The 57,113-nt window shown below is 69.9% G+C and carries 49 protein-coding genes, 1 other RNA gene and 1 pseudogene (3 of these 51 only partly in view); 25 read left to right on the forward strand and 26 right to left on the reverse strand.

Going from position 1 to position 57,113, the window contains the following annotated elements; translation table 11 throughout:
• The 3 genes in view from ACTMTI_RS26915 to ACTMTI_RS26925 are tightly spaced (each overlapping or abutting the next) and all read left to right on the forward strand, a layout consistent with a single transcriptional unit that may run on beyond the window.
• Nucleotides 1–910, forward strand: the 3' portion of a protein-coding gene (locus ACTMTI_RS26915) for an acyl-CoA dehydrogenase family protein (RefSeq protein WP_441123307.1). 257 nt of this gene lie to the left of the window's left edge; only the last 910 of its 1,167 coding nucleotides appear in the window; its start codon lies off the left edge, out of view; its stop codon occupies nt 908–910.
• On the forward strand, nt 907–1,929 hold the full coding sequence (locus ACTMTI_RS26920) for an acyl-CoA dehydrogenase family protein (RefSeq protein WP_441123308.1): 1,023 nt from the start codon (nt 907–909) through the stop codon (nt 1,927–1,929). The genes ACTMTI_RS26915 and ACTMTI_RS26920 overlap by 4 nt, the downstream gene beginning before the upstream one ends.
• Nucleotides 1,930–3,420, forward strand: coding sequence for an AMP-binding protein (locus ACTMTI_RS26925; RefSeq protein WP_441123309.1), 1,491 nt, complete (start codon nt 1,930–1,932; stop codon nt 3,418–3,420).
• Between the two features lie 65 nt (nt 3,421–3,485).
• Here ACTMTI_RS26925 and ACTMTI_RS26930 read toward each other — a convergent pair whose 3' ends face one another.
• The 5 genes and pseudogenes from ACTMTI_RS26930 to ACTMTI_RS26950 form a co-directional block, all read right to left on the reverse strand.
• Complete coding sequence (locus tag ACTMTI_RS26930; protein ID WP_441123310.1) at nt 3,486–4,445, reverse strand: helix-turn-helix transcriptional regulator; 960 nt, start codon at nt 4,443–4,445, stop codon at nt 3,486–3,488.
• A gap of 17 nt (nt 4,446–4,462) precedes the next feature.
• Nucleotides 4,463–5,272: an NADP-dependent oxidoreductase gene (locus ACTMTI_RS26935; RefSeq protein WP_441123431.1), complete on the reverse strand. Its 810-nt coding sequence runs from the start codon at nt 5,270–5,272 to the stop codon at nt 4,463–4,465.
• An 87-nt stretch (nt 5,273–5,359) separates the two neighbouring features.
• Nucleotides 5,360–6,310: pseudogene (locus ACTMTI_RS26940) on the reverse strand (zinc-binding dehydrogenase); the annotation flags it as partial.
• Nucleotides 6,311–6,494: 184 nt separating this feature from the next.
• Nucleotides 6,495–7,931: an Nramp family divalent metal transporter gene (locus ACTMTI_RS26945; RefSeq protein ID WP_441123311.1), complete on the reverse strand. Its 1,437-nt coding sequence runs from the start codon at nt 7,929–7,931 to the stop codon at nt 6,495–6,497.
• Between the two features lie 52 nt (nt 7,932–7,983).
• Nucleotides 7,984–8,784 carry a GNAT family N-acetyltransferase gene (locus ACTMTI_RS26950; protein WP_441123312.1) on the reverse strand — a complete coding sequence of 267 codons (801 nt, stop codon included), beginning with the start codon at nt 8,782–8,784 and terminating at the stop codon, nt 7,984–7,986.
• Between the two features lie 607 nt (nt 8,785–9,391).
• Here ACTMTI_RS26950 and ACTMTI_RS26955 point away from each other — a divergent pair.
• Nucleotides 9,392–9,790: an SSI family serine proteinase inhibitor gene (locus ACTMTI_RS26955; protein ID WP_441123313.1), complete on the forward strand. Its 399-nt coding sequence runs from the start codon at nt 9,392–9,394 to the stop codon at nt 9,788–9,790.
• A 168-nt stretch (nt 9,791–9,958) separates the two neighbouring features.
• On the opposite strand, the gene ACTMTI_RS26960 is transcribed toward ACTMTI_RS26955, so the two are convergent.
• Complete coding sequence (locus ACTMTI_RS26960) at nt 9,959–10,987, reverse strand: dipeptidase (RefSeq protein WP_441123314.1); 1,029 nt, start codon at nt 10,985–10,987, stop codon at nt 9,959–9,961.
• Nucleotides 10,988–11,276: 289 nt separating this feature from the next.
• On the reverse strand, nt 11,277–12,725 hold the full coding sequence (locus ACTMTI_RS26965) for a flavin-containing monooxygenase (protein ID WP_441123315.1): 1,449 nt from the start codon (nt 12,723–12,725) through the stop codon (nt 11,277–11,279).
• A 115-nt stretch (nt 12,726–12,840) separates the two neighbouring features.
• On the opposite strand from ACTMTI_RS26965, the gene ACTMTI_RS26970 reads away from it, so the two are divergent.
• The 4 genes from ACTMTI_RS26970 to rnpB all read left to right on the forward strand — a co-directional run bounded on the left by ACTMTI_RS26970 (nt 12,841) and on the right by rnpB (nt 16,131).
• Nucleotides 12,841–13,641, forward strand: coding sequence for a Nif3-like dinuclear metal center hexameric protein (locus tag ACTMTI_RS26970; RefSeq protein ID WP_441123316.1), 801 nt, complete (start codon nt 12,841–12,843; stop codon nt 13,639–13,641).
• A 2-nt stretch (nt 13,642–13,643) separates the two neighbouring features.
• Nucleotides 13,644–14,384: a zinc ribbon domain-containing protein gene (locus ACTMTI_RS26975; RefSeq protein ID WP_441123317.1), complete on the forward strand. Its 741-nt coding sequence runs from the start codon at nt 13,644–13,646 to the stop codon at nt 14,382–14,384.
• The gene (locus tag ACTMTI_RS26980; RefSeq protein ID WP_441123318.1) at nt 14,381–15,586 is read left to right on the forward strand and encodes a bifunctional RNase H/acid phosphatase; all 1,206 of its coding nucleotides are present in this window, start codon (nt 14,381–14,383) and stop codon (nt 15,584–15,586) included. Before ACTMTI_RS26975 ends, ACTMTI_RS26980 begins: the two co-directional genes overlap by 4 nt.
• Before the next feature lie 153 nt (nt 15,587–15,739).
• Nucleotides 15,740–16,131, forward strand: an RNA gene (gene rnpB / locus ACTMTI_RS26985) — RNase P RNA component class A.
• A gap of 531 nt (nt 16,132–16,662) precedes the next feature.
• Here rnpB and ACTMTI_RS26990 read toward each other — a convergent pair.
• Both ACTMTI_RS26990 and ACTMTI_RS26995 read right to left on the reverse strand, forming a co-directional pair.
• Nucleotides 16,663–17,109: a transposase gene (locus tag ACTMTI_RS26990; protein WP_441123432.1), complete on the reverse strand. Its 447-nt coding sequence runs from the start codon at nt 17,107–17,109 to the stop codon at nt 16,663–16,665.
• Nucleotides 17,058–17,192 carry a hypothetical protein gene (locus ACTMTI_RS26995; protein ID WP_441123319.1) on the reverse strand — a complete coding sequence of 45 codons (135 nt, stop codon included), beginning with the start codon at nt 17,190–17,192 and terminating at the stop codon, nt 17,058–17,060. Before ACTMTI_RS26995 ends, ACTMTI_RS26990 begins: the two co-directional genes overlap by 52 nt.
• A gap of 532 nt (nt 17,193–17,724) precedes the next feature.
• Between ACTMTI_RS26995 and ACTMTI_RS27000 the strand changes: the two genes are divergently transcribed.
• Entirely contained in the window at nt 17,725–18,054 is a 330-nt protein-coding gene (locus tag ACTMTI_RS27000; protein WP_441123320.1) for a thioredoxin family protein, read from the forward strand.
• Nucleotides 18,055–18,246: 192 nt separating this feature from the next.
• Here ACTMTI_RS27000 and ACTMTI_RS27005 read toward each other — a convergent pair whose 3' ends face one another.
• Nucleotides 18,247–18,951 (reverse strand): hypothetical protein, encoded by a 705-nt coding sequence (locus tag ACTMTI_RS27005; RefSeq protein ID WP_441123321.1) that lies wholly within the window; start codon nt 18,949–18,951, stop codon nt 18,247–18,249.
• A gap of 421 nt (nt 18,952–19,372) precedes the next feature.
• Here ACTMTI_RS27005 and ACTMTI_RS27010 point away from each other — a divergent pair, with 421 nt between their 5' ends.
• Both ACTMTI_RS27010 and ACTMTI_RS27015 read left to right on the forward strand, forming a co-directional pair.
• A complete protein-coding gene (locus tag ACTMTI_RS27010) occupies nt 19,373–19,531 on the forward strand; it encodes a hypothetical protein (RefSeq protein ID WP_441123322.1) in 159 nt (52 codons plus the stop codon).
• 273 nt (nt 19,532–19,804) lie between these two features.
• Complete coding sequence (locus ACTMTI_RS27015) at nt 19,805–21,130, forward strand: ISL3 family transposase (protein ID WP_441123323.1); 1,326 nt, start codon at nt 19,805–19,807, stop codon at nt 21,128–21,130.
• Nucleotides 21,131–21,626: 496 nt separating this feature from the next.
• On the opposite strand, the gene ACTMTI_RS27020 is transcribed toward ACTMTI_RS27015, so the two are convergent.
• The 6 genes from ACTMTI_RS27020 to ACTMTI_RS27045 form a co-directional block, all read right to left on the reverse strand.
• Nucleotides 21,627–23,576 (reverse strand): serine/threonine protein kinase, encoded by a 1,950-nt coding sequence (locus tag ACTMTI_RS27020; protein ID WP_441123324.1) that lies wholly within the window; start codon nt 23,574–23,576, stop codon nt 21,627–21,629.
• A 36-nt stretch (nt 23,577–23,612) separates the two neighbouring features.
• A complete protein-coding gene (locus tag ACTMTI_RS27025; protein ID WP_441123325.1) occupies nt 23,613–24,605 on the reverse strand; it encodes a serine hydrolase in 993 nt (330 codons plus the stop codon).
• Between the two features lie 317 nt (nt 24,606–24,922).
• Nucleotides 24,923–25,933, reverse strand: a complete 1,011-nt coding sequence (locus ACTMTI_RS27030; protein ID WP_441123326.1) for an NAD-dependent epimerase/dehydratase family protein — start codon at nt 25,931–25,933, stop codon at nt 24,923–24,925.
• A 4-nt stretch (nt 25,934–25,937) separates the two neighbouring features.
• Nucleotides 25,938–28,169, reverse strand: coding sequence for a SulP family inorganic anion transporter (locus tag ACTMTI_RS27035; protein ID WP_441123327.1), 2,232 nt, complete (start codon nt 28,167–28,169; stop codon nt 25,938–25,940).
• 78 nt (nt 28,170–28,247) lie between these two features.
• Complete coding sequence (locus ACTMTI_RS27040) at nt 28,248–29,750, reverse strand: hypothetical protein (protein WP_441123328.1); 1,503 nt, start codon at nt 29,748–29,750, stop codon at nt 28,248–28,250.
• A gap of 183 nt (nt 29,751–29,933) precedes the next feature.
• Entirely contained in the window at nt 29,934–30,659 is a 726-nt protein-coding gene (locus ACTMTI_RS27045) for a YbhB/YbcL family Raf kinase inhibitor-like protein (RefSeq protein WP_441123329.1), read from the reverse strand.
• 103 nt (nt 30,660–30,762) lie between these two features.
• On the opposite strand from ACTMTI_RS27045, the gene ACTMTI_RS27050 reads away from it, so the two are divergent.
• From ACTMTI_RS27050 to ACTMTI_RS27060, 3 genes are read left to right on the forward strand one after another with little or no spacing between them, the layout of a single operon-like run.
• On the forward strand, nt 30,763–31,083 hold the full coding sequence (locus ACTMTI_RS27050) for a hypothetical protein (RefSeq protein ID WP_441123330.1): 321 nt from the start codon (nt 30,763–30,765) through the stop codon (nt 31,081–31,083).
• A 9-nt stretch (nt 31,084–31,092) separates the two neighbouring features.
• A complete protein-coding gene (locus ACTMTI_RS27055; protein WP_441123331.1) occupies nt 31,093–31,614 on the forward strand; it encodes a PH domain-containing protein in 522 nt (173 codons plus the stop codon).
• On the forward strand, nt 31,611–33,128 hold the full coding sequence (locus ACTMTI_RS27060) for a PH domain-containing protein (RefSeq protein ID WP_441123332.1): 1,518 nt from the start codon (nt 31,611–31,613) through the stop codon (nt 33,126–33,128). Before ACTMTI_RS27055 ends, ACTMTI_RS27060 begins: the two co-directional genes overlap by 4 nt.
• Before the next feature lie 196 nt (nt 33,129–33,324).
• On the opposite strand, the gene sepH is transcribed toward ACTMTI_RS27060, so the two are convergent.
• The 5 genes from sepH to ACTMTI_RS27085 all read right to left on the reverse strand — a co-directional run bounded on the left by sepH (nt 33,325) and on the right by ACTMTI_RS27085 (nt 40,463).
• On the reverse strand, nt 33,325–35,985 hold the full coding sequence (gene sepH, locus ACTMTI_RS27065) for a septation protein SepH (protein WP_441123333.1): 2,661 nt from the start codon (nt 35,983–35,985) through the stop codon (nt 33,325–33,327).
• Nucleotides 35,986–36,145: 160 nt separating this feature from the next.
• Nucleotides 36,146–37,084, reverse strand: coding sequence for a protease inhibitor I9 family protein (locus ACTMTI_RS27070; RefSeq protein ID WP_441123334.1), 939 nt, complete (start codon nt 37,082–37,084; stop codon nt 36,146–36,148).
• Nucleotides 37,085–37,169: 85 nt separating this feature from the next.
• On the reverse strand, nt 37,170–38,447 hold the full coding sequence (locus ACTMTI_RS27075; protein ID WP_441123335.1) for a D-arabinono-1,4-lactone oxidase: 1,278 nt from the start codon (nt 38,445–38,447) through the stop codon (nt 37,170–37,172).
• Between the two features lie 35 nt (nt 38,448–38,482).
• Nucleotides 38,483–39,205, reverse strand: coding sequence for a polysaccharide deacetylase family protein (locus tag ACTMTI_RS27080; RefSeq protein WP_441123336.1), 723 nt, complete (start codon nt 39,203–39,205; stop codon nt 38,483–38,485).
• Between the two features lie 55 nt (nt 39,206–39,260).
• Nucleotides 39,261–40,463 (reverse strand): MFS transporter, encoded by a 1,203-nt coding sequence (locus tag ACTMTI_RS27085; RefSeq protein WP_441123337.1) that lies wholly within the window; start codon nt 40,461–40,463, stop codon nt 39,261–39,263.
• 93 nt (nt 40,464–40,556) lie between these two features.
• Between ACTMTI_RS27085 and ACTMTI_RS27090 the strand changes: the two genes are divergently transcribed.
• Nucleotides 40,557–41,726: a lytic transglycosylase domain-containing protein gene (locus ACTMTI_RS27090; RefSeq protein ID WP_441123338.1), complete on the forward strand. Its 1,170-nt coding sequence runs from the start codon at nt 40,557–40,559 to the stop codon at nt 41,724–41,726.
• On the opposite strand, the gene ACTMTI_RS27095 is transcribed toward ACTMTI_RS27090, so the two are convergent.
• A complete protein-coding gene (locus ACTMTI_RS27095; protein WP_441123339.1) occupies nt 41,717–42,667 on the reverse strand; it encodes a ferrochelatase in 951 nt (316 codons plus the stop codon). The genes ACTMTI_RS27090 and ACTMTI_RS27095 overlap by 10 nt on opposite strands.
• A 77-nt stretch (nt 42,668–42,744) precedes the next feature.
• Here ACTMTI_RS27095 and ACTMTI_RS27100 point away from each other — a divergent pair, with 77 nt between their 5' ends.
• Together ACTMTI_RS27100 and ACTMTI_RS27105 are read left to right on the forward strand one after the other, a co-directional pair.
• Nucleotides 42,745–44,721: an alpha/beta fold hydrolase gene (locus ACTMTI_RS27100; RefSeq protein ID WP_441123340.1), complete on the forward strand. Its 1,977-nt coding sequence runs from the start codon at nt 42,745–42,747 to the stop codon at nt 44,719–44,721.
• Entirely contained in the window at nt 44,721–45,509 is a 789-nt protein-coding gene (locus ACTMTI_RS27105; protein ID WP_441123433.1) for an inositol monophosphatase family protein, read from the forward strand. The genes ACTMTI_RS27100 and ACTMTI_RS27105 overlap by 1 nt, the downstream gene beginning before the upstream one ends.
• A gap of 48 nt (nt 45,510–45,557) precedes the next feature.
• On the opposite strand, the gene ACTMTI_RS27110 is transcribed toward ACTMTI_RS27105, so the two are convergent.
• On the reverse strand, nt 45,558–45,722 hold the full coding sequence (locus ACTMTI_RS27110; protein WP_441123341.1) for a hypothetical protein: 165 nt from the start codon (nt 45,720–45,722) through the stop codon (nt 45,558–45,560).
• A 233-nt stretch (nt 45,723–45,955) separates the two neighbouring features.
• Between ACTMTI_RS27110 and ACTMTI_RS27115 the strand changes: the two genes are divergently transcribed.
• From ACTMTI_RS27115 to ACTMTI_RS27130, 4 genes are all read left to right on the forward strand, one after another.
• Nucleotides 45,956–46,609, forward strand: a complete 654-nt coding sequence (locus ACTMTI_RS27115) for a response regulator transcription factor (RefSeq protein WP_441123342.1) — start codon at nt 45,956–45,958, stop codon at nt 46,607–46,609.
• A gap of 38 nt (nt 46,610–46,647) precedes the next feature.
• Nucleotides 46,648–47,916, forward strand: coding sequence for a sensor histidine kinase (locus tag ACTMTI_RS27120; protein WP_441123434.1), 1,269 nt, complete (start codon nt 46,648–46,650; stop codon nt 47,914–47,916).
• A 309-nt stretch (nt 47,917–48,225) separates the two neighbouring features.
• Complete coding sequence (locus tag ACTMTI_RS27125; RefSeq protein WP_350807437.1) at nt 48,226–48,525, forward strand: DUF4193 domain-containing protein; 300 nt, start codon at nt 48,226–48,228, stop codon at nt 48,523–48,525.
• 79 nt (nt 48,526–48,604) lie between these two features.
• Complete coding sequence (locus ACTMTI_RS27130; RefSeq protein ID WP_441123343.1) at nt 48,605–49,417, forward strand: hypothetical protein; 813 nt, start codon at nt 48,605–48,607, stop codon at nt 49,415–49,417.
• On the opposite strand, the gene ACTMTI_RS27135 is transcribed toward ACTMTI_RS27130, so the two are convergent.
• Together ACTMTI_RS27135 and paaK are read right to left on the reverse strand one after the other, a co-directional pair.
• On the reverse strand, nt 49,406–50,002 hold the full coding sequence (locus tag ACTMTI_RS27135; protein ID WP_441123344.1) for a TetR/AcrR family transcriptional regulator: 597 nt from the start codon (nt 50,000–50,002) through the stop codon (nt 49,406–49,408). The two genes, ACTMTI_RS27130 and ACTMTI_RS27135, sit on opposite strands and share 12 nt — an antisense overlap.
• Nucleotides 50,003–50,027: 25 nt before the next feature.
• Nucleotides 50,028–51,323, reverse strand: a complete 1,296-nt coding sequence (paaK, locus tag ACTMTI_RS27140; protein WP_441123345.1) for a phenylacetate--CoA ligase PaaK — start codon at nt 51,321–51,323, stop codon at nt 50,028–50,030.
• 129 nt (nt 51,324–51,452) lie between these two features.
• Here paaK and paaN point away from each other — a divergent pair, with 129 nt between their 5' ends.
• The 4 genes from paaN to ACTMTI_RS27160 form a co-directional block, all read left to right on the forward strand.
• Nucleotides 51,453–53,099, forward strand: a complete 1,647-nt coding sequence (gene paaN, locus ACTMTI_RS27145) for a phenylacetic acid degradation protein PaaN (protein ID WP_441123346.1) — start codon at nt 51,453–51,455, stop codon at nt 53,097–53,099.
• Between the two features lie 131 nt (nt 53,100–53,230).
• Nucleotides 53,231–54,178: an MBL fold metallo-hydrolase gene (locus tag ACTMTI_RS27150; protein WP_441123347.1), complete on the forward strand. Its 948-nt coding sequence runs from the start codon at nt 53,231–53,233 to the stop codon at nt 54,176–54,178.
• Nucleotides 54,175–55,707, forward strand: coding sequence for an FAD-dependent monooxygenase (locus tag ACTMTI_RS27155; RefSeq protein WP_441123348.1), 1,533 nt, complete (start codon nt 54,175–54,177; stop codon nt 55,705–55,707). The genes ACTMTI_RS27150 and ACTMTI_RS27155 overlap by 4 nt, the downstream gene beginning before the upstream one ends.
• Nucleotides 55,708–55,729: 22 nt before the next feature.
• On the forward strand, nt 55,730–57,113 hold the 5' portion of the coding sequence (locus ACTMTI_RS27160) for an alpha,alpha-trehalose-phosphate synthase (UDP-forming) (RefSeq protein ID WP_441123349.1). Its footprint extends 50 nt past the window's final position; the window shows 1,384 of its 1,434 coding nt (coding positions 1–1,384); the start codon lies at nt 55,730–55,732; its stop codon lies beyond the right edge, outside the window.
• Nucleotides 57,096–57,113, reverse strand: partial view of a DUF4235 domain-containing protein gene (locus ACTMTI_RS27165; protein WP_441123350.1) — the 3' end only. 267 nt of this gene lie beyond the right edge of the window; the window shows 18 of its 285 coding nt (coding positions 268–285); its start codon lies off the right edge, out of view; the stop codon is at nt 57,096–57,098. The genes ACTMTI_RS27160 and ACTMTI_RS27165 overlap by 68 nt on opposite strands.

Genomic DNA, 57,113 nt, shown 5'->3' on the forward strand with positions numbered 1-57,113 from the left:
GACCGGCCCGACCATTCTCGACCGCGGCACCGACGCCCAGCGCGAGCGCTTCATCAGGCCACTCCTGCGCGGCGAGGAGATCTGGTGCCAGCTGTTCTCCGAGCCCGGCGCGGGCAGCGACGTGGCCGGCCTGCAGACCAGAGCGGTACGCGACGGCGACACCTGGATCGTCAACGGCCAGAAGGTGTGGACGTCGGTCGCCCACTACGCCGACTGGGGCCTGCTGCTCACGCGCACGAACGTGGACGTGCCCAAGCACAAGGGCCTGACCATGTTCGTGATCGACATGCACCACCCGGGCGTGACGGTCAGGCCGCTCAAGGACATGACCGGCCGGGCCAACTTCAACGAGGTCTTCTTCGACAACGTGCCGATCCCCGACGAGCACCGTGTGGGCGAGGTCGACGACGGCTGGAGCGTGGCCGTCACGACGCTGCTGCACGAGCGGCTGTCGATCTCGGCAGGCGTCGGCATGGGCGGGTCGAAGGACCACCCCGCGTCCCTGGCGGCGCTGCGCCAGTCGGTCGACACCAGCGATCCGCTGGTCCGCGACCAGCTCGTCGAGCTGTACATCCGCAGCCGCGCGCTCGCGCTGTTCAACCAGCGCCTGGCCCAGGAGACCGAGGCCGGGGTCTTCCCCGGCGCCCGGGGCGGCGCGGCCAAGCTGCTGCTGGCCGAGCTGACGCTGTTCCAGGCGGACCTGGCCACGCAGCTCGTCGGCCCGGAGTCGGTGCTGGCCGACCATCCGCTCGCGCAGGCGATCTCCCTGGCCCCTGGCTACGCGCTGGGCGGCGGCACCAATGAGATCATGCGCAACATCGTGGGTGAGCGGGTGCTCGGCCTGCCGCCCGAGCCCCGGGTGGACAAGACCGTGCCGTTCAAGGACCTGAAGGTGGGGACGCAGGGGTGAAGCTCGTACTCAGCCAGGAACAACAGCAGCTTCGCGAGTCCGTACGCGCCTTCCTGCGCACGGCCTCGCCGCTCCCCAAGGTCCGCCACGGCTACGACCCCCAGGTGTACGCGAGGCTCAACGGCGAGCTGGGCCTGTCCGGCCTGATCGTCCCCGAGGAGTACGGCGGCGCCGGCGCGGGCCTGGCCGAGCTGGCCGTCGCGCTGGAGGAGACCGGCGCGGTCCTGCTGCCGGGACCTTTCCTCGCGACCACGTTCGCCACGATCGCCCTCACCATGGTCCCCGACAAGGAGCTGCTGACCGCCATCGCCGAAGGCCGGATCGCGGCCACGCTCGCCCAAGACGAGCTCGCCCATGACGGCGTGGCCGTGCGCGGGACGATCGGGCGGGTGCTCAGCGGCATGGAGGCCGACGTGCTGGTGGCGCCCGCGCGGACCGGCGACGGCATGGTCATGGTCGCCGTCGAGCTGTCCGCGCCCGGCGTCACCAGGACCGCGCTGGAGACGCTCGACATCACGCGCGGCCAGGCGCGGGTGGTCCTGGACGGGGCGCCGTGCCGGGTGCTGGGGCCGCCGCCGGAGCGCGGGATCGGTGACCGGCTGTGCGTGGCGCTGGCGGCCGAGCAGCTCGGCGTGATGCGGGCGGCATTGGAGGCCATCGTCGCCTACGCCAAGATCCGCGTGGCTTTCGGCCGCTATATCGGCTCTTATCAGGGCGTCAAGCACAAGCTGGCCGACATGCACTGCAAGCTCGAACAGGCCGAGTCCATCGTCAGATACGCGGCCTGGGCCGCCGACGAGTCGCCCGGCGAACTGCCGGAAGCCGCCGCGCTCGCCCAGGCGTACGCCGGCCGCGCCTGCTTCGAGGTGGCCCGCGACCACCTGCTGCTGTATGGCGGCATCGGCTACACCTGGGAGCACGACGCCCACCTGTTCTACAAGAGGGCCAAGGCCGACGAGGTGCTGCTTGGCCCGCCCAGAATCCACCGCACCCGCCTCGCACACCTGCTGGAGCTGTAAATGGAGCCCGGTTTCTACGCCATCGCCGCCGCTGACCCGGATCGCCTGGCGGTGATCGACGCGGACGGCACCGAGACCACGTACGGGGCGCTGCTGGCCCGCGTCAACCAGGTCTCGCACGGGCTCAGAGCCCGCGGGCTGACCACCGGCGACGTGGTGGCGGGCATGCTGCCCAACGGGATCGACGCGATCGTCATGCTCCTCGCGACGGGCCAGATCGGTCTCTACTACGTGCCGATCAACTGGCATCTGACCGCCTCCGAGGTGGCGTACATCCTGGCCGACTGCGACGCCAAGGTCGTCGTCGCCGGACCGGGCTACGCCGTGCCCGGCGCGGAGACCGGGACGGACGGGCTGGCCGCGGGGCAGCCCGCGGACGCGCCCGGCGAGCGCACGTCGGGGGCGGTCATGTGGTACACCTCCGGCACCACCGGCTTCCCCAAGGGCGTGCAGCGGCCGCTGCCCGGGGCCGCGCCCGAGGCGATCCTGCCGTTGTACGCGTGGTTCCTCGGCGAGGTCGTCGACCTCACGCCGGGCGACGCCGTCCACCTGGTGACCTCGCCGATGTACCACTCGGCGCCGTGCGCGCACACCCAGTTCGCGCTGCACCTCGGGCACACCGTGGTGATCGCGCCCAAGTTCGAGCCGCTGACCATCCTGGAGCTCGTCGAGCGGCACCGGGTGTCCAACGCGATGATGGTGCCGACCATGTTCCATCGCATGTTGCAGCTGCCCGAGGAGGTCAGGGACAAGTTCGACGTCTCCAGCCTGCGCCAGGTCATCCACACCGGCGCCGCCTGCCCCGTCGCGGTCAAGCGGCAGATCATGGACTGGTGGGGGCCGGTGCTGTACGAGTACTACGGCTCTACCGAGTCGGCGATCGCCTTCGCGGTCAAGCCGCACGAGTGGCTGGCCAGGCCGGGCACCGTGGGCCGCCCCGCGCCCGCGTTCGAGGCCAAGATCGTCGATGAGGACGGCAACGAGCTGCCGCCCGGCGAGCCCGGCCTGATCTACGTCAAGTCCGGCCTCGGCACGTTCGAATACCGCAAGGACCCGGAGAAGACGGCCGCCAGCATGCTGGGGGAGTGGTACACGCCGGGCGACATCGGCTATCTGGACGCGGACGGCTACCTGTTCCTGTGCGACCGGCGTACCGACCTGATCGTCTCCGGCGGGGTGAACATCTACCCGGCCGAGATCGAGGCAGCCCTGCTCGAACATCCAGCGGTGGCGGACGTGGCCGTGATCGGGGTGCCCGACGAGGAGTGGGGGCACAACGTGGTCGCCCTCGTGCAGCCGGCCGAGGGGGTTGAGCCGGGTCCCGCGCTCACCGCCGAGCTGCTCGAACACTGCGGCCCTCGCATCGCCAGGTTCAAGCATCCGAAGGCGATCGAATACCGCCCGCGCCTGCCGCGCACCCCCACGGGCAAACTGTCGCGCTCCAGCGTGCGCGCCGGCTACCTCGCGGAGAACGCCGGCTCCTCGCTGTAACGCCGCTCTTCACCCAGGTGGAAGCGGGTCGGAGTGGCCGCCGTCCAGGCAGCCGTCGAGCTCGTCTATTGGCCCGTCACGGCCCGCCGGTAGCGTTCGGACAGCCGCAGCACCTGCTCGGCCAGCTCCGGCGGATCGAGCACCTCGAAGTCCACGCCGATGAACCCGATCCACAAGGCCATCCCGTTCAGGTCGTCGCCGCCCAGCTTGAGCAGGCAGGTCGCCTCGTCGACCGGCTCCACTTCCAGCCCGGGCGGCAGCGCGGCCATCCGGTCGGCCGGAGCGTGCAGCAGCACCGTGGCCCGGTAGCGCCACGTCGCCGTGTTGACGCCCTTCTCCACGTACGCCGCCACGTCGCCGCCCTCCGGCAGCTCGCGAGGGGTGAACCGGGGCCCGGCCGGCGTGCGCGGACGTACCCGGTCCACCCGGAAGGTCCGCCAGTCGCGCCGCTCGACGTCGTACCCCACCAGATACCAGCGGCCGCGCCGGTGCACCAGGCGGTGCGGCTCCACGTTGCGCACCGTCGTCTCGCCCTCGTGGCCGGTGTAGTCGAAGCGGAGCCGCTCGTGGTCGCGGGCCGCGTTCGCGATCGTGGTCAGCACCTGGGGGGCCACCACCGCGGCGGCCGGGCCGGGGATCTGCACGGTGTAGGTGTTCAGCGCGTTCACCCTGCGGCGCAGCCGGGACGGCAGCACCTGCTCCAGCTTGGCCAGGGCGCGTACCGACGTCTCCTCGATGCCCTCCACGCCGCCGCCCGCCGCCCTGCCCAGCCCCACCGCGACCGCCACGGCCTCCTCGTCGTCGAGCAGCAGCGGCGGCAACGCGGCCCCCGCGCCCAGCCGGTAGCCGCCCGCGACACCCGGCGTGGCGTGCACCGGATAGCCGAGCGAGCGCAGCCGCTCGATGTCGTTGCGGATCGTCCTGGTCGAGACCCCGAGCCGCGCGGACAGCTCCGGGCCTGACCACTCCTTGTGGGCTTGGAGGAGGGACAGCAGCTTGAGCAGGCGGGCAGAGGTTTCCAGCATGCGAACCAGTCTGCCTGCTATCGCGGCAAGAGAGCTTCCGTGTTGACCACGAGCTTGCCCAGGTAATGCCCGTCCTCGCTGCGCCGATGCGCGTCCGCGAGCCGCTCCAGGGGGAAGACCTCCGCGACCGGCACCCGTACGTCTCCCGCCGGCGGAATGGGCCCGCCACCGGACGAGAACCGCACCCCCAGCCGGGCCGCGCCGGCCGGGTCGGCAATGGAGATCACCTTGGCCGGGTCGCCGGTGAGCTTGACCGACAGCTCCAGCTCGCCCCTGCCCGAGGCGTCCAGCACCCGGTCGATCGGCTGGGTGAGGCGCTCTTCCAGCCCCTCGCCGTAGGCGACCGGGTGGATGCCGAGGGCGCGGAGGCGGTCGTGGTGGCGTTCGCCGGCCGTGCCGATGACCTCGGCCCCGCGCTCGATGGCGAGCTGCGCGGCGGCCAGGCCGACGGCGCCCGCGACCGCGTGGATCAGCAGCGTGTGCCCCTTCTCCAGCCCGAGCTCGCGCAGTGTACGGCCGGCCGTCTCCAGCGCGACGGGCAGCGCGGCGGCCTCCTCGTAGGAGAGGGAATCCGGCTTGGGCCTCAGCCTGGTCGCGTCGGCGATCGCGTGCGTGGCCATCGCGCCGGTCGCGACCTGGCCGAACACCGGCTGTCCGAGCCGCCATCCGCCGACGCCGGGGCCGAGCGCGTCGATCGTGCCGGCCAGCTCCATCCCGGTGCCCTGCGGGCCGTCCGGCTCGGCGCTCCTGCGGATCTTCCAGTCGAGCGGATTCACCCCGGCCGCCCTCACCGCGACCCGCACCTGGCCGGGCCCCGGCTGGGGCATCGGGATCTCCTCCAGTTCCAGCACCTCCGGGCCGCCGCCGGTCCGGTAGCGTACGGCCTGCGCGGTGACCAGCAGGAGCGCCTTGCCGACCAGCTCACGCGCGGCCAGCGCGGCATGGGCCTCCGAGGCCCGCTCCAGAGGCACGGCCAGCCCGACGACGGTCGTCAGCCGGTCCGCCGCCGCCTCCCGCAGGGTCCGCTCGGCCAGCAGCCTGAACTCGGCCGGGGCGAACTGGACCTGCTCCATGCCGATCAGCCGTACGCCCCCGCGCTCAGCCTCCACCGGATCCACCTGGGCAGTCGAGCCACTGGGCACTCCGTACGCGAAGAACTTCCCGCCCGGCCTGACCAGCTGGAACGCCGCCGTGCCGACATCCCCGCCGACCCCGTCGAACACCACGTCGAAGACGCCGCCGGGCCGCCCATCCCGCGTGTCCGCGGCGGTACCGGACGCCACCTGCGAGTAGTCGATCCCTTCCGCCGCGCCTGCTTCGAGGGCGGCCTGCCGCTTCGCCGCGCCGTGCGCCGCGGCCGTGACCAGGGCTCCTGCGGCCCGCGCCAGCCGCACGAGCGCCAGCCCCAGCGCCCCGCCGGCTCCCGTGACCAGCACCCGCGCCCCAGGCTCCAGCTCAGCCGCCTCCACCAGGCTCAGTGCCGCCGGACCCACCTGCACCAGCGCCGCCGCCCGCCACGAAGGCACCTCGTCGGGCACCACGACCATGGTCTCCACGTCGGCGGCGACCCGCTCGGCGTACCCGCCTCCGGGGACCAGCGCGGCCACCCGGCGTCCCACCCACGCGGCATCGACCCCCTCGCCCACCGACAGCACCCGCCCGGCCACCCCGGTCCCCGGCACGAACGGCGGCCGGCTCGGGAACCACTCCTGCCCCCACCCGGCGCGCAACTGGGCGTCGAGCGACATGACGTCGACCACCGACACGCCGATCACCACCTGCCCGGGACCCGCGACGGGATCCGGCGCCGCACCGGTCTGCAACACCTCGGGCCCACCGAACCGCGTTACTTCGACAACTCTCATGGGACCGAGTCTGCAACCTTAAGTTCGGTTGAGGTCAAATCCGGCCGTACGCCCCCCTCGTGCGGCCGGAGCCGCCCGCCGGGCGCGTCGCGGGCGCGAAGCCCGACGACCGAAAAGGGCGATTCCCAGCGTGTGGGAACCGCCCTTTGGTGTCCGATGCGGTGGTGAGGTCAGATCGCCGTCCTCACGACCCGCCGAACAGCTTCTGCGCCTGCTGGAACAAGGTCAGGACCGTCAGCGAGCCGAAGAACGCCACCGACCAGATCAGCGCCCCCAGCCGGTAGGAGCGCACCTTGATGGCGTCGGGCAGCGCCCGCCGGTTCAGGATGATCAGCAGGATCGAGTACACGAACATCATCACGGCCGCGAAGCTCGCCGAGAACACCAGCAGGATGAGCGGCTGGTCGAAGCCCAGCAGCAGGATCCCGATCCCGACCAGCGCCATCGCCCAGACGGTGAAGAAGTAGATCCGGTTCACCGAGATCGGCTTGTCCCGCAGGTAAACCGTCTTGATCGTGTCGGAGGCCAGCCGCGAGGTGTAGTCGACGATGCCCATGGCCGAGGCGAACAGGGCCAGCGCCCCGATCAGCCAGAACAGCACCCCGAACCACGGGCCGACGATGCTCTGCAGCGCATCGCCCTCCACCTTCAGGAAGCTGATGCTGTTGGCCAGCCCTTCCTTGCCGAAGACGGTGGAGTAGGCCAGCATCGACATCAGGGCGATCGTCACGAATGACACCAGCCCGAACGTCCACGCCTGCTCGATGTTGGCGAAGCGCCACCACTGCCGCCAGCGCGCCAGGTTCTCCTTGGTGGGCGCGAACTGGAACCCGGTCGACGCGGCCGCCTCCTCCTGCCCGGTCACCGGGCTGACCAGGCGCGGCACGTACACGCCCATGCCGAAGCCCTTGTCGCGGATCCAGTTGCTCTGGCACAGGTTCTGGCCGCCGCCCGCGCCTGCGTACGCGATGGCGCCCATCAGCACCGCGAACTCCAGCGGCGGCGCCGGGAACCGGGCCCCGACGCTCAGGCCCTTGCCCAGCTCGGCCCAGCTCTCGGCATTGATCGCGAACAGGATGGCGACCACGATCAGCGTCGCCACCAGGGCGATCTTCACGAAGATCACCCGTTCCAGCATCGTGTAGATCACCGGCGCCATCGTCAGCCCGAGCGCGATGATGACGAGCATGCCGATGGCGATCCACCGCACGCTGCTCGCGTCCGACCCGGTCAGGTACGTCACCAGGGTCGCTGAGCTGGTGACCCAGCCGGGCCACAGGTTCGAAAGGAGCGCCATCAGCACGAAGACGAGGCCCCAGTGCCGCCACATCCTGCTGAACCCGGTCAGCGCGGTCTCGCCGGTGGCCAGCGTGTAGCGCTCGATCTCCATGTTGAGGAACCACTGGGTGATGATCCCGATCGCGGCTCCCCAGATGAAGATGAGCCCGACCTGGGAAGCTATGTACGGCCAGAGGATGAATTCGCCGGACGCCAGCCCGACCCCGGCACCGACCAGGCCGGGGCCGATGACGCGCCACTTCGAGGTGGGGGGATCGGGTAGGTCGCGGACGGTGACGGATGGTAGGACGCGCGCAGGAACGGTGGGGATGAACTCCGCCATGCGGTCTCCTTGTTCGGCTTACCTGACCGCCACATTACAGAGAGTGGAAACGTTAGTGGAATAGCTCCTTAACCATCACTATGTACTCTCCGCGCTCCGTAAAGCCCGCCACTCGCCCGCCCGCGCTCATCAGCCCGCCGAGCACGGTCCGCATGATCTTCCGCCATGCCTTCGCCGCCGCCGGATCCCTCGCCCGCAACTTCTCGATGTCCGGTGGCGTCCCCACGCGCACCACATCCCCCAGCGTCCCTCTGACGACGGGCCGCTCGCCTTCGGACTCCAGCAAGACGGGGTACGCCTCGGGCGGGGACGGGACCGGGCGGGCGGTCAGGGCCTCCTCCGGAGCCACCGGCCACACCGCCAGCAGCCGATCGGAGGCGTCCCCCTCGTTGATCGCATCCGCCATCTGCCCGTAGAAGTCCTCCAGGTACGCCTCCGGCCTGGCGCCCAGCTTGACCAGGTTGAACCAGGCGTTCCTGCGTACGAGCGGATCGAACGTCCAGGTGATCTTCTCCAGCTCCCGTTCCCGGCACCAGGCCCGCTGGTGCAGCTTCAGCGCGTACCCGATGCCCCGCCCCATGACGGCCCCGGTCACGTGCGAGTGCAACGACCGCCCGGCGGCCAGGAACCCGACGGACGCGCCGACCAGCGTGTCCCCTTCGTAGGCGCCGGCCACGTAGTTGCCCGTGTGCGCGAACCCGATCATCAACTCGACGGTCACGGGCGGGTTGCCCGGATCCGGGTGCCAGATGTCGTCGAAGAGCCGGTAGACCTGCCGGAACTCGTCGATCTCCCGCAACTCCCTGATCACCACACCGGCCTTGGCCGCCGCCTCCTCGCTCTGACTGTTCATCCGCCTATTGACGCATGCCTTTCGCCCCACCGCCCAGGCGCCCCACCAGACGCCTACGACGTCCCGCATCCTGGCCCCCTGATCACCGCACCCGCTGCCCTCGCACATGCCCCCGGTACGACCCCGCCCACGCCCCCGAACCCCACACCCGCCCCCCACACCCCCTCGTGCCCGCCCCCCACACCCCCTCGTGCCCGCCCCTCGTGCCCGCCCCTCGTGCCCGCCCCACGGGGTCGTGCGGTGCGCCTCGTGCCGCGCGTGCCGCCGTCCGCTCCGGTCGTGCGCCGTGTGATGTGCCTCGTGCCGTGTGACGTGCCTCGTGCGCTGCGTGCCGGTGCGCACTGCGCCTCGCGGCCGGCACACTCCCTCGCGCACGCGCCGCCGGTCGAGAACCCGTCGCAAGCCCTGGACCGTGCGCTCGAGGTGCCAGTCGCGCATCCTTCACCTGTGTCGGCCGAACGCGCTCACCGGCATGAATAGCAGCACGTGTGCGAGCCACAACTCTGAAGTCGCCACGCCACGCATAGTTGTAGATCGATTACTGACTGTAGTTATCTAGGGAGGTGTGTCGTCCCACGCCGGGACGCCCATTGACCGGGAGGTTCCCATGACGTTCATGCTGACCGCCGCTCGCAGGATGGTCTCGCTCGGACTGTGCACCGCGGCGATCCTGACCGTGCCGTTGGGGACGTCCCCTGCCGGAGCCGTCACCGCGGGTGTGGACCTGTACATCACCGTCACCTCCTCTGAAGGCTCCGCGTACTCCACGCGCCTCACCTGTGACCCGGACAGAGGGGCGCACTCGCAGCCGGTGGCGGCGTGTGACGCGCTGCGGCAGGTTGACGGGCGGATATCAGATCTCGACGTCGATCCGGGTCCGTGCCCGTTGGTCTATGCGCCGGTCCAGGTCAGCGTGCACGGCCACTGGTACGGGCAGCGGGTGGCTCACTACGAGGAATTCTCCAACAGTTGCGCGATGGAGAGGAAGCTCGGCCCGGTCGTCTAGTGGGCCGTGCGTTCGCGGGGCCGGCCGGCCCGATCGGGCGGCACGCCGATGGACGCGTTCGAAAGCCGCCCGCGATGCCTGTTCGTGCTATCGCGGGCGCGTGCCCCGTGCGCAGGTCGTCGTAGACGGCATCGGCCTGTGCCGCGCTCCGCCGGGCGGGAGGTCCGATCATGCCAGCAGCTCTCCGAAGAACCTGTGCACGTTGCCTCCGATGATCTTCATGACGTCCTTCTCCGGCAGGCCGCGACCGAGCAGGCCCTCGGTGACCGTGGGGAGACCCGACGGCCCCTCCAGTCCTGGGATCGCGGCTCTGGGGTCCACGCCCCTCGGGTTGACGCCCTCGCAGCATGGTGGCGTCAGGTCGGTCATGACCTCGCGGATGAAGTCGGGGCCGAGACCGACGTGGTCGATGCCGGCGACCCCCACGATGTGCTCGATGTGGTCGAGCAGCCGGTCGAGCGTCACGTCCTCCTCGCGGTCGGTGAGGAAGGGCGCGAAGAAGTTGACGCAGATCACCCCGCCGGTGGCGGCCACGCCGCGTAGCTGGTCGTCGGTGAGGTTGCGGTGGTGGTCACGCAGCGCGCGGGCGGAGGAGTGGGTGGCCATGACAGGTTTGGTGGCCAGCTCCAGCACGTGCGTGACACCGGAGGCGCCCAGATGGGAGACGTCGAAGACGATGCCGAGCCGCTCCATCTCCGCCAGCGCGGCGATGCCGTGGGAGGTGAGCCCGCTGCCCGTGGCGTCCTCGCCGCTGCCGTCGGCCAACTGCGTGCGGCCGAAGTGCGCGATGGACGCCACGCGTACGCCAAGTCGGTGGACGGTCGAGATCAGCTCGACGTTCGTGTCGATGCCCGGCATGCTCTCCAGCGCGATCAGCAACGCGATCTTGCCGTCCTGGAGCGCTCTGTCGATCTCGGTCGCGTCCAGACAGATCCGCACGTGGTCGGCGTTGCCCTCAGCGAGCACGTACGCACATTCGATCATGCGCAACGTCTGCCGCAGCGCGCCCTCCGGCAGGTGCTGATTGTCGATGAAGACCGGCAGCACCTGTAGATCGACCCCGCCCGAGAGGAGCTGGGGCAGCCATCGCTCGCGGAAGAACGAGGCCCACTGCTGTGGCGGCCGGGCGGAGACGGCCATCAGCAGATCATTGTGCGTGTCGGCCACGAGTGCGCGTTGGTGCAGGTCAATCGTCATGCTTGGACGCTATCGCGAGGGCCTGAGCTGCTCAAATGCCCCCTGGGTCCGATCTTTTGGATCATCCGTACGACCCCGGTTCGATCCACTTGGCACCCCGTCCAACCCCGAGGCGACGGTCCCGTCCGGCTGAGGGGTGGGACGGTGGGCGCCGTACCCGCGGGGACACCATGACCCGCAAGGGGATACGAGGGCGGGCGCGCCGGCGCACACGGCGGGCGCTCAATCAGGGGCACACGGCGGGCACTCGATCAGGGGCACAGGGCTGGCGCTCGATCAGACGTCCCGGCTACGTGGCGGGAATGGGACGGTAGGCGGTGAGCGGGGGCTTGGACGTCAGCTTGCGGTAGAGCGTCGTGGAACCTGGCCAGTTGTTCGTGATGCGGCCCTCTGCCGTCTTGTACCAGCTCTGGCATCCGCCGCCCCACACCATCCGCGCCATCGCCGCGTCGAGCTGCCGGCTCCATGCCGCCATCACCTCGGGCCGCACCTCGATCGGGCCGTGCCCGGACAGGTGCGGCAGGCACGCCATGATGTGGTTCACCTGGCATTCGATCATGAAGATGATGGAGTTGTGACCGAGGTTCGTGTTGGGGCCGTACAGGAGGAACAGGTTCGGGAAGTTCGGCATGGAAATGCCCAGGTACGCCGAGGCCCCGCCGTTCCACTGCTCCTCCAGCGAGCGCCCGCCGCGCCCGATGATCTCCATCGGGGCGAGGAACTCGGTGCTCTTGAAGCCGGTCGCGTACACGATCGTGTCCACCTCCCGCAGGCCCTCGGTGGTCTCGATGCCCTTCGGCGTAATCTGGACGATCTTGTCCGTGACCACGTCGACGTTGTCCCTGGTCAACGCCGGGTAGAAGGTGCTGTCGATGACGACGCGTTTGCAGCCGGGCGGATAGCCGGGGGTGAGTTTGGCCCGCAGCTCCGGGTCGGGCACCTGGTCGCGCAGGTGCCTCAGTGCTCGCTTCTTGAGCGGTTCCGCGCTCCACCCCTGGGCGAGGGCGGGATAGAGGGTGGCTTCGGCGTACCGGTAGACCCACTCGCGGTAGGCCCGCTGAAGACCGGGGACGGAGCGGAAGGCGAACCTGGTCAGCGGGCCGAACGTGGCGTCCGGCTTGGGGATCACCCAGTTGGGGGTGCGCTGGAAGACGTGCAGCCGCTCGACCTGCGCGGCGATGCGCGGGATCAGCTGGGCCGCCGACGACCCGTTCCCGATCACCGCGACCCGCCGGCCGGCGAGGTCGTGATCGTGGTTCCAGCGTGCCGAGTGGAAGGCAACACCCTCGAACCCCGACATTCCTGGAATGTCCGGCAAGTGGGGCCGATTGAGCTGCCCCACTCCCATGACGACCACGTCGAACGCCTCTGTGTGCTCGGCCGGCTGGGAGGTCGTGAGCTGCCACTTCACGCCGTCGAAGACGGCTCGGCGGACTTCTGCGCGGAAGCGGATTTTTCGCCTGACGTCGTATTTATCGGCGCAATGCTCTAGATAGCCAAGAATTTCCGACTGCTCGGGGTAGCGGCGCGTCCAGCTCGCGTACTGCTCGAATGAATAAGAGTACAGATGCGAAGGAATGTCGCACCCCGCTCCCGGATAACTGTTGTCTCGCCAGGTGCCGCCGAGGTCGTCCGCTTTCTCGAAAACGGTGTACGACCGGATCCCGGCCCGTTCGAGCTGGATCGCCATGCACAATCCGCCGAACCCCGCGCCAATGATCGCGACGCTTGGTGTCATGTCATCCTCCGCCCGTCAGGATCCACTTACATTACGCCGAACCTTGTTCTAACGACACCCCTTCCCATGCCCGCGAGGCCCTCCCGCGGGCCGGTAGTCTGCGCAGGTGGCTGCTGTGACGTTGACGAACGTGATCGAGGTGCTCGAGGCGGCCTACCCGCCCGCCCGAGCCGAGTCGTGGGATGCGGTGGGTCTGGTGAGCGGGGATCCGGCCCAGCGGGTGCGGCGGGTGCTGTTCGCGGTCGATCCCGTCGCCGCGGTGGCGCAGGAGGCCCTGGAATGGCGGGCCGACCTGATCGTCACCCACCATCCCCTCTACTTGCGCGGCACCACCAGCGTGGCCGCGACCACCCCCAAGGGCCGCCTCATCCACACTCTGATCAAGAACGACATCGCCCTCTACACCGCCCACACCAACGCCGACGTCGCCAACCCCGGCGTGTCCGACGCCCTGGCCAGAGCCGTCGGCCTGGTCGGCGACCTGGTCCCGCTCCAGCCCTTCCCCGACGACCCGTGGCGCGGGCTGGGCCGCATCGGCGACCTGCCGGAGGCGACGACGCTGGGCGAGTTCGCGGCGCAGGCGGCGAAAGGGCTGCCGCACACCCCTGGAGGGATCCGCGTGGCGGGCGAGCTGTCCCGTCCCGTCCGGCGCGTGGCCGTCAGCGGGGGAGCGGGTGACTCGCTCCTCAGTACGGCCGCCGCCGCGGGAGTCGACGTGTTCCTGACGGCCGATTTGCGGCATCATCCGTCGAGCGAGTTCATGGAATCGGGCGGCCCCGCGCTGATCGACGCGGCGCACTGGGCGACCGAGTGGCCCTGGCTCGACAGCGCCGCGTCCATCCTGCGCGCCAGTGGCGTTACCGTTGAAACGCGTGTCTCCGCCACGGTCACCGATGCTTGGACAAGAGGATATTGATCATGAAAGCAGCCCCTGAGGCCCAGAAGAGACTGCTCGACCTGGCAGAGCTCGATTCCGTGATTGACCGGCTGGCGCACCGCCGCCGCACCCTGCCCGAGCTGGCCGAGATCGACGCGCTGTCGAAGCAGTTCGCCAAGCTCTCCACCCAGGTCATCGAGGCCGAGACGGACGCCGGCGACCTGGCGCGCGAGCAGACCAAGGCGGAGAGCGACGTCGACGCCGTACGCACCCGCGCCGACCGCGACCAAAAGCGCCTCGACTCCGGCGCGGTCACCTCCCCGCGCGACCTGGCGAGCCTGCAGTCCGAGATCGTCTCGTTGCAGAAGCGCCAGGGCGACCTGGAAGAGGTCGTGCTGGAGATCATGGAGCGCCGCGAGGCCGCCGACACCAAGGTGACCGACCTGGTGGCGCAGCGCGACGAGGCGGGCGCCGCCCTGTCCGCTGCGGAGAGCCGCCGCGACGCCGCGCTCTCCGAGATCGACAAGGAAGCGGGCGAGGTCAAGGGCCGCCGCGCCGCCGTCGCCGGCGAGATCCCCGCCGACCTGCTCACCCTCTATACGAAGCTCAGGGACCAGTACGGCGTGGGCGCCGCCATGCTGCAAGGTGGCCGGTGCCAGGGCTGCAAGGTGGCCCTGTCCATCGCCGAGATGAACCGCATCAAGGCCGCGCCCCACGACGAGGTGCTGCGGTGCGACGAGTGCAGGCGAATCCTCGTACGAACGGCAGAGTCAGGCCTGTGACGCACTACGTCATCGAGGCGGATGGCGGCTCGCGGGGCAATCCGGGCCCGGCCGGCTACGGCGCGGTCGTCATGGCTGCCTCGGACGGCCAGGTGCTGGCCGAGGCGGCCGAGGCGATCGGCGTCACCACCAACAACGTCGCCGAATACCGCGGGCTGATCGCCGGCCTCACGGCGGCGCTCCGGCTGGGCGGCGAGGGCGCGTCGGTGGCCGTGCGGATGGACTCCAAGCTCGTCATCGAGCAGATGGCGGGTCGCTGGAAGATCAAGAATGAGGGCTTGCGGCCGCTCGCGTTCGAGGCCGGGGCGCTGGCCAGGCGGTTGCGGGTGACGGAGTGGACCTGGATCCCCCGCGAACGCAACAAGCACGCCGACCGCCTGGCGAACGAGGCCATGGACGCCGCCGCCAAGGGATTGACCTGGAAGGCCGGCGGCGCGACCGCGCCTGACGCACTGGACAAGCCGCCGGCAGGGCAGCAGACGGACCTCCTCGACGCGGGCACCATTTCCGAGATATCCGCCCCGACCGCCTCCGTGGCCGCGGCGCAGCAGCGTGCCAAGGGCACCGGCTGGGCCCCGCCGACCCGGGTGGCGACGTCGCTGCTCCTGCTCAGGCACGGCGAGACGGAGCTGTCCCTGGAACGCAGGTTCTCCGGCCTGGGCGACGCCGAGCTGACGGCCAACGGCCTGGCCCAGGCGTCGGCGGCCGCGGAGCGGCTGTCGCGGGAGCCGTACCGGCCCGATGTGATCGTCACGTCGCCGCTCAAGCGCGCGAGGCAGACCGCCGCTGCGGTGGCCCAGCGGACCGGCCTCGACGTCGAGGTGGACGAGGACCTCAGGGAGGCCGATTTCGGCGCCTGGGAGGGCCACACGTTCACCGAGGTGCAGCGGAAGTGGCCGGCCGAGCTCGCCGCCTGGCTCGCCGATCCCACCACCGACCCGCCCGGCGGCGAGAGCTTCGCCACGACCGCCGTCCGGGTGCAGGCGGCGGGGGAGCGACTGGTGGAGCGGTACGCCGGCAAGACCGTTCTGGCGGTCTCCCACGTGACGCCCATCAAGATGCTCCTGAGACTCGCCCTCATGGCGCCGCTGGAGTCGCTCTACCGGATGCACCTCGACCTGGCGTGCCTGTCGCTGATCGAGTACTACGCGGACGGCCCGGCCGTGGTGAAGTCGTTCAACGACACCGCGCACCTGCGCTGATCACCGGGCCGTACCGGGTGTCGGTGGGAGCGGGGAGACACCCGGTACGGCCACTGTGCGCATCGCCCTCCTCAGGCGATGACGGGCCTATTCCAGTGGATCTCTCTTGTGGCTGGCTTGGGAACAGCTTGTGACTTGATACAGTTCAGCAGACGAGTCGGCCGGGCGACCGCGTCGGGCCCCACGCGGGCCCGCCGAGGAAGGTCCGGGCTCCGCAGGGCAGGGTGGTCGGTAACGCCGACCCGGGGTGACCCGCGGGACAGTGCCACAGAAAGCAGACCGCCTCCCGGTTTGACGGGAGGTAAGGGTGAAAGGGTGGTGTAAGAGACCACCAGCGCCCACGGCGACGTGGGCGGCTAGGTAAACCCCACCCGGAGCAAGGTCAAGAAGGGACGCTCTCCGGAGCGTCCCGCGCGCGACGTTCGAGGGCGGCCCGCCCGAGCCGCGCGGGTAGACCGCTCGAGACCGCCGGCAACGGCGGTCCTAGATGGATGGTCGCCCCTTCTCACGAAGGACAGAACCCGGCCTACAGGCCGACTCGTCACCCTTCAACTCTCTGACCAGGGGTTTTGCCTGGTTCAGGTGCCGCTGTTCCGGTCCTGTTCCGCCAGCGCCGCAGTGATCATGGTTTCGACCGTGGATCGACGGCAGGCGGGATGGACGGGCAGACGGGTACGGCTGGCACCCCACGTCCAAGGGCACGCTGAACCGCCCCACTGCTAGGCCGTCATGTCCTGCCGGGTAAGCCGGTACTTCCCAGGCCAACCTGATCGTCATGCGACGTGCGCAGGTACGGACGACAATCCTCATGGGACTGGTCCCCTTACCCACGCATTGGGGCGCTCTGGAGTGCGTATTCATCCACTTCAGAAAGCTAAGAAGAAGATCGCCCCCTTCGCCACCACCTGAACGTCCATGACACCCTCAGTGGACTGATCCGCCACCTACATCCCGTACCCGGCTTACCAAAGGTCACCCTCATATCATGCTGCTTCAGGGTGGAGTCGACAGCAAATGGGATGGACAGACGGAGATGCAACTACGCGCCCTTGCCTCTGCATGTGGGCTCTTCGAAGTTAAGCGGGGTTGAGGTATCCGCGGCCTCGTCGGGTGGTGGCACATCGGGTGCGTAAACGCTGATTCTCGGGATTGCGGAAGCCGTAGGCGTCGCGGGCGGTGGTCTTGATGGCGCGGTTGGTCCCTTCGGAGCCGGCGTTGGTGATGCCGGTCCGGATGAAGGCCAGGATCTCTGGCCACCAGGTCTCGATGGTGGTGGCCAGGCGTTCGAGTTCGGGCAGGTCGGAGGCGGCGCAGCGATCGTAGAAGCGAAACAGCCTAGGCGGGCCCTGAGCTCGCCGCGGCGGACGGCTGCGTAGGCCGCGCCGCGGGCACCGCCGAGCGCGCCGAGGCCCGCCGCCTGACCGACCGGGCCGAGCAGGCCGAGCAGCGCCTGACCGCCACCCGCGAGCAACTACAGGACGCCACGGAGGCCGCCACCGAGGCCCGCCGCGACACCCGGGCAGTCCGCGAGGAACTGGCCGCCGCGTGGCAGCGCTTCGACGACGAGCGCGACCGGCTCCGCGCGCAGGCCGAGCAGGCGGTCCAAGCCAAGGCTGAGGCCGACACCTCGGCGGCGGCGGCCGTGGCCGCCGCCGAGGCCCGGCTCCAGGTCGTCACCGAGGACCTGGAGCAGGTGCGCGGGCGACGACGAGCGCCGAGCGGGGGCAGCCGCGTGTTGTGGTCACCGGACCAGCTGGATTTACAGCACCGCGAGATCAGCGCTCGGCTACTCCTCTTCGGTGGTGGCCACCAGCTCCGGCCGGGCCTTCACGTGTCCCAGCGTCAGGCGTCAGGTTATCCAGGCTCGTACCCCCCGGCCCTCGCCGAGGTCGGAGAGTTCTTCGGTGTAATCGCACAGCGGCAGGCGGGATTGGGGCCCCCTTTCGAGGGGGGTCGTTCCGGGCCGATCCTCAGACAGTGTTGGTCTTTGACGTGATCTGCCGCTGTACCACGCCCGCTCTGCCGGACAGAATGATGATCGCACCCAGACCGGGAGGGCAGCGCCCCGACGGGCTGCGTGCGCCTTCAGGCCCTCGCTCAGAAGGCCTTCGATACGCTACTGGACAGGAGCACCGGTAATGAGTGCGGTCGTCAAGGTCACCACCAAGGAACAGTTCCATCAACTGCTGCGGGACAACCGGCGCGTCGTCGCCATGTTCACCGCCACGTGGTCCGGCCCCTGCAGGGCCATCACAATCCACTACGAGAAGTTCTCGAATTTGGATAAGTTCTCGGGCATCCGTTTCCTGACTGCCGATGTGGACGACGTTGCCGACCTGGTCAAAGAGCTGCATGTCCGGAACGTGCCCACCTTCTACTTCTACAGGGAAGAAGAGAAGCTCCATGATCTCGTAGCCCCAAGCCCGCAGGCGCTTGAAGAGGCCCTTGCGCTACTTCACGACGTTTAATGCAACATCCCAACCACCGCACATGCTGACAGTGGTATGAGTCCCGGCCCGCGGTGCGTGGTTGGCGGGAACAACCAGTGCGCGGAGGAGGAAACCGACCCTGAGCGGCATCTGATGGCCTGGGAAACGCCCGAAACCCTGGGCCTCTCCTCGGAGGCTCGGGCGGGTCCCCGCCCGAGCCTCATCTGCTGGTCAGGGTCGGCCTTGAGTGAAGGTCAGTGAGCAGGCGAGTGTCTTCTGGTTCCTGTTCTCCGGCTCGGTGCACCAGCCCGAGGTGAAGAAGCCGATGGTGTAGGTGAGCCCGACGCCGATCGAGACGTCGTTGAACGCGGCGGTGCCGAAGTTGGAGTCGATCGTCACCCGGGTGACCCAGTCCGGTGCCTTGGTGTGCGAGGCCGCTTGGCCGCGCCACATCCCCATCCACGCCAGGTTGGTCTGGGCGAGGTAGCCGGCCAGGCAGTTGAACTGCACGGCGACGGACGTGGGGCCGACGAACTTGAGGGTCAGGAAATCGTGGTCCAACTCCGCCTTGGCGTCCGGGTTGGGCACGTAAGCCGAGGCGACCACATTACGGGCCAGCTGCGTCTCGGTCTTCATGGGGCCGACCGTCAGTCCGATGATGTAGGAGTTGGCCTGCATGCTCAGGCCGTCGAAGGCCAGGCTCCCGTGCTGCTGGGAACCGATCGCCTTGGTCTTCAGCGGGGTGTTGTCCCACGGGATCTGGTCCTCGTCTTGCCAGAGGGCGACGACGTAACCGGCGTCGATGGGCTCGGCTCCCGGCATCAGGTCGTAGGTGAGGCCGATCGTGTCGGCTGTCACATAGTTGACCTGGAGGCTGGTGAACCGCTGGTCGTGCTCGGAGAGCTGGCTGATGAGGTTGTTCTCAGTGCTGGTCATGCCTCTCCCTGGGTGAATGCTCCTCAACCCCGTGGCCAAGGAGTCGGTGATCTGGTGATCCGGCCGGTGACCGATGGTGCTCAGAAAAGACGCTCTGGGCATTTGCGGATTTCCGGCATCGCTGGTCGCCATCCGTATGTGGAATGGGACATGTGCAGCGCCGAAGTGTGGATCGAGATTTGTGCGATCTCGCGCCCCTGAGCCCCGTCTTGCTTTGCCATAATAGGAATCTCACATGCTCTTCTTCCAAGTCAACCCGCCCTGCCATATCGTTCTAGAACGTTCGCTCTGGTCGCATTTGTTCGCCCTCCAGAAAGCCGGACTCTTCCTGGTCAGAAACCCGTCTGCTCGCATCTGGCCGGTTTTCGGTCAACATTACGGCTAGTCCGAATTTATGGTGGAGATGTCTTGATGATTCTCGGTGGGCCGCTACGCTGCAGATGATCGTCTCGCGACAAGTGCGGCACCGACATTCCAGAAAGGATCGGGCGACATGGATCAGAAGGACGAAGAAAAGTTCGCGAAGGCCTTCGACGCCCTCGACATTGACCGCGACGGCTTTTTGAAGCGGTCGGACTGATCTGCTCCCCCGGACCGAGTGGATCTGATCTGTATGATCCGAAACACAGAATCCCGGGTAAGTGAATTGTCGATTCTTTAGAAGACGGCCCAGCGTTGACAGCATCCAGGGACTGTGTGTTCGTTTCCTGGCTTCCGGTGACCACAACACGGCTCTTCGAACTTGATCGGGGTTTGAGGGCTCGCCGGGCTCAGAAGGCTTGAGCGGGCTCGTGGCTCTCGATGATCCTTCTTGTTGTCGAGGCAAGAAGATCACAGCAGAGAAGCCACGAGCATGGTCAACGATACGACGCTGCTGCTCGGCCTGGACGGCGTGGCCGTCACGAAGGTCGTCGCCGCAGGTGACGGAGTGCAGGACGGCCCGGTGGTGCACCTGGCCACCGCGGATGAATGGGCCAGATGCTGCCCGCAGTGCGGGGTCGCCGCAGTCCGGATGAAGGAATGGGTGACCACCCGCCCACGGGACCTGCCGGTCGGCGGGCGGCGGTGTGCGTTGCGCTGGCGTAAGCGTCGCTGGTGCTGTGACCAGGCATCCTGCCCGCGTCAAACGTTCACCGAACAGGTGCCGCAGATCCCCGCACGCTCCCGGCTGACCCGGCGATTACGCCAAGCCAGCGGTGCCGCCGTGGGAGATGGCGGGCGAACGGTGATCCAATCAGCGCGAGATAACGGGGTGTCCTGGCCGATCGTCTCGGCCGCTTTCACCGAGCACGCTCATCGGGTACTGCCCGCCCAGCCCGCGCTCGTCACCGTGCTGGGCATCGATGAAGTCCGCCGCGGCCGGCCGCGCTGGATGCTGGAGGAGGCCACCGGCACGTGGGCGACAGCGGTGGATCGCTGGCATACCGGGTTCGTGGATCTGTCCGGCGACCAAGGCCTGCTCGGCCAGGTCGAGGGCCGCACCATCGCCGCCGTGACCGGCTGGCTCAACCAGCGTGACCCAGCCTGGCGGCAGCAGGTGGCCTTCGTCGCGATCGATATGTGCACCATCTTCAAAGCCGCCGTACGAGCCGTGCTACCGCACGCCACGCTGGTGGTCGATCACTTCCACATCGTGCAGTTGGCCAACCAGGCACTCACCGAGGTCCGCCGCCGCCTCACCGTCCAGATCCGCGGCCGACGCGGGCGCAAGGGCAACCGCGAGTGGGAACTGCGCAACCGGCTCACCCGCTCCGCGGCCCGGATGCACGGCTGTCAACTGGATCCGATGGTCGATGACCTGCATGCCCTGCCCGCACGGCTGGGCCGGCCGATTCTGGCCGCGTGGAACGCCAAGGAAGACCTGCTGGACCTGCTCGCCCTGGCCCGCACCCACCCCGACCGGAGCGTCATCGCCGACCGGCTGTTTCGCTTCTACGATCGCTGCGCCGCCTCCGACCTGCCCGAACTCGAACGCCTGGCCACCACCATCGAGACCTGGTGGCCAGAGATCCTGGCCTTCATCCGGACCGGCATCACCAACGCCGGCTCCGAAGGGACCAACCGCGCCATCAAGACCACCGCCCGCGACGCCTACGGCTTCCGCAATCCCGAGAATCAGCGTTTACGCACCCGATGTGCCACCACCCGACGAGGCCGCGGATACCTCAACCCCGCTTAACTTCGAAGAGCCTGCATGTGCCGCCTCTGGACCGTTTGACTACGTAACCATGGAAATCCACGAGACGTCACGTTCTACAAGATTCCCGCACCTTTGTGACCCGCCAGTCGTCACGCCGCCAGGTCACAAAGTCGCAGGTCAGCGCTAGATCCGGAAGAAGAGATTCAAGTACCACTCGTCGTTGCCGGGAGTGGCAAACTGAGTGACACTCAAGATGCCATCAGGTGCCCGCCCCTGCACGTCCACGCACAACAGACGCCTCTAACCAGGAGAAATGCCAGATAGGACACCCGTCGTTGTTCCTTCACACCAAAGAGATCACGGGTTCGCCGTAGCAACCGTCCTGTTCCGCCAGAGCATGCAAGATCTCCGAAACCAGCGAACGCCTGTCCATGGCTCTCCCGGCACGTGCGCACCGAGGAGGTTGACGACCTCGCCGGCGCTCACGAGCATGCAGGCGCGTCAAGTGTGACTGGTCCGCCGGCCATTCCACGGATCAGGAGGAGCCCCTGGAGGGATTGATCGTGAAGTAAGGGATCATGTCCAGCTCGTCCGGGACTTCCAGGAGTCTGCGCACCAGCTTCCCGCTGAATCCCACGACCTGGACCTCGTCATTGGCCGCGTTGTCCAGCTCCCAGCAGTAGAGATGCGCCTCGTCGTACCAGCCGAGCACCTTCTCGCAGTCAGAGGTGAACTTGCGGATCTGTTTGGCGGTGCCGGTGTCCCAGATGCAGTGGTCGCCGGGGCCGCCGCCTGGGCAGTCGGTCACGAACATCTTGCCTGAGGGCGAGAAGATGCCCACGGCGCCAGACGACAGCGGACCGACATCTGGGATGTCACGCGTGGCCTTGCCGGAGGCGTCGAAGAAGCGCAACCCCTCGTCCTTGCCGTAGACGGCGACCGCGCCTTCCTCGTTGGCGTCCCAGCCGAACTTGGACTCCCGGATCGAGACGTCGGTCAGGTTGATCACATTGACCTTGGCCTGGGCCACGTCGATGATGGCGAAGCCCAGGTGGATCCAGTCCTCCTCGCCTTCCTTATGGTTGATCTTCCGCTCGATGTTGAGCAGGACCTTCGAGCCGTCCTTCGACCAGGCGTCGACGGGACTGATCAGCGGGTCGCGTACGGTCTTGACCCGGAAGCTGGAACCCGCCTGCCTGTCGGTGATGAGGACCGAGTCGTAGCCGTCCGAGGTGTACTTCCGGGGCCTTCCCGCGAGATGGCGCCCGTCGGGTGAGACCAGCGACTCCCAGTTGCCGGCGTGCTTGCTGAACGGGCCCCACAGCGATTGCCGGGCGTAGTCGATCTCGTCATCGGCTTTCTTGTCGTAGACCTCGTACGCCGTCAGCGTGATCGGGTCGGACGGGTGCTCGTAGAGCGTGATCGAGCCGCCGGGCAGCCTGTTCGCGGTGGGGGTGACCGGTGCCGTGGTCTGCGGCGCCGCGGTCGTGGATGAGACGGGGGCGGCCACGGTCGGGAGGTTCCGCAGCGCCACGGTCACCGCCACCCCGGCCAGCACGAGGAGCACGGCGGTCACAGCCGCCCCGATGATGATCGGCCTGTTGTCTCGCGGGCGGGGCGGATCCACCTCCGGAGAGGCCGCCTCGGTCCCCTGCACGAGGATGCTGGAGTCGCGCGCCGGGTGTCGCAGCAGCCGCTCGATCGCCTGCTGGGCCGTCGGCCGCTGCCGGGGATCCTTGTCGAGGCACTTCAGCACCACTTCACGCAGCGGCCCGTCGAGCGGGCCCGGATCGGGCGGCTGCCGCAGCACTCGGCTCATCACCGCGTGCACCCCGTCACTGCCGAACGGCGCTCGCCCGCAGGATGCGAAGACGATCGTGCCGGCCCACGAGAACATATCGGCCGCAGGCCCGACCGCATGCCCCATGATCTGCTCGGGAGACATGTACGCAGGCGTGCCGATCGGCGTGCTGCTGGTCATCGCGGTGGCGTTGAGCCTGCGCGCGATGCCGAAGTCGATCACGCGCGGCCCGTCGGCGCCGAGGATGACGTTGCCCGGCTTGAAATCCCGGTGCACGATCCCCGCCTGGTGGATCGCGGCCAGCGCGGTGGCGGTGCCGATGGCCAGCCGATCCAGCGCTGAGCCGGTGCGCGGTCCCTGCTGCCGCACGACCTGCTCCAGGGAGGGGCCCTCCACGAACTCGCTCACGATATAAGGCCGGTCCTGCTCTACGCCCGTGGCGAGAACGGCCGCGGTGCAGAACCGCGCCACGCGCTGGGCGGTCTCCGCCTCGCGCAGGAAGTGCCGGACGCTGACCTGGTCGCCCGCCTGGTCGGCGCGCAGCCACTTGACTGCCACGTACGCGCCCGTCGAGTTCTTGGCTAAGTAGACGACACCCTGTCCGCCCTCGCCGAGCTTGCCGAGGAGTTCCAAGCCCCCGATCTTCAGAGGATCGCCGGGCCTGAGCGGCGTGAAGGATGGCATGCAGGGATTCTGGCCCAACGCATGGCTCTCCGAAACTTACCGGCTGGTAGACACACCGGAATACTCTTCTGTCAACAATGCGCCGGCGCCGGCCTTGGCGAGGGTCCCGGTGACGAGCTCGGTGACGCGCTCGACCGCCTTCACCCCCGCTCCCATCGAGGAGTGGCGTCGCGAGATGACGGCGATCAGGTACGTGTGGCCGCGATCCCGCACCCGGCCGATGCTGTTGACCGTCCAGCGTCCCCCGTCCCGCTCACGCGGCAGCCAGCCGTTCTTGAGCGCCACGTCCGCGCCCTCGCGCCCGGCCGCGCTGACGCCCCATGCCTGCTCGGGCGCCACGTCGCCCATCAGGCCGAGCACGTACCGGCGGTGCCTGGCGGACAGCGGGCTCTTCGGGGAGGTGAGGGCGGTCAGGAGGCGGATCTGGTCGGCGGCGCTGGTGGTGGTCGAGCCCCATGCTGCTCCTGGGCCTGGCTTCGTGTCGCGCAGGCCGAGCTTGTTGTTGGCGGCGGCCAGGCCGGAGGCGCCGCCGATCGCCGACCACAGAGCGGAGGCGGCGGCGTTGTCGCTGACCTTGATGGCTTGGGCGGCCGCCCGCCGCTCCCAGGCCGTGAGTCCGCGGCGCCGGCGCTGCGCCTTGAGCAGCAGTGCGACCACGATGTCGACCTTGACGATGCTGGCCGTGGCGGTCCTGAGCCCGCGGTTGAAGGAGAACGACAGGCCGGTGGACAGGTCGCGTACCGACACCGCGAGCTCCCCTGGGAGGCCGGCCAAGTAGCGGTTCAGCGAGCGGGTCAGCGACTTCTGGTACGACGCCGCCGGCTTCGGCCTCGAGGCCTTCGACGGTTCCGGGGCCGCGGCCAGGGCGACGGGGCTGGGGGCGGGAGGGATGAGGAACGGCAGGAGGGGAGCGGGGGCGGGGGAGGCGACGCCGCCCGACGTGAGGATGATCAGCGACGCGAACGCGGCCGCGATGGATCCCAGCGTGACCCGCCGGCGCCCCGGCGGCGTCCCGAGTTGCGCCGGCACGGCCGGCCTACACGGGAACGGGATCGGACGGGAAAGGCGGCCAGGAATGCAATAAGGAAGGCAAAGCCCGCAATCTCATGGCAGGCAGCATTCCGATATGGGTGTTTCCACCGTGTTAGCACCACGTGCGCTACCTGAAAATTCGCTCCCAAAAGCTCAAACCAGGCTCAAAAGTGAGGGGCGGAGGCAATCGGCCACCTCCGCCCCTCTGGCCCCTGGGAGTCAGGACCGTCGTCGCGAGGCGCGCCGTGGGCACCGGAAGTGCCTCGCTGGCATCGCGACACTAACCCGGCCCATGCCCCCGGGTCTGCGCAGGATTACTCAGAAGCCCACGCGGCGAGAATCGCGGCCTCCTTTTCCGGCGCTATCCCGTGCGGGGTGTTCGTGCCGAAATTGCGCTCCGCCTCCGGGATCTCACGCAGCCACGCCCACGTGTCGCGCACGGTCTCCGCCACGGGACGGATGCGCAGCCCGGCCGCCTCCGCCTTGGCCGTCGGCACGCTCCAGAAGTTGCCGACCTCCGCCGACGGCGGCCCGCCCCACAGCGGCAGCTCGACGAAGGTCCGCACGCCCTGCCCGGCCAGGAACTCGTCGTCGACCCACACGAACTCCGCGTCGGACCCGGTCACCTCCTTGCACAGGCCCAGCCACTCCCCGAAAGTGGTGTGTCCGGCCGGCCCCGTCACCAGGAACCGGTCGGCCGTGCCGCGCTCCGCGTGGTCGAGCGTGAAGATCGCCACGTCGCGGGCGTCCACGAGCTGCATCGGCTGGTCAGGGGAGCCGGGCGCGAGGACCTGGCCGCCCCGCGCGATCCTGGTCAGCCACCACGGCAGCCGGGCCACGTCCTCGTGCGGTCCTAAGATGATCCCCGGCTGCACGATCAGTACGTTGCCGTCGAACCCCTGCTCGGAGGCCCGCTCGCACCCCGCCTTCAGCACCCCGTAGCCGCCGTCGTCGGGCCCGGCGTCGGGCTCGCACGGCCAGCTCGCCGGATCCTCGCCGACCGGTTCGCCGGGGAAGTCGGCAATGGCCGAGACGGTGGAAATGAAGGCATACGTCGCCGCATGCCCGGAAAGAGCCCGCGCCGACTCACCGACCACCCGGGGCACGTAGCCCGAGGTGTCGACCACGAAGTCCCACGAACGCCCCTCGACCAGCCGATCGAGATCGGCCCGCGCCTCCCGGTCGCCGCGCACGGCCTCCACCCCGGGCACGTCGGCCCCGCTGCGCCCCCTGTTGAACGTCGTGACCTCGTGCCCCCGAGCCAGCGCCGCCTCCACGACGGCACGCCCCAGGAACCCCGACCCGCCCATCACCAGAACCCTCATGGGATCATTCTTCGCCCGCGAGCACCCGGCGATCAGGCATCTTCACCGAGGGCGTAGAGCGGAGCGGCGGCACGAGGTGCACCCTGGCGGTCGCGATGTCGAAGTACAGCCCCACCAGCTCCAGCTTGCCCGCCCTGACCTGCTCGTCGACCTTCCGGTACGTGCGCAGGTTCTCCAGCTGCTGCTGCACGTTGACCCGGCACAGCACGTCCAGGGCGCCGCTGTGCAGCCGATCGCCCTCGGTCTCGATGAACGTGGCCAGGCTGTGGTCGCCGTGCCGCAGCCACCGGCGCAGCCCCGGCAGGCTGCCTGCCTGCACGCCCGCGCTGAGCACCCCCGCCATCGCGCCGCACCCGGAATGGCCGCACACCGTGATCGTGTGCACGCCCAGCACCTGCGTCGCGTACTCGATCGCGGCCACCACCGAGTCGTCGTGCGGCTCCGAGCCCCTGCGCGGCACCAGGTTGCCGATGTTGCGCACCGTGAACAGGTCGCCGGGACCGCTCGCGGTGATCAGGCTGGGCATGATCCTGGAGTCCGCGCACGTGATGAACAGGTGCGACGGCTGCTGCTTGCGGGCCAGCTCAGTGAAGATCGGCTTCACCAGCGGAGCCGTGTGCCGATGGTATTCGCGGGCCCCCGCCGTCAGCAGGCACTCCACCTCCGCGGATGCGCCGTCGGACGGCGTTGTCCGGCGGGTCCGGTGCGCCCACGGCAGCCACCAGCGGTCCGGCACCTTCGGCGGCGACTTGACCGGGAACATGCGCGCCCCGCTGGCCGCCAGCGCGTACCACTCGTCGTGCAGCTCGTCGATGTTGACCGTGCCGCCCATCCGCTCGTGGTCCAGCCGCCAGGAGTGGATGGCCTCGAAGGCGGCGTTGTCCATGAAGTCGATGTTCAGGTCGAGGTCCACGGGCCTGCCCGCCGGGATCGTCCGCAGCTCGTGCGTCAGCCGCGGCACGCCCAGGAACGTCAGCGACCCCGAGATCGTCACGTGCATCCGGCCGTCCCGGTCCTCGCGCTTCAGCACGGTGACCCAGGTCAGGCGGCGCAGCGCGAGCAGCGCGGCCAGGGCCAGCCCGGCCAGCACGCCCTCGGCGAGCCCGAGCAGGATCACGGCGCCCATCGTCGCCACGTACACGGGCACCTCGCCGTGGCCGTGCACCTTCTTGATGTGGCCCAGGTTCACCATCTGCACGCCGATGAACACCAGCAACGCCGCCAGCGCTTCCAGCGGGATCAGCTTGATCGCCCAGCCCAGTCCGAGCGCGAACATCAGCACCCAGACCCCGTGCAGGATCGTCGACAAGCGCGTACGCGCCCCCGCCTGCACGTTCGTGGTGCTGCGCACGATCACCCCGGCAACCGGCAGGCCGCCGAGCGCGCCGGTGACCATGTTCGCCACGCCCTGCCCGGTCAGCTCCTGGTCGAGATCGGCGCGGCGGCCGCCGTGCATCCCGTCGATCGCCACGCAGCACAGCAGCGACTCACATCCGGCCAGCAGCGCCACCAGCAGCACCGACGCCACGACGAGGTGCCAGTCGCCCTGCGGCAGCACGGGGAACGCCCACTCCGTCATGCTGTGGGACAGGTCGACGCGCGTGACGTCCCAGTTGAACACCCAGGCGGTGATCGCCGCCGTGAGCAGCGCGGCCAGCGGCGCGGGCACGACCTTGATCCGCTTGGGGAGTCGCGTCCACAGTGCCAGCACCATGATCGTGAGCAGGCCGACGGCGACCTTGTGGCCGTGCAGGTCGGCGATCTGCCCGGGCAGCTCGACGAGGTTCGCCACGGCGGAGCGCTGCGAGCTGCCGCCCAGCACGACGTGCAGCTGGGCGAGCGCGATGATCACGCCGACGGCCGCCAGCATGCCGTGGATGACGGCCGGCGACACCGCGAGCGCCGCCCGGGCCGCCTTGAACACCCCGAGCACGAGCTGTACGGCCCCGGCCAGCAGAGTGATCATGCACGTGGCGCGCCATCCGTACGTGTGCACCAGGTCCACGACCACCAGCGACAATCCGGCGGCGGGCCCGCTGACCTGTACGGCCGAGCCGCCGAGCGCGCCCGCCACGATCCCGCCCACCACGGCGGCGATCAACCCGGCGGCGAGAGGCGCCCCGGAAGCCATCGCGATGCCCAGCGAAAGGGGCACCGCGACCAGGAAAACCACGAGGGAGGCTGGCACATCATGCCGGAGGGTGCTCAGCCAGCTACTCTTCGTGTCGCGGAACATGGAGCAAACCCTATTGCTCCGTCGACCCTGCTTTAGTGGTGCGTCACACGGGTTTTACGCATTAATGGGCGCCTGGGCTCAGCGGTAGTAGTCGTGCGGGTAATCCTGCTCAGGAGCGCGCCGGCGGCCGCCCTGAGCGGGCTGCGACTGGCCGCCCTGCCTGTTGTTGTCGCCGAACGCCGGCCAGCTCCCGCCCGACGGCGGCTCCGGCCAGGGGGCCGCCGCGGTGGTGATGTCGCCCGTCTCGTAGGCGATCGATCCCGGGGGAGACGCCGGCGTCGGCGTGGACGTCGGCGTGGACAGCACGTCGTCGTAGGCCGAGACCGCCCGGCCTGGCACGGTCGGTGTGCCGGTTGCGGGGGAGGGCCCGGTGAGCGGGTCGGAGTCGTCGGCCACGGCCCAGCCTGCGCGCACCTCGTAGGAGGCGGGGTAAGACGGGCGCGCGGGCTCCTCGAACGCCGGCCACGAGGTCGCCGGGCCGCCGTAGGCGGTGGCCGGGGTCGGGTCGTCCAGTATGTCGGGCGAGGCGCTCCACGAGCCGGAGGTGGTGGAGGCGGGCGGGTTGGTCCAGGTGGTCTCGAGCGGGTCGGCGCCGTTGCCTGTGTAGGCGGGGAACGGGTCGCTCGTCGGCGCGCCGTGGATGGGCGTCGGCTGCGCCACCGGGAACGAGCCGCTGGAGTTGGGGCCGGCGGCGGGGAACGAACCACTGCCGTTGACCGGTGACGCGGGGAACGAGCCGCTGCCGTTGGCGGCGGGGAAGGAGCCGCTTCCGCCGGCCGGGGAGGCGGGGAAGGAGCCGCTGCCGTTCGCGGACGGGGAGTATGACCGGGAGGACGGCATCGAGTCGGAGGCGGGGCGCGGGGTGGGGGCGGGGGCGCCCACGCCCAGGATGCTCATCACGTCGGAAGTCGGAGTCGGGGCCGCGAAGGTCATGGTGCGCTGGTCCGCCAGCTCGGCCTGTGCGGGAGTGGCCCGCTTGGCGGGCTCGACCAGGTCGGCGAGGTTGGCCGCCGCGGCGGCCGCGGGCACCTGGCGCTGAGGCAGGGGAGCCTGGATGGTCGTCGCCTCGGGGTCGACGGATGCCGCCGCCACGGGCTGGGGCCTGGCCCGCCGCCGCTGGCTGGGGCGCTCGGTGGGCCGTTCCGCCGGACGCTCGGCGGGACGCTCGCGATCGTCGGGGCGGGCGGCGGCCTTCCTGGCAGCCACTGTGCCGCCGGCGCCGAAGTTACCCTGCTCGGCGTCGCTGCGGATGTTGGCCCAGAACTCCTCGTCCTCGTCGTCCGAGCTAGGGTTGCCCCACTCGTCGACGCCACGCCTGCCACGCTGGCCGGTGCGTACCGGTTTCGGCGGCTTGGGCTCGTCAATGGGGCTGAAGTCGGGGCTGAAGTTCCTCATCCGCGGTTCGTGCGCGGCGAACTCGTCCGTCGATCGACAATGGGTCATCTCCTCCTTCTCGGCCATCTCCTTCAGCCGTTCCGGAGGGAGAGAGCTCTCCCGGCGGTTCATCGAACGCATGCCCAGTGCCACGACGACGAGCACGAGGAGCACGACAGCGACCAAGCTCACTACAACCGCAGTCATTGCACCACCCTCAAAGCCATGGCCTCCCTCTGGCGCCGGTGAGATCGCGCGGCCATCGACGCGATCTGCCCCCTTTGATCACCAGTGCCTGAACATTGGATCTGATTGTGTCGGACCACTATGAGCGTTGTCACACCCTACGTGAAGAATTGGTACACCGTACTACCTGCAGTGTTCGGCCTCTCACTGGATGTCGACCGCCGTGAGGCGGCCCCGGGCTATGGTCTGGTCCGCGATCTGCTTCAGGATCTCCGGAAGGGTGTCGCCCTTCTGGAGATCGACCTTGCCGTCCAACGTGTAAACGGTGAAGCGATAGTTGCCCTTGTCGCAAGGCGGCTCATAGCCCGCCTTCCCACTGGTGACCCTCGCCTGGCCGGACCCCTCGGGAGGGTCCTTGGAGGCGTTGGGGCCCAGCTCGGTCGTGGTCGCCGGGATGTTGTAAAGCACCCAGTAGACGGCTGAACTCGAGCTGCTGTGCGCGTCGGCCACGATCGCGATCGACTTCGCCTCGGACAGCGGCTGGCTCGACCAGCGCAGCGGCGGGCTGCCCTGATCGCCCTGGCAGGAGTATTCGCGCGGTAGCGGCTTGCCGTTGCGCAGCTCCGGGCTGGAGACGTTGATCTCCGCGATGTCCAGGGCCTGAGATCTGCCGATGAGACTGCCGCAACCCGACAGTGCGAACGCCGCGACAACCACCGTCACAGTGACGGTGATGCGTCGCACGCGTGCTGTCGCGTTACACAGCCCCATGCCGGACGATGCTACGCGGGTCTCGGCAGTGCGCAGACCGTTTCTCGATGGTCCGTGCTTGGTAAAGGATCCGAAATCGACCGGAATCACGGCATCTGCGAAGTGACGTTGGACACACTGGCCGCCTTCGCCCGACACCGCGACGCCGTATCCGGCCATACCGAGGGAACCCTTTCCGGCCTGCCGCTTCACGGGCGTGGAACGCGGGGCGGGAGCGCGTACAGCGACCCGACAAAAGGGACATGGGTTTCGGTCGCAGCTTGTGGCGAAAAGTGCCGGCTGCGGCGGACGGCGGCTGCCACGTTGCGTGGGGGCGCTCGCGCTGAGGGTTGCGGTCCCGCGCGGCCCGGGGCCTGGCTGGCACGAACGTGGCGCCGCCGACGTGGCCAGGCTCGACAGCCTGCGGCCGGGCCGCCACGAGCATGGCACCGCGGCGGAGCGGGCACCGCCGGACACGCCGGAACCGGCGGCGGATCTTTACCCGCCCCATCAGCGGATCATCTTCCGCGATGGATTCGCCGCCGAGCAAGGAGATCCAGCGCGGCACGCCGAGCGGCGCTCGGCCGGTGAACGCGCGTCCTAAGCTGGGCGTGTGACGTCAACAGGCCCGCTGCGCGATCCGGCGAACCGCGTCTCGCCCAAGGCCGTGCGCCTGTGGCTGCTCGAGGCACTGATCGCGTTCGTGCTCTTCCTGGGCGGCGCCCTCCTCGTGTCGCGATGGGTGGGCGGGAGCGGGTGGTCGTGGGTGCCGGACTGGTTCGCCGCCAACTCCTGGTTGCTGCCCCTGGCGGTCGTGCTGGTGCTCCTGCCGTTCCTGGCGGCCGAGCCGTTCGTACGCTACGCCGTGCATCGCTGGGAGCTCGCAGACGACATCGTCTACGCCCGGTCGGGGTTCCTGACCAGGGAGTGGGTGTTCGTGCCCGTAAGCCGCATCCAGACCGTCGACAAGGGGCAAGGGTGGCTGGAGCGGATGCTCGGGCTGGCCACGCTCGAGATCCGCACCGCGTCCCACGCCGGCTCCTCGACGATCAAGGGCCTCGACCACCTGGTCGCGGCGGCGCTGGCCGAGCAACTCGCGCACCGGGCGGAAGAGCTCAGAGACGACGCGACATGACCGAGCCCACGCCTTCCGGGGAGGGCGCCCCTCCGGTCCCAGCCGGAGCGCCGCTGCGGCTGAGCCCGAAAGTGCTGTTCATCGACCCCGTACGCATGCTGCCCTCGCTGCTCCTGCCCCTCCTCGGCCTGCTCTTCGTGGGCGGTTTCTCGGCCAGATCGTACGGCTGGGCGGCGTTCGGCGTCGTCGGCACCGTGGTGTTCGCGGTCATCAGGTGGGCCACCTTCACCTACGAGATCGTCGGCGACCGCCTGGAGACCAAGCGGTCGCTGATCAGCCGTTCCGTCCGCACCATCCCGCTGGAGCGGATCCGCGGTGTCGACGTGTCCACGCCGCCCATGCACCGGCTCTTCGGCCTGTCCGTACTCAAGATCGACACCGGGGCGAGCGGCGGGGACCAGGAGGCCGAGCTCGACGGGGTCACATTGGCCGAGGCCGAACGTCTCAAGGCCGTGCTGCTGCGGCGCGCGGCTCGGCCGGAGCCGCACGTCCCCACCGGACCGGCCGAGCGGCCGATCATCGGCGTGCCGCGCAAGTGGCTGCTGTACGGGCCACTGTCGGGCGCGTACCTGCTCACCCCCTTCGCGCTCGCCGGCGGCGCCGTGGGGCTGGCGTTCCAGTGGGGGGACCAGCTGGGGTTCGGCCGGAACGCCGCCTGGCACGTTGTGCAGTGGCTCTGGGACCAGCCCTACCTGCTGCTGATCGTGGCGGTGCTGCTCGTCCTGGCGATGCCGGTCCTCGGCGGGCTGATGTACGCGGTCTTCAACTGGGACTTCCGGCTCAAGCGCCGCGACGGCTACCTGGTGGCGGAGCGCGGGCTGGTCAACCGGCGCAGCGTGTCGCTGGAGTCGAGGCGGGTGCGCGGCTACGAGATCGTGGACGGCCTCGCCGAGCGGTGGGCCGGGGTCGTCCGCGTCTGGGCCATCGTGACCGGGCTCGGCGATTCGGCCACTCGCGGGCAGTTGCTGCCGGATGTGCCGCGCGCGGTCGCGTACCAGGTGGCGGAGGAGGCGATCGGCCCCTACCGGGCCGCTCTGCGCCGCCACCCGCCCGTGGCGCGCAACCGCCGACTGTTTCGCGCCGTCTTCCCATGGCTGGTGGCGGCGTTCGTGAGCGCTGTCGCGGTCTGGGCGACGGGCGCGATGCCGTGGTGGATTCTCCTGGTGCTGACACTGCTGGCGGCCGGTGCCGGGGTTCCCCTGGGACTCGACAGGTACGCGTCGCTGGGACACGGCTATGACGGGGTGCGGCTGGCGGTGCGCTCGGGGTCGCTGCGGCGTTCGAAAGCCGTGATCGAGCGCCGCGCCGTGGTGGGGTGGCGGCTGCGGCAGACGTGGTTCCAGCGGCGGGCCGGGGTGCTCACGCTGATCGCCGGCGTGGGCGCCGGCAAGGGGGGATATTCGGCGATCGACGTCTCGGAGGCTCAGGGGGCGGCCTTCCCCGCCGAGGTGACACCGGAATGGCTCGCACCCTTCCTGACGCCGCCGGCGGAGCCCCGCCCGCCCGCCGGGTGAAGCCGCGCCGCGGACCGTGGTGCAGCGGCGCCGGCCGCGGTGTGCGGCGGCGGCGTCCGTGGTGGTTGCGGTGTGGCGGCGGATGGCGGTCTTGAGGACGGGCGCCGCCACGGCATCGGCGAAGGGCCGGACGACAGACGCAGGTCTGCCGCCGGTGAAGGCGCGGCCGGTCCGGGTGCCGGTCCGGTAGGCGAGGTCAGTCCTGGCGGCGGGCGCCGAACATGATCTCGTCCCACGTCGGGACCGAGGCCCGGCGTCCCCTGGAGCCCTTGCGCGCCTGGCGGGCGGCCGGAGCGGGGGGCGGGGACGGCACCGGTACGGCCTGCTCTTCCTCGGCCTTGCCCTTGCCTGTCCGCGCCGCCGGCACCTTGGGCTCCACGGGGGCGGGCTTGGGCTTGGGCGCCGGAGGCTTGGCCTGTTGCACGGGCTCGGGCGTCGCAGGCTCGTCGCCCTCACTTTCGGCCTTCGAATCCGGTACGTCCTGCGCCGCGTCGTCCTTGACACCCTCCGGCGTCTCGGCGGGCGCGGCTTCGACCTTGGGCTCCGCGGCCGCCGCCGGCTGGTCAGGGACCTTTGCCGGTCCATCCGCCCCTGGGACAGGGGCGTCCGACGGAGTGGTGACGTCCACGGCGGGAGCCGGGTCGGCAGCAGACGAAGCACTGGGCGACGCGGCAGCGCTGGCCTCGGCGGCAGGCGGCGTGGCAGGGGCTGCGTCGGCGTCGGCGGCAGGTGGCGTGGCGGGAGTTGCGTCGGTACTGGCCTCAGCGGTAGGCGGCGTGGCAGGGGCTGCGTCGGTACCGGTTTCGGCGGTAGGCGGCGTGGCAGGGGCTGCGTCGGTACCGGTTTCGGCGGTAGGCGGCGTGGCGGGAGCTACGTCGGTGTCGGCCTCAGCCCTAGGCGGTGTCGCGGTGGACGAAGCGGTCGGCTCGGCGGCGGGCGCGGCGGTGGCGGGCGAGGCCACGACCGGCCCTGTGACGGGCGTCGGCTCCGCGATGGGGGCCGGTTCGGCGACGGGCGTCGGCTCCGTGACGGGCGTCGGCTCCGTGGCGGGGGCCGGTTCGGCGGCGGGCGTCGGCGCGGTGACGGGGCTTGACTCGGCAGCCGGAGCCGGCGCCGGGATGGAGATCGGCGGCTGAGCGTCCGGTGCCGTGCTGACAGTCGCTTCCGGCGCGCGGGCGGCGGCCGGCTCGTCCGTTGCCGAGGAGGGCTCGGCGGTCGCTTCGGCGCGCGCAGGGGTCTGCGCCGCGGTCGCGTCCGGCTCGGAGACCGGCTCGGTGGCGACGCTCACCTGCGTGTCGGCCTTGGCCGGGGCGGCTGGTTGCGCCTCGGGAGCCGGTTCGACGGCCGGCTGTGTGGCGGAGGCCGACTGAGCGGCCGGCTGCGCGGCAACCTGCTGTGTGGCGGAGGCAGGCTGGGCGGGCGGTTGCGCCGTGGAGGTCGGCTGAGCGGCCGGTTGTGCGGCGGCCGGTTGCGTGGTCGAGGTCGGCTGCACGGCCGGTGAGGCGGGGGCCTGCGCGGCGACCTGCTCCTGCGGCGTGTGCTCTTGCGGCGACGTGTGCGCCTGCACGGCTGGCTGTGCCTGTGCGGAAGATTGCGCCTGCACGGCTGGCTGTGCCTGGGCGGAAGGTTGCGGCTGTGCGGAAGGTTGCGCAGGAGGATGCTCCTGCGTGGAGTGCTGCTCGCGACCGGATCCCTGATCGCCGGTGGTGGTGCGCTCCTGGGCGGCGGCGGGCGGTTCCTCGGCGGCGGGTCGCGAGGACGTACGGGAGTCCCCGGGTGCGGGCGTGGCGGGAGCGTAGATGGCGTCGCTGTCGCGCTCGCCGGCACGGCCGGTCCCGAAATCGGGCAGCCATGGCGAAGACCCGCCGCGGCGAGAGGAGGTCTCGCCAGGACGGGCATGACCGGTCTCATGAGCAGGCGGCTCAGGCCGGAAGGATTCGCGCGACGGAGGCTCCTGCCGGAACGCCGACTCGCGGGACGGCGAATCCTGACGCGGGCTCGGGTCGGGCGTGCCGGATGACGCGTCCGGCGCCGGCTCGCGCGGGGGAGCGGCGCGGTCGAAGGGCGCCTCGCGCGACGGCACCTCCGGCGCACGCGAGTATCCGCTCTCCGAAGACCGGGACGGCGGGTTGTAGCCGACCGCCGGCTCCTCGGGTTCGCGCCGCACCGAACCCGGGAACGGCAGCGCGTCGGAGGTGAGCGGCGGCACCGGCTGGAGCTTGGCCACGCGGGGAGTGAACGGCGTCACCGTCGTGTCCTCGACCACCGGAGGCTCGGCGTCGAAGTCTGCCGAGGACAGGCGCATGGCCTCGTCGTCGTGGGGCGTCACGTGGCGCTTGCGCGGGTCGAAGAGCCACTCGGCGTGCCGCGTGTGACCGTTCCACACGTAGCCGAGATTGACCCGCCACAGGCCGTCGTCGCGCTTGGCGGAGTCCCAGTCGATCTCGTCCGTGGGCACACCGCGCCTGGTCAGCCGCTCCGCGACGAGATCACCGAGGGTCGGTCCCGGGGCGGACTCCCCGGGCATGCGCACGGCCACCCGTTGCGCCTGCTGAGCGACGTACTCCCGCTCCTGCAGCACTGGCCCCTCGAACCAGCGGACGCGTTCGACCGGGATTCCGGCGGTCGCGGCGATCTCCTCCGCGGTCTCTCCGGCGCGAATGCGGGCCTGGATCTCCTTGGGGCGCAACGGACTCTCCACTTCGATCTCGTACTGGCCGAGACGGGAGAAGTTGCCGCGGACGGCAGCACGGAGCCGGTCGTCCACGGGAAGGGTGAAGCGCGTACCTCGCCCGGCAGTAGCCAGCACGAGATAGGTGCCGTCCTCACTCACCGCGACGAGTCGGAGCTCCTGCATGCGAGTCCCTTCGTCAGCGTCGCCATTCTTCCCCCGGACCCTTGAGTCTCTCGCGTGTGCCGGTTGCCTGCCAGCACCGTACCCGGCATGTCCGAACATCGCCTTCATGGGATAGGCCCGGGGCGATGTGACGCCGGTCACATTTGTCGATTCCATCCCTCTAGAGCCCGCCGTCGCGCATGAGGAGGTTAGAGGCCCTCAACGGATTCTGGCGAATCGCGCCGCCGGCCGCAGTGCAATTGAGCCGGGACGCCAAGATGGCCGGGTCCGCGGTGGGACGGTGCTCCAGGAAGCCGGCGGCGGCCCCCGCGATGTGCGGGGCGAACGCCGAGTACGCCGCGCCGCCCCGCCCCACACGGCAGGCGCCCGTGTCGGCCGCCGCGACGACGAACACGCCCGACCGCACCAGGTCCTGTACGGCGGTGGCGAGCGCGGGGGAGTCGGCGCCGTCGAGGGAGAGGACGGCGACGGACGGGCCGCGTGCGTGCCTGCGGGTCCAGTCGAGGCCCGCCAGCACGTCGGCCAGCGTGCCCGCGCCGCCGCAGCCGATCACGCGTACCGAGGCGATCCCGGCGCGGGGCGCGATCGCATGGACGCGGCCGGCGACCCGCGTGCCGTGTCCGGTGCAGTCGCGCCCGGTGCCGCCGGTGGCGTCGAAGGCGCGCCAGGCCCGGTCCCCGAACTCGGCCACGTCAATGCCGCTGTCGACGACGTACACGGTGGTGCCCGCACCGGTGGCCTGGCCGGCGACGGGACGGGCGGCTCTCTCTGTCATGGGGTGGATCTCGCGGTCGGGCTCGATCGCGCGCACCCGTGGGTCGGCGCGTAGGGAAGAAAGTTCGGCGGCGGTGAGGAAGGTGGCGAAACCGGGTAGCGCGGCCGTGTAGTAACGCCGCACCCGCCACCTCACCTCGCCGACGAGATCGCGGGCGGCCGCCCTGCTGCGCGCGGTGACGATGTAGGGCCGGGTGGGTTCGGAGGTTGCGGGGCGCAGGGCGAGTCCTGAAGCGGGCGTCATGGCGAGAGGTGCGGCGGTCGTGACGGCCGTCGCCACGGCCGCGGCGAGGTATACGGAGGGCAGGCCGAGTCGTCGGGACACGAGTGACGAGGGTGCCCGCCCCCCTGCCCATCCCGGTAACGGGACACGCCCGCCCACCCCAACATGAGCCAGTTCTTTACCGAAACTAGCCGAGGACGACGTCCAGGTAGTCGTTGGCGAACAGGCGGCGCGGGTCGAGCCGGTCGCGCAGGGCGACGAAGTCGGCGAAGCGCGGGTAGACCTTGCTCAGGTAGGAGGCGTCCCTGGTGTGGAGTTTGCCCCAGTGCGGCCGCCCGTCCAGCCGCGTCATGATCTCCTCCACACCCTCGAAGTACGCGGGGTTGGGGGTCGGGCGGTAGATGTGGCAGGCGACGTACGCCGACGCCCGCCCGTACGCGGTGGACAGCCAGGCGTCGCTGGGCGGCGTGACCCGTACCTCCACCGGAAAGGTGATCTTCCAGTCCATGCGGTCGATCAGGTCGCGGGTCTCGCGCAGCGCCTGGGCGAGACGCTCGCGCGGCACGGCGTACTCCATTTCGAGGAAGCGCACGTCCCGCCGCGCCGTGAAGATCTTGTACGAGGTGTCGACCGCCTCCGAGTCGCCCAGCGCCGCCGCGCTGACCTCGTTGATCCGCGGGATCAGCCCAGGAAGGCGGGCCCCTACCGCGCAGGCCGCGCCGAACAACGTGTTCTCCAGGAGCACGTTGTCCATCCACCGCTTGGCCGCGCTCGGCGGCTGGGCCGGGCCGGGGTGCCGGTTGTTGGTCTTGACCAGGCAGGCGTCGGTGTGCGGCAGCCAGAAGAAGTCGAGGTGCTCGTTCGCGGAGGTGAGCTCGTCGAGCGAGGAGAGGATCTCGCTGAGCGCCATCTTGCGCCGCCGGTTGTGCAGCAGGAACGCGGGCTCCACCCGGAATGTCACGGCCGTCAGCACCCCGAGCGCACCCAGCCCCACCCTGGCCGCGTCGAACAGGTCGTCGCCGGGAGCGGCGCTCGCCACCGAGCCGTCGGCGAGCACCAGCTCCAGCTCGGCGACCTGGTCGGCGAGGCCGCCGCTGTCGCGCCCGGTGCCGTGCGTGCCGGTCTGGATGGCGCCCGCGACGGTCTGCTCGGTGATGTCGCCCATGTTCGCCAAGGCCAGCCCGCGCGCGTCGAGCAGTTCGTTCAGCACCCGTAACGGAGTGCCCGCCAGCACGGTGACGCGGTCGTCCGCATATGACCTGATCCCGGTCAGCGCCTGCGGTCGCAGCATGATGCCGTCGGTGAGGGCCACTCCCGTGAAGGAGTGGCCCGTGCCGACCATGCGAACCCGCCGCCCCACGGCGGCCGCGTCCCGCACGGCGTGTACGACGTCCGGCACGGAGGCGGGGGTACGCACCTCGACAGGGGTGCCCGACTGGTTGCGCGCCCAGTTCACGAACACCATGAGCACCCCTTCACTCGATTAAAGGTGAACGATACTCACCTTTCCCAGCCTGCCGGAACCGGGAAGATGTCGCCGGGCTGCAGGTTCTGACGCTTGACGATGTCAGAGACCTTCACCAGGTGGTAGCCCTTGTTCTGCAGCGTCTTGACGATCGAGGGCATCGCGTCGACGGTCTGCTTCACCCAGTCGTGCATGAGGATGATGCCGTCGCGCTCGGCGACCTCGAGGGTCTTCTTCTTGATGGCGTCCACGTTCTTGCTGGCCCAGTCCTCCGAGCCGCCGGTCCACAGGATCATCGGCATGCCGAACTCGGCGGCGACGTCGGAGACCTGCAGGTCGGCCATGCCGTACGGCGGCCGCAGCAGCTTGGGCTCGACGCCCGCCGCCTTCTTGATGGCGTCCTGGGTCTTCTGGATCTCGCTCCTGATGGCCGCAGGCTCGATCTTCGTGAAGTCAGGATGGCTGTAACTGTGGTTGCCGAGCTCGTGGCCCTCCGCGACCATGCGCTTGACGAAGGCAGGACGGCTCTTGGCGTACTGGCCTTCCAGGAAGAACGTCGCCTTGGCGTCGTACTTCTTCAGCGTGTCGAGCAGCGTGCCGGCGTACTTGCCCGGTCCGTCGTCGAAGGTCAGCGCGATGCACTTGACCTGCTCGCAGTCGACTGGGGCTTTCTTGGGAGCCTGGGCGAAGGCGGGCGCCGGGGCGAGGGTGAGGCAAACAGCCGCGATAGCCAGGAGTGAAGTGCTTTGTCGGAACATTAGTAGAAGCTTCCAGAGTGATGGGTGTTGCGAGGGATGCACCGACGGTATCGGATCATCTCTCCGCGGGTGAAGGAGCCTCGGGAAGTCTCAGGAAATTCGAACCTCCGATCCCCACGGCCGCGGCGAGCAACGCCGCGCCCAGCGAGAGGAGGTACGCGTCGGACGCGCCGACCGCCTCGGTGAGCCGCCCGCCCGCCCACGCGCCCAGCGCCACGCCGAAGCCCACCGAGGTGGAGATCCACGCCATGCCCTCGGTGAGCAGGGACGGCGGCACCAGCCGCTCGGTGAGTGAGAAGCCGGTGATGAGCGTCGGCGAGATGGCGAACCCGGCCAGGAACAGCGCGCCCGCCATGATCCACGTGTTGCCGATGAACACGATCGGCGCCAGCCCCAGTGTGAACGCGCACAGCGCCCGCATGAACCGGCTCCGCAGAGAGATCCGCCAGTGCCGGGAGCCGAACCAGAGCCCGGACACCATCGAGCCGCCCGCGAACGAGGCCAGCAGGAATCCCGCGGCCCACTTCACCCCCCGCTCGTCGGCGAACGCCACCGTGATCAGGTCGACGGACCCGAACACCGCCCCCATCGCCAGGTAGACGCCCGACAGCAGGGCGATGCCGGGGATCAGGATGGGCGTGCCGTCCGCGGACCTGGTCTCCTGGACGGGCGGCTGCGTGCGCCGCTGCGCCGCCAGCGCGAGACTTCCGACGATCATGAAGGTCAGCGCCGCGGCCAGGCCCGCGTACGGGCTCAGCCCGGTGGCCAGCACCGTGACCAGGGCGGGCCCGGTGACGAAGACGACCTCGTCGACGACGGACTCGAAGGCGAAAGCGGTGTGCAGCTTGTGCGTGCCGCCGTGGATGACCGACCAGCGGGCCCGCACCAGCGAGCCGAGCGACAGCGAGGTGACCCCCGCCACCAGGCCGCTGGCGTAGAGCGTCCACTCCGGCAGCCGCAGGCCGGCACTGAGCATCAGGGCGGCCAGCGCGATCGCGTTGACGATGGCGAACGGGGGGATCACCCGGTTCTGCCCGAGCCTGTCCACGAGCCGCCCGGACAGCGGGGCGGCGACGGCGAAGGCCACGGTCATGGTGGCGGCGACCGCACCGGCGGTGGCATAGGAGCCTGTGAGCGCGGTGATCAGCAATATGATCCCGATGCTGAGCATGGACATCGGCATCCGCCCCACGAAACCGGCGAGCACGAAGGCCTTGATGCCAGGCCCCTCGAACAGTCCCCGGTAAGGCCCGACCACCCTGTTTCCCCCTTACTTTCGCGGCCTAACCATCCCGCACCGACTATGTGGACGGCAAGTCGTTTATCGGCGGCTTGGGTTAACGTGTCCCGAGTGTCGGGTCTTCCCTCCTTCCGGGCGGTCATGCTCATGGTCACCGCCGTGCTCGCGGTCACCGCCGCGGTCGGCGGGCTTGTCGTGCTCCTTGGCGATGACCTGGTCAAACCCGCTCAAGAGCAGGTACGCAAGCCGCCTCGAAAGCAACAACAGGCCGCACCCCGGCTCGACCAGCTCGTGCCGACGGCCGAGCCGGTCAAGGACTTCGGCGCGGGCGGTCCCGGCGTCACCGTGACCCCGCCGCGCGTGCTGGCGATCGCCCCGGCCGCGGTGCCGAAGCCGACCAGGTTCGCGCTCGGCCAGTTGAAGCACGTGCAGAAGGTGATCGTGGTGGACGCGGGCGCGGTCAAGGTGTCGGGCACCGCGCTGAACCTGCTGGCCGTCGACCCGGCCGACTTCCGCTCGTGGACGCCCCAGCCGGTGGCCGACCAGCCGGCCTTGTGGAGCGCGCTGGCCAGGGGCGAGCTGGTGGCCGACACGAGCGCCATGCGCGAGTTCGGGATGATCCTGGGCGCCATGTACCAGGTGGACGGCGGCCCCAGGCTGCGCGTCGCGGCCTCGGCCGCGCTCGGGCTGCACGGCGTGGACGGGCTGGTGGGGGCTGATCTGGGCAGGTCGCTGGGGTTCGCGCCGGGGGTCGCGGTGCTGCTGCACGGCAAGCCGGGCAAGATCAGCGAGTCGGGGGTGCGCAAGCTGCTCGGCAAGGGCGCCCAGGTCGTCACGCTGGACGCGGCCGCCCGTAAGGCGAAGACGACCCGGCAGACCCCGCAGCCGGTCACCGTGGGCCGGCCGGGCAGCTATCTGGAGCTCTACAAGGCCTCCGCCACCCGCTGCCCCGGACTGTCGTGGACGGTGCTGGCCGCGATCGGGCAGGTGGAGAGCGGGCACGGGCGCAACAACGGGCCGTCGAGCGCGGGCGCGCTCGGGCCCATGCAGTTCATGCCCGCCACCTGGAAGCACTACGGCGTGGACGGCGACAGCGACGGCAAGGCCGACATCTGGAGCCCGTACGACGCGGTGCCGGGCGCGGCCAACTATCTGTGCGCCAACGGGGCCGGCAAGGGCGGCGAGAAGTTACGCAAGGCGATCTGGTTCTACAACCACTCGTGGGACTACGTGAACAAGGTCATGAGCATCGCCGCCGCGTACGCGAAGACCTATGCGTGACTCCTCCGCTGAGGCGCCGGGCAGCAGGTGAGCGGGCAGGGGACCGGCTCGGGCTCGTCCATCAGCTCGCGCACCATCTGGACGAAACGCGGGTGCGTGCCCGCGGTCGCCGCCCGCTCCATGGGCAGGCCGATCTCCGCGGCCACCTGCCTGGCCTCGGTGTCGAGGTCGTAGACGACCTCCATGTGGTCGGAGACGAACCCGATCGGCACCAGCACCACCGACCCGGCGTCGATCTTGCGCAGGTGGTCGCAGACGTCCGGCTCCAGCCACGGCACCTGCGGCGGGCCGCTGCGCGACTGCCACACCAGGTCCCACGGCCCGGTGCGGCCGAGCGCCTGGCTGACCAGCTCGGCGCTCCTGCGCAGCTGCGCCTCGTAGAGCCCGCCGGACGGGCCCGCGGTCTCGGCCATCGCGACCGGGATGCTGTGCGCGGTGAACACGAGCCGGGCGTCGTCGCGGCCGAGCCGCTCCAGCGCCGCGCGGGTGTGGTCGGCCATCGCGGCCACGAACCCGGGGTGGTCGCCGAAGTGCCGCATCTTGACCAGCTCGGGGCCGCCCTCGACGGAGATCCTGGCGATGTCCTCGTAGTACTGGCGGCAGCTGGAGTAGCCCGCGAACGCCGACGTGGCGAAGACGGCCGCCTTGCGGATGCCGTCGGCCTTCATCTGGCGCACGGTGTCCTCGCCGAACGGGTGCCAGTTGCGGTTGCCCCAGTAGACCGGCACGCCGGCGATCGGCCGCAGCGCCTCGACCAGCTCGCGGTTCTGCTGGTTGATGGGGCTGACCCCGCCGAAGCCCTGATAATGCTCGGCGACCGCCAGCAGCCGCTCACGCGGCACCCCGCGGCCCCGCACGACGTTTTCCAGGAACGGCAGCACGTCGTCGGGCCCTTCGGGCCCCCCGAACGACAGGACCAGCACAGCGTCGTAAGTTCCCACGTGACAACCCTAGACGCGCGAGGGAACGCCCTCGTCTGGGGGAGCGGTTGTCCTTGTCGCGCGGTAGGTTCGATCGAGTGAGCGCATTCAACGACATACGTGACTATGTGGCCATCCCCCGCGTTCTCTCGCTGCGGCTCTCCCCTGACGGCTCCAGGCTGGTCTCGGTGGTCCAGTCGCTCAACCCCGACGGCAAGTCGTACGGCACCGCGCTCTGGGCGATCCCGCTCGACGGCGAACCGTACCGGCTGACCCGCTCAGCCAAGGGCGAGTCGGCCGCGGTCTTCACCGACGCCGGCGACGTGCTGTTCACCTCCGCCCGCCCCGACCCGACTGTCAAGGACTCCACCGACGAGGTGCCCGCGCTCTGGCTGCTGCCCCGCGCGGGCGGCGAGGCCCGCCAGGTGGCCGCCAGGCCCGGCGGGATCGGCGCGGTCCGTACGGCGGCCGACGTCGTCGTGTTCGTCTCCGACGTGCTCGCCGGCGAGGAGGCGGCCGACGAGGAGAAGCGCAAGGCCCGCAAGGAGGCCGGGATCAGCGCCATCCTGCACGAGGGCTCCCCGGTCCGCTACTGGGACCACGACCTCGGCCCCGGCCGGGCCAGGCTGTTCGCGGCGCGGCTCGGCGCGGACCGCCTCGAGGACGTGCGCGACCTGACCCCCGACGCGGGCGACGCGCTGCACGAGGTCACCTTCGAGCTGACGCCCGACGGCGCCACCGTGATCACGACGTGGCGGACGCAGCTGCCGAAGGGCGAGTGGCGTACCGACCTGGTGGCCATCGACGTGGCCACGGGCGAGCGGCGCGTGCTCCTCAGCGCGGACCGCTACGACTTCACCGGCCCGCTGGCCGTCTCCCCGGACGGTGGCAAGATCGCCTGTTCCCGGGATCGGTTCACCGGCCTGGACGTCTCGGCCCGCAGTGAGCTGTGGATCGCCGACCTGGCCACCGGTGAGGGGCGGGCGTACGCGCCCGACCTGTTCGCCGCCGACATCGAGTGGGCGCCGGACTCCTCGGCCGTCTACGTCGCCGCCGACTTCCAGGGCCGCCGCCCGATCTTCCGGGTGCCGCTCGACGGGGAGGTGGCCAGGCTCACCCAGGACGACGCCGCCTACCTCGGGCTCAACGCCTCCGCCGACGGCCGCTTCGTGTACGCCCTGCGCAGCGGCATCGCCCTCGCGCCCGCCCCGGCCGGCATCGACGTCGCCACCGGCGAGATCGCCGACCTGCCCACGCCCGTGCCGCGCCCCGAGGTGGGCGGCTCGCTGACCGAGATCTCCGCCACCGCCGACGACGGCGCCACCATCCGCGGCTGGCTCGTGCTGCCGGAAGGCGCCTCCGCCGAGGACCCGGCACCGCTCGTGCTGTGGATCCACGGCGGCCCCCTCGGCTCCTGGAACGACTGGCAGTGGCGCTGGCAGTCGTGGATCATGGCCGCGCACGGTTACGCCGTGTTGATGCCGGACCCGTGCCTGTCCACCGGCTACGGTCAGGACATGATCGATCGCGGCTGGGGCAACTGGGGCCCGCGCACCCAGGCCGACCTCGACGCGATCGTGGACGTGGCACTGGCCAGGGACGACATCGACAGCGAGCGCATCGCCGCCATGGGCGGCTCCTACGGCGGCTACATGGCCAACTGGCTCGCCGGCCACACCGACCGCTACAAGGCCATCGTCACCCACGCCTCGCTGTGGAACCTCGACCAGTTCGCCGGCACCACCGACGTCTCGATGTACTGGCAGCGCGAGTTCGGCGAGCCCGGCTCCGAGCGGTACGACCTGCTGTCCCCGCACAACGCCCTCGGCAAGATCACCACGCCGATGCTGGTCATCCACGGCGACCGGGACTACCGCGTGCCGATCGGCGAGGCCCTGCGCCTGTGGTGGGACCTGCGGCGCAGCGAGGTGGAGTCGAAGTTCCTGTACTTCCCCGACGAGAACCACTGGATTCTCAAGCCGGGCAACGCCGTCGCCTGGTACGAGACCGTGCTGGCGTTCCTGGCCCAGCACGTGCTCGGCCAGGAGTGGAAGCGTCCGGACTCGGTGGCATGATGACCGACTTCCTGCGACTGGCCGAGGACATCGCCCGCGAGGCGGGAGAGATGCTGCTGGCCAAGCGCCCCACCATGTCCGAGGAGATCGAGACCAAGTCCAGCCCCACCGACGTGGTCACCGCTCTGGACACGGCGTCGGAGCAGCTCATCCGCGAGCGCATCCTGGCGGCCAGGCCCGGCGACCGGATCCTCGGCGAGGAGGGCGGCGAAGATCCGGGGGAGTCCGAGGTTCGCTGGATCGTCGACCCCATCGACGGGACCGTCAACTTCCTGTACGGCCTGCCGGAGTGGGCGGTGTCGATCGCCGTCGAGGTCGCCGGCCAGGTGGTGGCCGGAGTCGTCAACATCCCGGCGCGCGGCGAGGTCTACACCGCCGCGCGCGGCGAGGGCGCCTGGCTCGGCGCCGAGCGGCTGCGCTGCAACACCGGGGTGCCGCTGTCGCAGGCGCTGGTCGCGACGGGATTCGGCTACGGGGTGGCCAGGCGCGCCGTCCAGGGCCAGGTGGTGGCGGCGGTGCTGCCGCGGGTGCGCGACATCAGGCGCGGCGGCTCGTGCGCCATCGACATGTGCCAGCTGGCGGCCGGCCGGCTCGACGCCTACTACGAGCGGGGCATCAACCCGTGGGACTACGCCGCCGCGGGCCTGGTGGCCACCGAGTCGGGAGCCCGGCTCGGCGGGTTGCGCGGCAAGCCGGTCAGCCCCGAGTTCGCGCTCTGCGCGGCTCCCGGGCTGTTCGAGGAGTTGCACGACCTGCTGGTGTCGCTCGACCCCGAGCGCGACGCCTGAGGCGCATAGGGAAACGGCCGGAGCGGCGGCTCCGGCCGTTTCTCGCGGCTAGCGGGGCAGCGGGACGCCGTGATCGTCGGCCAACCGGCGCAGATCCTCGATCTCGGCGGTGAGTGTGTCGGCGAGGTAGTCGTCGCCGACGTTACGGGCCTCCCGAAGGCCCTTATAAGCCTGGTCGAGGCGGTGTTCGATCGTGGTCGTGAACTCGCCCATCTCACCTACTCTCTAGGGGTTCGTCCGTGCAAGGGCGAAATATGCCCATTGCCGACTGATGTCCGAGCAATGGGTGTTCCGCAGGCATACCCCACCCGCTGTCACTCCGAAACATGAATTTCGCTGTGCTCTGTCTCACCGGTGGGTCACCTACCCCTGAACATGCCTTACCGTGCGCTTATCGAGGCTGTGGGCAGAATGAGTGACCAAAATCGGAGAGAGGTGTTCCAGGCGTGCGGGTGCTGGTGGTAGAGGATGAGCGGGTGCTCGCCGACGCGATCGCGACGGGGCTGCGGCGCGAGGCCATGGCGGTGGATGTGGCCTACGACGGCGGCGGCGCGCTCGAGCGGACCTCGTACATCGACTACGACGTGATCGTGCTGGACCGCGACCTGCCGGTCGTGCACGGCGACGAGGTGTGCCGCAAGCTGGTCGAGCAGCGCACCGCCTCGCGGATCCTGATGCTGACCGCGTCCGGTGACGTGGACGACAAGGTCGAGGGGCTCGGCTTGGGCGCCGACGACTACCTGGCCAAGCCGTTCGTGTTCGTCGAGCTGGTCGCCAGGGTGCGCGCGCTCGGCCGCCGCTCCGCGCCCGCGCTGCCGCCCGTGCTGGAGCGGGCCGGGATCCGCCTCGACCCGGGCAAGCGGCTGGTGGAGCGCGACGGCAGGGAGATCGTGCTCACCAAGAAGGAGTTCGCGGTCCTGGAGGAGCTGATGCGCGCCGAAGGCGCCGTGGTCAGCCAGGAGGACCTGCTGGACAAGGCATGGGACGAGAACATCGACCCGTTCACCAACGTGGTGCGGGTGACCATGATGACACTGCGGAAGAAGCTGGGCGAGCCTCAGGTGATCGAGACTGTGCCCGGGGTTGGGTACAAACTGTGACTGACGGGCCAGAGCGCGAAGCCGGGTCGACGCATCCGATGATCAGCCCGCATTCGGCACGGAAAGCGACTCGCGTGCAGGAGGCTCCGCCGCCCAGCGGCCCGCCCGCCTGGGACGGCCCGCCCCCGCCGACGTACGCGCCGGTCCAGCGCACGGCGATGGAGCGCGTGAAGGCGCTCCCCACCAAGGTCAGCATCCGCTGGCGGCTGACGCTGAGCTACAGCCTGCTGTTCTTCGTGGCCGCCGCCGCCCTGCTCTACTCGATCTACGCGATCGTCGGCAGGGCGATCGCCGAGGCGTGGCTGCCGCTGGACACCTCGGACTTCAATCCGGCCATGGCCGCGATCGCCCAGAACCAGTGGAGCCAGGCCAGGCAGCAGGCGGTGGAGACCGCCCAGAGCACGCTCTTCAGCAGCTCGCTCATGGCCCTGCTGGGCGTCGGCATCCTGGCGATCATCCTCGGCTATTTCGTCGCCGACCGGGCGCTGCGGCCGGTGGCGCAGATGACCACCACGGCACGCAAGCTGTCGGAGAGCACGCTCGCCCACCAGCGCATCGCCCTGGAAGGGCCCAACGACGAGCTGAAGGAGCTGGCCGACACCTTCGACGCCATGCTCACCCGCCTCAACGTCGCCTTCGACACCCAGCGCAGATTCGTGGCCAACGCCTCCCACGAATTGCGAACTCCGCTCACCATCAACCGGACGGTGCTGGAGATCGCCCTGTCCGATCCCGAGGCGTCCGAGGATCTCAAAGCGCTCGGCCGTACTCTCCTCGAAGTCAACGCGCGTAACGAGAAGCTCATCGAGGGACTGCTGTTGCTGGCCAGGAGCGAGCGCGAACTCGCGGTGCGCAAACCGCTGGACGTTCAGGAAGTCGCTCAGACGGCCGTGGAACAGGTCATGCCCTTCGCCGAGGAAAACGGGGTCACCGTGACGACCGATCTGGTCAGCGCGCCTACCGTAGGCGATCCCGTGCTCTTGGAGCGCTCCGTCAGCAATCTGCTGGAGAACGCCGTCAAGTACAACATGCCCGAAAACGGAAAAGTTTGGATCCGGACGGGAATGGTGGACGGTGCCTTGGTTGTTCAGGTGGCCAACATGGGACAGCACGTCCCGGCGTACGAGGTCAACAGCCTGTTCGAGCCGTTCAGGAGGCTCCACGCGGACCGCGTGGAATCGGCCAAGGGAGCGGGTCTCGGGTTGTCCATCGTCCGTGCTGTGGTGCAGGCTCACGGCGGAAACGTGGCCGCGGTGCCGCGTGAGGGCGGAGGACTAGTGGTGACCATTCGGCTGCCGAGACGCTGAATCGTGTTGCTCCGGGAACGTTCGCCCGCGTGTTGATGCACCAGGGGTGTCTCGTCCTCGGCGCACATGTGGTTGGATGTGCCGTCGAACACGGTGGTGCATGGCGCCAAGGCTGTGGGTTTCGCCATATTTGGCTAACCATTGCCGTCGGCGGCACGCCCTGACGTGTTGGGAGGTTCGTTGCCCGTTCCCGCGGGGTACCGATGGGAAATCTCCCCGGCGGTACGGGCACAAGACGGGACTCCCGGACGTTAGAAGACGCGCGGACGAGCGCGAAGACATATGGATGAGGGGGATGGAGTAAGCACAATGGCTACCGACTACGACAGCCCGCGCAAGACAGACGACGACCTGAGTGAGGACAGCCTTCAGGAGCTCCAGGCGAGGCGCACGGACAAGTCGTCCGGCAGCATCGACATCGACGAGACCGACCTGGCCGAGTCGCTGGAGTTGCCTGGTGCGGATCTGTCGAACGAAGAACTCTCCCTGCGGGTGATCCCCCGCCAGGCCGATGAGTTCACCTGCTCGCGCTGCTTCCTGGTGCACCACCGCAGCCAGCTGGCTTCTGAGAAGAACGGCCAGCAGGTCTGCCGGGAGTGCGCCGCCTGATCGCCAGGGCTCAGGGTGACACAGCGTTCGAGCCGGCGAACCCTGAGCGCGGTCGCGACCACAAGGACGGAGGCATCGCGTGGCCCAACCAGAGCAGGCCCGACCCGAAAAGGACCGTCAACGAGGAAACGAGATCGCCGACCCCGATCGCGAGGTCGGCGAGCTCGTCGGCAGGCTCACCGGACCTGGTGAGATCGAGCCGGCCGAACGGCGCAGGCTGCTCGGCCGATTGGCTCAGGCGCTGTCCGCCGGGGCGAAGAAGGCGCGCGCGAACGGCGCGGGCCGCGGTCGCTGGCTTGCCGACGTCTTCCTCAACATCGCTCCTCGCATCCCCATCCGAGATCTCCACACCCTCTCCGAGCACCACCACGGCCTCACCGGCGAGCAACTCGCCGACGACCTGATACGCACCGCCCAGAAGGCCACGATGACGGTCGGCGCCATCGGCGGGGCGCTCGCGGCGGCCGAATTCGCCGCACCGCCTCTGCTGCTCTCCGCCCCCGCGCAGCTCGTCGCGGAGACCATCGTGGTGGCGGCGATCGAGGTCAAGCTCCTGGCCGAGCTGCACGAGGTCTACGGCGTACGCGTCGAGGGCACCGGCACCCAGCGCGCGATCGCGTTCACCGCCGCCTGGGCCAGGCAACGCGGCATCGACCCCCTCGCTCCCGCCTCCGTATCGCTCGCGCTCGGCGCGGCCACCAAGACCGCACTGCGCAACCGCCTCATGCGCACGCTCGGGCGCCACCTGACCACGTTCGGCCCATTCCTCACCGGGGCGGTCGCCGGCGGCGCGCTCAACAGGATGGCGACCAAGAAGCTGGGCGAGGCCGTACGCGAGGACCTGCGCGGCAAGCTGCCCCCGCCGCCGCGCCGCGACGAGCTATCCCCTTAGCCCGCCGAAGGTCATCTTGACCAGAGTGTCGGCCAGGTCGTCAACGGAGGCGCCGCGGGCGGGCCGGTACCAGTCGGCGATCGAGTTGACCGTGCCGAACAACAGCCGCGTCACCAGCGCCGGATCCAGATCCGGCCGGATGCTCCCCTCCGCCGCCGCCTCCTTCACCAGGTGGCTGACGAAGCCGTCGAACTCCCGCCGCCGCTCCAGGGCCGTCTGCTCGGTCAGGCTGTTGCCGCGCACCCTGAGCAGCAGCGTCACGTACGGCAGCCGGTCGATGAGGATCCGCACGCTCTGCCGCACCACCCATTCGAGGCGGTCGATCGCCGGCCCCGTGGCCGCCCGCTCGTCGGCGACCAGCTCGAACAGCCCGTCGAGCGCCCGGTCCAGCGCCCGCGCGAGCAGCTGCTCCTTGCCCGGCACGTGGTAGTAGATGGCCGACTTGGTGACCCCCAACGCCCTGGCCAGGTCCTCCATGCTCGTCCCGTCGTAGCCGCGCTCGTTGAAGACGCCGACGGCGATGGCGAGCACGGACTCGGGGTCGTGCCCGCGCCTGCGCTGACGGATGGGGGTCGGGGTGGACATATGGCTAATTATCCTTTATGCCGCATCATCCTCGGCGCTTGTCGATGACCCGTCTCAGTTTCCCCACCGATCGCTCCAGCGTCTCGGGATCCACCACCTCGACCTCCACGCGTACGCCGACGGTGTCCTTGACCGCGTTACGCAGTGCCTCGGCCGCCTCCGCCCGCCCCGCGGCACCGGGACGGGCCTCGACCTTGACGGTCATCACGTCGAGCCGCGCCGGGCGGGTCAGGTGCAACTGGAAGTGCGGCGACAGACCCGGCGTGCGCAGCACGAGCTCCTCGATCTGGGTGGGGAACACGTTCACGCCCCGCAGAATGATCATGTCATCGGTCCGCCCCGTCACCTTCTCCATGCGCCGGAACGCCGGCCTGGCGGTGCCGGGCAGCAGCCGCGTCAGATCGCGCGTGCGGTAGCGGACGACCGGCATGGCCTCCTTGGTGAGCGTCGTGAAGACCAGCTCGCCCGCGTCCGCCGGCTCGCCGGTGAAAGGGTCGACCGTTTCCGGGTAGAAGTGGTCCTCCCAGACGTGCAGCCCGTCCTTGCTCTCCACGCACTCGTTGGCCACGCCGGGCCCCATCACCTCTGACAGGCCGTAGACGTCCACGGCGTGCAGGTCGAAGCGCTCCTCGAGCTCGGCCCGCATCCGCTCCGTCCACGGCTCGGCGCCGAAGATCCCGATCCGCAGCGACGACGCGCGGGCGTCCAGCCCCTGGGCGTCGAACTCGTCCAGCAGCGCCAGCATGTAGGACGGCGTGACCATGATGATGTCCGGCCGGAGGTCCGTGATCAGCCGTACCTGCCTGGGCGTCATGCCGCCGGAGACCGGCACCACCGTGCAGCCCAGCCGCTCGGCCCCGTAGTGCGCGCCCAGCCCGCCGGTGAACAGGCCGTAGCCGTACGCCACGTGCACGACGTCGCCCGGCCTGCCGCCCGAGGCGCGGATCGAGCGGGCCATGACGTCCGCCCAGACGTCGAGGTCCTTCCTGGTGTAGCCCACGACGGTGGGCCGCCCGGTGGTGCCGCTGGAGGCGTGGATCCTGGCCACCTGCTCGCGGGGGACGGCGAACATGCCGTACGGGTAGTGCTCGCGCAGGTCCTCCTTTGTGGTGAACGGGAACTTCGCCAGGTCACCGAGGTCCTTGCAGTCGCGGGGATGCACGCTATGACTGTCAAATTTTTGCCGATAAAACGGGACATTTTGGTAGGCGTGGTGGAGCGTCCATTGCAACCGCTCCAACTGCAGCGCCATGAGCTCGTCACGGGACGCGCGCTCGATCGCGTCGAGCTCGTCGGGCGATGGGGGATCTCCGAGTCTCACTTCACCTCCCGGCTCCGGCCGCGAAATTCCGCGATCACCTGGCCGGTCAGCAGGTCTCCCTTGGCAACTGACCGAATGTTCGGTAAACATTTCACCGTCCGGCCGATCCTTGTCAAGAGGGTGAGCATCATGTTCGAGCAGCACCGCCAGACGCTGGAGAAAGCCCTTTCCGCGATAGCCAGCCGGGAATACTGGAGCGCCTATCCGGAGTCACCCAGCCCGCGCGTCTACGGCGAGGGGGCGGCCGAGCGGGGCAAGGCGGCGTTCGAGTCCCTGCTCGGCAAGCCGTTCCCGCTCGACCAGCCGGGCACCGGGTCGTGGATCGGCGCCGAGCGCTCGCCGTACGGGATCGACCTCGGCGTCACCTACCCGGAGCCGGTCGCGGAGGACCTGATCGGCGCCGCCAAGGCGGCGATGCCGGCCTGGCGGGACGCCGGGCCCGACAGGCGCGCGCTGGCCTGCGTCGAGATCGTCGACCGGATCAACCGGCGCAGCTTCGAGCTGGCCAACGCGGTGCAGCACACGACCGGGCAGGCGTTCGTGATGGCGTTCCAGGCCGGCGGGCCGCACGCGCAGGACCGGGCCCTGGAGGCCGTCGCGTACGGCTACGCCGCCATGACCTCCTCGGCCTCGCACGCCCGCTGGGAGAAACCGGGCAAGGGCGAGCCACTGGTCATGGACAAGCGCTTCACCGTCGTGCCCAGGGGCGTCGCGCTGGTGATCGGCTGCAACACGTTCCCGACGTGGAACGCCTACCCGGGACTGTTCGCCTCGCTCGTCACCGGCAACCCGGTGATCGTCAAGCCGCATCCGCGCGCGGTGCTGCCGCTCGCGATCACCGTGCGGATCGCCCGCGAGGTGCTGGCCGAGGCCGGCTTCGACCCCGCGCTGGTCTCCCTGGCCGCCGAGGAGGGCCAGGGCCTGGCCAAGACCCTCGCCACCCACCCCGACATCCGCATCGTGGACTTCACCGGCTCGACGGAGTTCGGCGACTGGCTGGAGCGCAACGCCGTCCAGGCCCTCGTCCACACCGAGAAGGCGGGGGTCAACACGATCGTCGTCGACTCCACCGGCTCCTGGCGCGGCATGCTGGGCAACCTGGCGTTCTCGCTGTCCCTCTACAGCGGTCAGATGTGCACCGCGCCGCAGAACATCCTCATCCCCGCGGGCGGCATCGAGACCGATGAGGGGCACAAGAGCTTCGACGAGGTCGCCTCGGGGCTCGCCGCCGCGGTCGGCAAGCTGCTCGGCGACGACGCCCGCGCGGTCGAGCTGACCGGCGCCATCGTCAACCCCGGCGTCCTGGCCCGGGTGGAGGAGGCGCCCGCGCTCGGCGACGTGGTGCTGCCGTCGCGGGCGCTCAAGCACCCGTCGTTCCCGGACGCGGTGATCAGGACACCGGTGATCGTACGGGTGGACGCGGCGCGGTCCGACGTCTACGGGCAGGAGCACTTCGGGCCCATCTCGTTCGTCATCCCGACGGCCTCCACCGAGGAGAGCCTGGAGGTGCTGCACCGCACGACCAAGGCCCGCGGCGCGCTGACCGCCGCCGCCTACTCCACCTCCTCCGCCGTGCTCGACCAGGCCGAACGGGCGGCCATCGACGCGGGTGTCAACCTGTCGTGCAACCTCACCGGCGGCGTCTTCATCAACCAGTCGGCCGCCTTCAGCGACTACCACGGCACCGGCGCCAACCCCGCCGCCACGGCCTCGCTGACCGATCCCGGATATGTGGGGGGCCGCTTCCACATGGTGCAGTCCCGGCGACCGGCATGACCGGCGCGCGGTCCAGGCCCGCCGACTGACGGCGGCGATCCGCTGGGGCGGGTCGAGCCGCCCGGTCGCCGCCGGAGAGCCGGGCCGCGAGAGCGGGAAAGGATTCCACGACCGGTAACGGGAGGAGAGCCATGGCCAAGCCGTTCGCCTCGTCGGCGGATCTCGCGGAGAAGAGTCAGTCGCTGGAGGTGCCGGCGGACGGCGTGTACGCGCTCACCGCCGAAGGCGACCCCAACGTGGGCGCCATCGAGGGCGAGGACTTCCTCGTCTGCTTCGAGGCCCTGGCCACGCCCGTGGCCGCCCGCGAATGGCTCATCCGGTTGCGCGAGCACACCGACAAGCCGATCAGATACCTGGTGCTGTCGCACTACCACGCGGTCAGGGTGCTGGGCGCGTCGGCGTTCGGGGCGGACGTGATCGTGGCGCACGAGAAGACCCGGGAGCTGATCGCCGAGCGCGGCCGGCAGGACTGGGCCAGCGAATACGCCAGGATGCCCCGGTTGTTCAAGGAGCCGGCGTCGATACCGGGGCTGACGTGGCCGACGGCGACGTTCAGCGACCGGTTCACCATCGACCTGGGCGGCGACCGGGGCGACCTGGTGCTGGCCTACTGCGGTCGCGGCCACACCGAGGGCGACCTGGTGGCGTGGCTGCCCAGGCGGCGGATCATGTTCGCCGGCGACCTGGTCGAGTCGCAGGCCGCCCTCTACACCGGCGACGCCTTCCACCGCGAATGGTCGTCGGCGACTCTCGACCGGGTGGCGTCGTTCGGAGCCGAGACGCTGGTCGGCGGCAGGGGAGCGGTGGCGTACGGCAAGGCAGAGGTGGCCGCGGCCATCGCGCAGACCCGCGACTTCCTCGCTGTGATGCTGCGCGAGGTCGGCGCGGCGAGCACGCTCAAGGAGGCGTTCGACCGGACCCACCGGGCGCTGGAGCCCCGCTACGGCGGATGGCCGATCTTCGAGCACTGCCTGCCGTTCAACGTCTCCCGCCTGTGGGACGAGTTGCACGGCGTCGAGCGGCCGCGCGTCTGGACCGCCGAGCGCGACCGCGCGGTCTGGGACCAGCTCCAGTCATGAACGCGCAGGTCATCGTGATCGGCGCGGGCCCGGTCGGGCAGAGCGCCGCGCTGCTGCTGGCCCGCTGGGGCATCCAGGTGCTGGTGCTGGACCGGCGTCCGGGGCGGGACCCCGCCGGGTCGCGGTCGATCTGCCAGCAGCGCGACGTGCTGGACATCTGGGCCGCCGTGGGCGCGGGCAAGGTGGCCGAGGAGGGTTTGACCTGGACCACCGCCCGCACCTACTACCGCGACCGCGAGCTGTTCTCCTGGTCGTTCGAGCGGGAGGGGTCGCTGCCGCCTTTCGTGAACATCTCGCAGGCCCGCACCGAGCAGATCCTCGACGCGGCCATCGCCGCGCAGCCGCTCATCGAGGTCCGCTGGAACCACGAGGTGACAGGGCTCACGCAGGACGCCTGCGGCGTGACGGTCCACTGCGGGCAGCGGCTGCTGCGCGCCCCCTACGTGCTGGCCTGCGCGGGCGCCCGAGCCCAGCAGGTACGCCAGTCGCTCGGCGTCTCCTTCGACGGGGAGACGTTCGACGACCAGTTCCTGATCTGCGACATCAAGGCCGACCTGCCCGGCTGGGAGAACGAGCGGCGCTTCTACTTCGACCCGGTCTGGAATCCCGGCCGCCAGGTGCTGATCCATCCCTGCCCCGGCGGCACGTTCCGGATCGACTGGCAGATCGCGCCAGACTTCATCCCAACAAAGACCGATATTTCGCGAAAAATCAGGCAAATCATCGGCGACCATCCGTACGAGCTGCTCTGGCACAGCACGTACCGCTTTCACTCCCGCATCGCCTCCCGCATGCGCGTCGGCCGGGTCCTGCTGGCGGGCGACTGCGCCCACCTGGTGGCCCCGTTCGGCGCGCGCGGGCTCAACTCCGGCGTGCCCGACGCCGAGAACGCGGCCTGGAAGCTGGCCTTCGTGCTCAACGGCTGGGCGGGGGAGGAACTGCTGGAGTCCTACCACGTCGAGCGGCACGCTGCCGCGCTGGAGAACCTTGAGGTCACCGCCGCCACCATGCGGTTCCTGGCGCCGAGGACGGTGGAGGAGCGGATGCGCCGGCGGGCGGTGCTGGAGGGCGGACTGGTCGCGGAGGTCGACTCGGGGCGGTTCGCGGAGCCGTACTGGTATGTCGGCTCTCCGCTCACCACGCCGGAGCCGACGCGCCCGTTCCAGGGCCGGCCGCCCAAGGGGGCGCTGTGCGCGCCCGCGCCCGGCGTGATCCTGCCCGACATGGCGTTGCCGGGAGGACGGCTGCGCGAGATGTGCCGGGATGGATTCCTAGCTCTTCTGGGCGAAATGTGCGATTCGAGTTTGTTTATGCAGGTCCTGGGCAAGGTCATTACGGCGCCGCTCGCCGTGCGCGGGCTCGCGGAGATCGATGGGACTGGCTCGCTCGCTGCAAGGCTCGGTGCCGGGCCCGATGAGGCATGGCTCATCAGGCCCGATTCCCACATCGCCGCGATCATCCCCCATGCGGGGCCGGAGTCGGTGGCGGTCGCCGTGAGCCGCGCGCTCGGCGGCTCGACCGACACTTGACCCCCAAATGAGGAGGAACTGCGTGACTGGCCGGAGCTCGTTTCTGATCGTCGCGAACCGCTTGCCGGTGGACAGGATGATCGGGCCTGACGGAGCGGCCTCGTGGCGCAGGAGTCCCGGCGGGCTCGTGACCGCGATCGCGCCGGTGATGCAGCGCCGCCACGGAGCCTGGGCCGGCTGGCACGGAGCGCCCGACGAGAGGCTGGAGCCGTTCGAGCAGGGCGGCATGAATCTCATCCCCGTCCCCCTGTCGGCGCGTGAAGTGGAGCTCTACTACGAAGGCTTCTCCAACGCCACCCTCTGGCCGCTCTACCACGACGTGGTGGCGCCGCCGGTCTACCACCGGGCGATGTGGGAGGCCTACCGCGAGGTCAACGAGCGTTTCGCCAACGCCGCCGCCGAGGCCGCCGAGACGGGCGCGGTCGTCTGGGTGCAGGACTACCAGCTCCAGCTCGTGCCCGCCATGCTGCGCAAGCTCCGGCCGGACCTGCGGATCGGGTTCTTCCTGCACATCCCGTTCCCGCCGACCGAGCTGTTCTGGCGGCTGCCGTGGCGCAAGGAACTGGTCGAAGGGCTGCTCGGGGCCGACTTGGTGGGCTTCCAGCTGCCCGGCGGCGCCTCGAACTTCCGCAGGTTGTGCCGGCGGCTGCTCGGGCTGCCGTACAAGGGGAACGAGATCTTCCTAGACGACCGGGTGGTGACCACGCAGGCCTTCCCGATCTCCGTGGACTTCGGGCAGCTCGACGCCCTCGTACGCGAGCCGCACATCGTGGCGCGGGCCAAGGAGATCAGGATGGAGCTCGGCGACCCCGAGCACGTGCTGCTCGGCGTCGACCGGCTCGACTACACCAAGGGCATCGGGCAGCGGCTGGAGGCGTTCGGGGAGCTGCTGAAGGACGGACGGCTGAAGGCCGGCGAGGCGGTGTTCGTGCAGATCGCCACGCCGAGCCGGGAGCGGGTGGACGAATATCGCCGGCTCCGCGACGACATCGAGCTGCAGGTCGGCCGGATCAACGGGGAACACGCGCAGCTCGGCTATCAGCCGGTCCAGTATTTCCACCAGTCCTACGACCAGGAGGAGCTGGCCGCGCTCTATCTCGCCGCCGACGTTATGATCGTGACGCCGCTGCGCGACGGAATGAACCTGGTGGCCAAGGAGTACATCTCCTGCCACCACGACCTGCACGGGGCGCTGGTGCTCAGCGAGTTCGCCGGCGCGGCCGACGAACTGCGCCAGGCCTATCTGGTCAATCCGTACGACGTCGAAGACGTCAAGAGGCAGATGCTGGCCGCGATGCGGGCCACGCCGCACGAGCTGGCCCGGCGGATGCGCACGATGCGCCGCCGGGTGGCCACCTACGACGTGGACCGCTGGGCGAGCGAGTTTCTCACTGCCCTGGAGTCAC

The organism is Nonomuraea sp. H19, assembly GCF_052068215.1.
In the GTDB taxonomy this organism is placed as follows: Bacteria; Actinomycetota; Actinomycetes; order Streptosporangiales; family Streptosporangiaceae; genus Nonomuraea.

Bases quoted from the DNA above. Each gene is read 5' to 3' on its own strand.
- ACTMTI_RS27015 (WP_441123323.1), top strand. From the start codon at position 19,805: ATGGTCAACGATACGACGCTGCTGCTCGGCCTGGACGGCGTGGCCGTC.
- sepH (WP_441123333.1), bottom strand. From the start codon at position 35,985: ATGCAGGAGCTCCGACTCGTCGCGGTGAGTGAGGACGGCACCTATCTC.
- ACTMTI_RS27060 (WP_441123332.1), top strand. From the start codon at position 31,611: ATGACCGAGCCCACGCCTTCCGGGGAGGGCGCCCCTCCGGTCCCAGCC.
- paaN (WP_441123346.1), top strand. From the start codon at position 51,453: ATGTTCGAGCAGCACCGCCAGACGCTGGAGAAAGCCCTTTCCGCGATA.
- ACTMTI_RS26925 (WP_441123309.1), top strand. From the start codon at position 1,930: ATGGAGCCCGGTTTCTACGCCATCGCCGCCGCTGACCCGGATCGCCTG.
- ACTMTI_RS27045 (WP_441123329.1), bottom strand. From the start codon at position 30,659: ATGGCCGGATACGGCGTCGCGGTGTCGGGCGAAGGCGGCCAGTGTGTC.
- ACTMTI_RS27125 (WP_350807437.1), top strand. From the start codon at position 48,226: ATGGCTACCGACTACGACAGCCCGCGCAAGACAGACGACGACCTGAGT.
- ACTMTI_RS26935 (WP_441123431.1), bottom strand. From the start codon at position 5,272: ATGCCCCAGCCGGGGCCCGGCCAGGTGCGGGTCGCGGTGAGGGCGGCC.
- ACTMTI_RS27040 (WP_441123328.1), bottom strand. From the start codon at position 29,750: ATGACTGCGGTTGTAGTGAGCTTGGTCGCTGTCGTGCTCCTCGTGCTC.
- ACTMTI_RS27120 (WP_441123434.1), top strand. From the start codon at position 46,648: ATGATCAGCCCGCATTCGGCACGGAAAGCGACTCGCGTGCAGGAGGCT.
- ACTMTI_RS27075 (WP_441123335.1), bottom strand. From the start codon at position 38,447: ATGGTGTTCGTGAACTGGGCGCGCAACCAGTCGGGCACCCCTGTCGAG.
- ACTMTI_RS27035 (WP_441123327.1), bottom strand. From the start codon at position 28,169: ATGTTCCGCGACACGAAGAGTAGCTGGCTGAGCACCCTCCGGCATGAT.
- ACTMTI_RS27150 (WP_441123347.1), top strand. From the start codon at position 53,231: ATGGCCAAGCCGTTCGCCTCGTCGGCGGATCTCGCGGAGAAGAGTCAG.
- ACTMTI_RS26950 (WP_441123312.1), bottom strand. From the start codon at position 8,784: ATGAACAGTCAGAGCGAGGAGGCGGCGGCCAAGGCCGGTGTGGTGATC.
- ACTMTI_RS27110 (WP_441123341.1), bottom strand. From the start codon at position 45,722: ATGGGCGAGTTCACGACCACGATCGAACACCGCCTCGACCAGGCTTAT.
- ACTMTI_RS27000 (WP_441123320.1), top strand. From the start codon at position 17,725: ATGAGTGCGGTCGTCAAGGTCACCACCAAGGAACAGTTCCATCAACTG.
- ACTMTI_RS27030 (WP_441123326.1), bottom strand. From the start codon at position 25,933: ATGAGGGTTCTGGTGATGGGCGGGTCGGGGTTCCTGGGGCGTGCCGTC.
- ACTMTI_RS26960 (WP_441123314.1), bottom strand. From the start codon at position 10,987: ATGACGATTGACCTGCACCAACGCGCACTCGTGGCCGACACGCACAAT.
- ACTMTI_RS27080 (WP_441123336.1), bottom strand. From the start codon at position 39,205: ATGTTCCGACAAAGCACTTCACTCCTGGCTATCGCGGCTGTTTGCCTC.
- ACTMTI_RS26930 (WP_441123310.1), bottom strand. From the start codon at position 4,445: ATGCTGGAAACCTCTGCCCGCCTGCTCAAGCTGCTGTCCCTCCTCCAA.
- ACTMTI_RS26975 (WP_441123317.1), top strand. From the start codon at position 13,644: ATGAAAGCAGCCCCTGAGGCCCAGAAGAGACTGCTCGACCTGGCAGAG.
- ACTMTI_RS26945 (WP_441123311.1), bottom strand. From the start codon at position 7,931: ATGGCGGAGTTCATCCCCACCGTTCCTGCGCGCGTCCTACCATCCGTC.
- ACTMTI_RS27020 (WP_441123324.1), bottom strand. From the start codon at position 23,576: ATGCCATCCTTCACGCCGCTCAGGCCCGGCGATCCTCTGAAGATCGGG.
- ACTMTI_RS27005 (WP_441123321.1), bottom strand. From the start codon at position 18,951: ATGACCAGCACTGAGAACAACCTCATCAGCCAGCTCTCCGAGCACGAC.
- ACTMTI_RS27155 (WP_441123348.1), top strand. From the start codon at position 54,175: ATGAACGCGCAGGTCATCGTGATCGGCGCGGGCCCGGTCGGGCAGAGC.
- ACTMTI_RS26955 (WP_441123313.1), top strand. From the start codon at position 9,392: ATGACGTTCATGCTGACCGCCGCTCGCAGGATGGTCTCGCTCGGACTG.
- ACTMTI_RS26965 (WP_441123315.1), bottom strand. From the start codon at position 12,725: ATGACACCAAGCGTCGCGATCATTGGCGCGGGGTTCGGCGGATTGTGC.
- ACTMTI_RS27105 (WP_441123433.1), top strand. From the start codon at position 44,721: ATGACCGACTTCCTGCGACTGGCCGAGGACATCGCCCGCGAGGCGGGA.
- ACTMTI_RS27135 (WP_441123344.1), bottom strand. From the start codon at position 50,002: ATGTCCACCCCGACCCCCATCCGTCAGCGCAGGCGCGGGCACGACCCC.